Here is a 55,739-nt window from a genome sequence, read left to right as displayed (position 1 = left end):
GAACAGCGGGCTGGCCTGCAGCGCCTCGTAGCGCTTCTTGAGGAAGGCGATGTTGTCGTCACCCCAGACGAAGCTCATGTGCGGGGTGGAATTGATGAACGAGCGCGGGTTCTTCAGCACGCCGTTCTGCACCTGCCAGGCCCAGAACTGACGGGAGATCTGGAACGACTCGTTGATCTCCACCGCCTTGGCGATGGTGACGTTGCCGTCCTTGTCCTCGGGGGTGTAGTTCAGCTCGGCCAGGGCGGAATGGCCGGTGCCGGCGTTGTTCCAGCCGTTGGAGCTTTCCTGGGCGACGCCGTCCAGGCGCTCGACCATCTCCATCGACCAGCCCGGCTCCAGCTCGTTGAGCCAGACGCCCAGGGTGGTGCTCATGATGCCGCCGCCGATCAGCAGCACGTCGACTTTCTTGGTATCCGCGAACGCGGGCGCGCAATTCACTGCCAGAGCGAGGCCCAGCAGCGCCCCGCTAACTTTCTTGATCATCGAAAGGTTTCTCGTCGTTAGGGCTTGGCCTTCCCCATCGACGTCATACAGCGTGAAGGCCGAACCCGGCGCGCAAAGTGCGCACGATGGGCAAGGCGACAGTTGACGAGGATGAGTCGGGACTCAGTTCCCTCCTCCGCCGGCTCTGAGGCCTGCTTGATGGAATGAGGGACGTCCTGCGCAGAGAGACACGCAAAGCCTTCGGCTTTGGCTTTTGTTGTGGGAGGGATGCATGGTCTGCTGAAACGTTTGGGCATTCTATAGAAAGCCGCGGTCATTCACCAAGCGTCCTGGTCAACTATCGACCAGCCGGTTTGTGTGTAGGTGTGTTCTCCAGTGAACGCGGAGCGCGGCCCGAAGCAGTAGGAGCGAGCTTGCTCGCGAACCAACCTCAGCGGCGGTATCGCCGGGTAATCCTTCGCGAGCAAGCTCGCTCCTACAAAATGCGGCCCCCTTGCTGCACCACCCCTGCACCACAACGTTACCGAAGCGCACCGCAAACACGCACGAATTGCCCTATCCGTTACCGTTTCGCCCCTTCCCATTCCATCGTTCCCACTCCGCCGTCCTACACCTACCGCTCTACCCCGCCCAATTCCAATCACTTCGCCATCATTGGCACGGCATCTGCTTATTTGCATGCATGGATAATTGGATCCAAAAATCCACGAGGAAACTCCCCATGCGCCTGGTGCCCACTGCCCGCCCACCGATGAGTGCCGAAGACGAGGCCTATGACTACCTCCTCCAGGCCATCTGCACCGGCCGCTACAAGACCGGCGACCGCCTGGTGGCCGAGGACATCGCCAGCGAGATCGGCATGAGCCGGATGCCCGTGCGCGGCGCCTTCAAGCGCCTTGACGCCGAGGGCCTGGTGACCCTGCGCCCCAATCGCGGCGCCATCGTCAGCGGCCTGAACATCGATGAGATGCGCGAAGTCTTCGAGATGCGCAGCGCCCTCGAAGGCCTGGCCATCCGCCTCGCCGTGCCGCAGCTGACCGACCGCGACCTCTCGCGCCTGGAACGCATGCTCGACGAAATGGACGACTACCGCGACGACAGCGCCGGGTGGGTCAGCCGCCACCGCGCCTTCCACGAATACCTCTGCAGCCTTTCCGGACGTCCGCGCCTGCAACGGCAGATCACCGCCCTGTATTCGGTGATCGAGCCGCATATGCGCCTGTGGCTGCAGCACGTCGACAAGCCCATGAGCGCCCGCGAAGAACACGCGGTGATCCTCGACGCGCTGCGCTCCGGCGATGCCCGCGAAGCCGAGCGGGTGATCTGCGACCACATCGAAGGGACCATCCCGTCCCTCGCGAAATTCCTGGAGGCGCAAGCCACCTGACAGCGCCATCCACCCACGCGCAATCCACCCAAAGCGCCATCCACCCAAAGCAAATTCACGAAGTCGATCCACGAAGAAGCGAATCGAAGCAACGGGCGCCTAGACCCGTACTTCTGTGTCCCTGAACTGCCCCTGGCAACCCCACCCCGGAGAGCAACATGTTCGAACGCAGGATCCCGCAGTGCCTTCTCGCCCTTTGCCTGGCCGCCCCACTGGCGCACGCCGATGTGAAGATTCCCGACCGCTTGCAGAACGCCAGCAAGGTCACCTTCTGCGGCGGCATGGACTCTCCGCCCATGGGCTTCTATGACGCCAACCAGAAGCTGACCGGTGTCACCATCGACCTGGGCGAAGCCATCGCCAAGCGTCTGGGCGACAAGAAGATCGACTGGCGCATCACGCCCTTCTCCGGGCTGATCCCGGCGCTGCTCGCCGGCCAGTGCGACATGCTGGTGGACCAGTTGTTCGACAAGCCCGAACGGCGCGAAGTGATCGACATGGTCAACTACATGTACTCCAGCCAGGCAGTGGTCGTCGGCAAGGGCAACCCCGAGGGCATCCGCACCCTGGACGATCTCTCCGGCAAGAAGGTTGCGGTGCTCAACGGCTCGACCATCCGCACCCTGCTCGAAGCACACAACGAGAAGCTGGCCAAGGCCGGCAAGCCGCCGATGAAGGTGGTGGTCTACAACACCGACACCGACGCCTTCCAGTCCCTGCGCATCCGCCAGACCGACGCCTACGGCACCACCGTGGAAACCGCCGGCTACTACCAGAGCACCGCGCCGGACCTGTTCGAGATCGGCGTGCCGGCCTTCGCGCGCATCCTCACCGGCCTTGGCATCCGCAAGGACGACAAGCAACTGAGCGAGGCGGTGACGCAGATCATCAAGGACATGCAGGCCGACGGCAGCTACGCCGCGCTCCTGGCCAAGTGGCACATCGAAGGCGACAAACTGGACTGAGGTAACGAGACATGAACTTCAGTTGGGACGTGTTCTGGCAGTACCTGCTGCGGCCGAGCGATATCTACCTCTACGGTCTGTGGCTGACCTGCGTGATCGCCGTCAGCGCCATGCTCCTGGGCTGCGTGCTCGGGCTGCTGGCAGCGCTGATGCGCCTGTCGACCAACCCGCTATTGCAATACCCGGTGCGCTTCTACGTGTGGCTTATGCGCGGCACGCCGCTGCTGGTGCAGATCGTCTTCCTCTACACCGCACTGGCCGCCGGCGGCATCTTCCGCTTCGAGGACCTGGACCTGGGGCTGTTCATCCTGCCCGGCAACATCCAGGCGGCGATCATCGCCCTGGGCCTCAACGAAGGCGCCTACATGGCCGAGATCATCCGCGCCGGCATCGGCGCGGTGGACAAGGGCCAGTACGAGGCCGGGAAATCCCTCGGCATGACCTTCCCCAAGCTGATGCGGCGCATCGTGTTGCCGCAGGCGTTCCGGGTGATCGTTCCGCCGCTGGGGAACGAGTTCAACGTGATGCTGAAGAACACCACCCTGGTCAGCGTGATCGGCGTGCAGGAACTGCTGCTGAGCACCCAGATGGTCACCTCGGCGACCTTCCGCGTGTTCGAGCTGTACCTGGTCGTGGCGATCTACTTCCTCGCCCTGACCACCCTGTGGGGCTTCTTCCAGCGCTGGCTGGAAGTGCGCTTCGGCAAATCCGATGGCCAGGCCGCCGCACCGAACCGCATGTTCGGCCGCCAGGCGATGAAACTGCTGAGGGGGCGTTGAGATGATCCCGGACATGAAAGACGTGGTGATCCAGGCCCGCGACGTGCACAAGGCCTTCGGCGAGCTGGAAATCCTCAAGGGGGTTTCCCTGGAGGTGCGCCGTGGCGAAGTAGTGGTACTGATCGGCGCCTCCGGCTCGGGCAAGACCACCTTCATCCGCTGCATGAACCACCTGGAAGACATCCAGGGCGGCAGCATCCGCGTCAACGGCGAGCTGATGGGCTACCGCGAGCGCCCGGACGGCAAGCTGGTGCGCGACTCGGAAAGCAACATCGCCCGCCGCCGCCGCGACATCGGCATGGTGTTCCAGCGCTTCAACCTGTTCCCGCACATGACCGTGCTGGAAAACATCATCGAAGCGCCGACCCAGGTGCTCGGCGTGTCCAAGAGCGAAGCGCTGGAGCAGGCGCGCCGGTTGCTCGCCCGCGTGCGCCTGTCGGACAAGGCCGAGCACTACCCCGGCCAGCTTTCCGGCGGCCAGCAGCAGCGCGTGGCCATCGCCCGCGCCCTGGCGATGAAGCCGCAGGCCATGCTCTTCGACGAACCCACCAGCGCCCTTGACCCGGAAACCGTCGGCGAAGTGCTGCAGGTGATGAAGGAGCTGGCCGACGAAGGCATGACCATGGTGGTGGTCACCCACGAGATGGGCTTCGCCCGCGAAGTGGCCGACCGCGTGGTGGTCCTGCACCAGGGCGAACTCATCGAAGAAGGCCCACCCGCGCAGGTCTTCGGCAATCCGCACCACCCGCGTACGCGGGAATTCCTCAGTCGCGTTCTCTAAAGATAAGGACAGGTCATGCGTAAACGCGTTCTATTCGCCAGCACCCTCACCCTCCTCGCCTGCGCCACCGCCGCCCAGGCCGACGACAAGCTGGTGCGCTTCTACAACTGGTCCGACTACATGGGCCCGGACACCCTGAAGAACTTCGAGAAGGACACCGGCATCAAGGTCCAGTACGACGTCTTCGACACCAATGAGATGCTTGAGGCCAAGCTGCTCTCGGGGCACTCGGGCTATGACCTGGTGGTGCCGTCGAGCCAGTTCCTCACCAAGCAGATCAACGCCGGCGTCTACCAGAAACTTGACCGCGCCCAACTGCCCAACTGGAAGCACCTCGACCCGCGCCTGATGAAGCGTCTGGAAGCCGCCGACCCGGGCAACCAGTACGCCGTGCCCTACATGTGGGGCACCGTGGGCATCGGCTACAACTACGACAAGGTCAAGGCCGCTCTGGGTGATAGCGCCCCGCTGGATTCCTGGGACCTGATCTTCAAGCCCGAGAACCTCGCCAAGTTGCATGGCTGCGGCGTGGCCTTCCTCGACGCACCGGTGAAGATCATCCCGCAGGCGCTGCACTACCTGGGCCTTGACCCGAACAGCACCAACCCCGAGGACTACACCAAGGCTTCCGCGCTGCTGCAGAAGCTGCGCCCGTCGATCACCTACTTCAACTCCTCCAAGTACACCACCGACCTCGCCAACGGCGACATCTGTGTAGCGGTCGGCTACTCGGGCGACGTAATGCAGGCGCAGACCCGCGCCCAGGAAGCCGGCAAGAAGATCGACGTGCGCTACGTGATCCCCAAGGAAGGCGCCAACCTCTGGTTCGACATGCTCGCCATCCCGCGCGACTCGAAGAACCCCAAGGGTGCCCACGCGCTGGTGAACTACCTGCTGCGCCCGGAAGTGATCGCCCCGGTCAGCGACTACGTCGGCTACGCCAACCCCAACTCCGACGCCACGCCGCTGCTCGACCCGAAAGTCCGTGACAACCCCGGCATCTACCCCAGCGACGCGGTGATCGAGAAGCTCTACGTCTCCGCCGACCTGCCGCCGAAAATCCAGCGCGTGATCACCCGCGAATGGACCCGTATCAAGACTGACCGCTGAACCGAAGAGAGTTTTCCATGCTGAGCTTCTCTGCCCACGAGTACCCCTACGCCTCCCAGCGCCAGAGCGTGTTCGCCCGCAACGGCATGGTCGCCGCCTCGCAGCCCCTGGCTGCCGAGGCTGGCATCGCCATGCTGCGTGCCGGCGGCAACGCCATCGACGCCGCCATCGCCACTGCCGCGGCGCTGACGGTGGTCGAACCCACCGGTTGCGCCATCGGCGGCGACGCCTTCGCTCTGGTCTGGGTCAAGGACCAGCTGCACGGCCTCGACGCCAGCGGCCACGCGCCGGCCTCCATTTCCATCGACAAGGTGAAAGCCGCCGGGCACGACAAGATGCCCGTGCACGGCTGGCTGCCGGTCACCGTACCGGGCATTCCCTCGGCCTGGGCCGAGCTGTCCGCCCGCTTCGGCAAGCTGCCCTTCGCCGATCTGCTGCAACCGGCCATCGCCCTCGCCCGCGATGGATTCCCGGTGTCCCCGGTGGTCGCCCACCAGTGGGAAATCGCCCGCCGCGAATACCAGGAAAGCCGCGCCGCCGTGCCGGCGCTGGAAGCCTGGTTCGACACCTTTACCGTCAACGGCGAAGCGCCGCGCGCCGGCCAGCTGTTCCGCAACCCGGCCCAGGCGAAAACCCTCGCCGAACTGGCCGAAACGAAGTGCGAAAGCTTCTACCGTGGCGCCATCGCCGAGCGCTTGGCCGAGCACTCCGCCGCCACCGGCGGTGAGCTGAGCGCGGCGGACCTGGCCGGCTACAAGCCCAAGTGGGTCGAGCCGATCAAGACCAATTACCGTGGCTATGACGTCTGGGAAATCCCCCCCGCCGGCCAGGGCCTGATCGCCCTGATGACCCTGAACATCCTGCAAGGCTATGACTTCGACCAGCGCGACAGCCAGCTCACCTGGCACCGCCAGCTCGAAGCGATGAAGAAGGCCTACGCCGACGGCCTGCACTACATCACCGACACCGAGCACATGCGCGTCAGCACCGCCGCGCTGCTCTCCGACGACTACGCCGCGCGTCGCCGCGCCGAGATCGGCGAACACGCCGCCGAGCCCAAGCATGGCGACCCGCTCTCCAGCGGCACCGTGTACATCGCCACCGCTGACGGCGAAGGCAACATGGTCTCCTTCATCCAGAGCGCGTACCACGGCTTCGGCTCCGGCGTAGTGCTGCCCGACAGCGGCATCGGCCTGCAGAACCGTGGCTCGGAGTTCAGCCTCGACCCGGCGCATTCCAACGCCCTGGCGCCGGGCAAGAAGACCTTCCACACCATCATCCCCGGCTTCCTCAGCAAGGACGGCGTGGCCGTCGGACCGTTCGGCGTGATGGGCGGCTACATGCAGCCCCAGGGCCACGTGCAGATGGTGATGAACCTGGTGGACTTCGGCCTCAACCCGCAAGCCGCACTGGATGCCCCGCGCTGGCAGTGGCTGGGCGGGATGAAGGTGGGCATCGAGCAGACGGCCTCGCGCGACCTGGCCTTCGCCCTCGCCCGCCGCGGCCACCAGGTGGAGGTGACCTGCGACCTGACCGACTATGGACGCGGCCAGATCATCGTCCGCGACCCGGAGACCGGCGTGCTCTGCGGCGGTACCGAGCCGCGCGCGGATTCGCATATCGCGGTGTGCTGAGGAGAAAGCCATGCATGCTCGTGACCTGAACCTCTCGCCACTGATACTGGGCGGCAACGTGTTCGGCTGGACGGCGGACGAAGCGATGTCGCGACGGCTGCTGGACGCGGCGTTTGACGCAGGGCTGAGCAGTATCGACACCGCCGATATGTATTCGGTCTGGGTACCGGGTCACGAGGGCGGCGAGTCGGAGGCCATCATCGGCCGCTGGCTCGCCAGCCAACCGGGGCGCCGCACCGAGGTGACGCTGTGTACCAAGGTCGGTGCCGAACTCTCGGCACAACGACGCGGGCTGTCGCGCCGCTGGATCCTGGAGAGCGTCGAGGATTCGCTGCGACGCTTGAACACCGACTACATCGACCTGTACTTCAGCCATTATCCCGATGACAGCACGCCCCACGAAGAAACCCTGCGCACTTACGAAGACTTGATCGCCTCTGGGAAGGTGCGCGCCATCGGTGCGTCCAATTTCAGCCGACAACAACTGGAGGCGGCCGAAGCCACTTCTCGCAGCAACGGCCTCCCCGCGTACTCCGCGCTGCAGGTCCAGTACAACCTCTACGACCGCGCCGGCCATGAAGGGGCAACTGCCGCCTTTGCCGACGAACATGATCAACTGGTGGTGACCTACTTCAGCCTCGCCTCAGGCTTTCTCAGTGGAAAGTACCGCAATCCCGGCGACCTCACTGGCAGTGCTCGTGGCGAAGACTTGGCAGGCTACTTCGATGCTCGCGGGTTGAAGATTCTCGCGACGCTGGATCAGGTCGCCGAAGAATGCCAGTCGTCGCCGGCCGAGGTCGCCCTCGCGTGGCTCCGCCAGCAGCCAGGCATCACCGCCCCCATCGCCAGCGCTACCAGTGAACGCCAGTTAGCCAGCCTGGTGCGAGCGACCCAGCTATGCCTTTCCGCCACCCAGCTGGCAAACCTCGACCTTGCCAGCCAGGCGACCTGACGAACCTCCACCAGCCCTCCTTCGAGGGGGCTAGTGAGCAGAGCTCGGCAGCCGCGCCTGCTGCACGATGCCAGCGAGGAAAACCACCGCGCCTGTACCGACTGGCAGCGCCAGAGGCCGCAGCACGCGCACGGGATCGCCGACGAGCCCTCAAGCAGCGGGCCGTGCTGAGTACCTTCGGATTGCTCTCGGCGCTGCTCGGCGATCGGGTTTTCGACATACTGTCGTGAATTTCCCTTGGTGTTCCGCTGCTGCTGATCGTCTTTGTAGGGATGAGAATGCCTCGTCGTCCCAAGGAGCCCCGCTGAAATGACCGCCATGCCACCCCAGGCGCCGACCCTGAATCTGCGCCCGCTGATGTTCGAAACCTTCGTCTGCACGGTGGCGGTGATGTCCTTCGTGGCGCTGATCGGCCCGGTCGCGCGCACCCTGGGCCTGGCGCCCTGGCAAGCGGGCATGACGGTGACCATGGGCGGCATTGCCTGGATGCTCATGGCACGCGTCTGGGGCATCGCCAGTGACCGACTCGGCCGCCGGCGCGTGCTGCTCAGCGGCCTGGCTGGCTTCGCGGTGACCTACGCTCTGCTCTGCGCCTTCATGGCACTGGCGCTGAACACCTCCATGGCGGCACTCCCGGCGTTCATTGGTATCGTCGCTTTACGCGGGCTGGCCGGCGGCTTCTACGCCGCCGTCCCGGCGTGCTCTGCGGCGCTGGTGGCGGACCACGTGAGCGCGGACAAGCGCGCCTCGGCCATGGCCGGACTGGGTGCCGCCAGCGCCGTGGGCATGGTGGTCGGGCCGAGCTTCGCCGGCCTGCTGGCCATGCTCGGTCTGGCACTGCCGCTGCTGCTCACCTGCCTGCTGCCACTGCTGGCATTGGCCGTGCTGTGGAAGTGGCTGCCGCAGCATGAGCGCGCCCACCAGCGCAAGGGGCCGGCGCTGGCGATCAGCGACAAGCGCCTGCGCCGCTCGCTGACCCTGGGCTTCATCGCCATGGTCTGCGTGACGGTGGCGCAGATGACCGTCGGCTTTTTCGCCCTCGACCGCCTGCAACTGCCGCCCGCCGATGCCGCTCGCGTCGCCGGCATCGCGCTCACGTCCGTGGGCGTGGCGCTGATCTGTGCGCAGATGCTGGTACGCAAGCTGAACTGGGTGCCGCTGCGCCTGATTGGTGTGGGCGGCTGCGTCTCCGCGCTGGGCTTCGCCACGGTGTGCTTCGCCGTGGCACCGTGGATGCTCTATGCCTCCTGCTTTGTCGCTGCCGCCGGCATGGGCTGGGTCTTCCCTGCCGTCTCGGCGCTCAACGCCAACGCAGTGGAAGCAGACGAGCAAGGCGCCGCTGCGGGCAGCCTGGTGGCGGTGCATGGGCTGGGCATGATCAGTGGCCCGCTGCTGGGTACCTTGCTGCACCAGGTGGATAGCCGCGCACCCTACGTATTGGTCGCTGCGCTGTTGCTGTTCGGTGTCGCCTGGACCGTGCTGCCGCGCAAGGGTTGATCGCGCCCTGGTCCAGTGGGCTGACGCCCTACAGCAACCGCGCGGCGAGCCAATGGTGAAACGCTCTGCAAGAAGCTGGACGTATCCAGTGGGAGGAGCGCGTCCGCGCGATTTGCTGGAGCCGCCTCAAAGGCCGTGCCGCCCGGATCGCAGTCCGTGATCAAGGCGGCATGACGTGCAGTCTCGGCGCCGCGTGAAGCTGCTGATCACGCGTGCCAGCAGCGATACCAGCCATCCTGCTCGGTCACTTTCAACGGCGCCTGGTAAAGCGCAGACAGATGCTCGCTGGTGAGGATCTCGGCCTTTGGCCCATCAGCCACCGCCTTGCCGTTGGCGATCAGCACCACGCGCTCGATCTCCGGGATGATCTCGTCGAGGTGGTGGGTGGTGATGATCATCGCGTGCTCCGGGCCACAGAAGCGCCGCAGCAGGGTGAGCATCTGCAGGCTGGCGCCCATGTCCAGGCCGTTGGCCGGCTCGTCGAGGATCAGTGCGCGGGGCTCGTGGATCAACGCACGGGCCAGCAGCAGGCGGCGCTTCTGGCCGGTGGATAGACGCTGGAACATGCGCTCGGCATAGTCCTCCATCTCCACTGCGGCGAGCATCTCGCGGGACTTTTCGACCTGCTCCGGCGTGGGTTGCAGGTGACCATGGCTACCGATGGCGCCGAAGAAGCCGGAGATCACCACGTCCAGCGCCTGGGTGAACGGTGTGTAGTCTTCCTGAAGGTCCTGGGAGACGAAGCCGATACGGCTGCGCAGGTCCCACAAGGTAACGTTCTGCAGGCCGAACAGGTTCAGCGAGCTGTCAGGGCGATCCACCGGGTAGAGTTCACGGCTGATCAGTTTGAGCAGCGTGCTCTTGCCGGCGCCGTTGGGGCCGAGGATGGCGACCTTCTCGCCTTCGCCGATGTGCAGGGAGAAACCATCCAGCACGCGGGTCTGCTGCTGGTAGGCGGTGACGTTGTTGAAGTCGATCATGGGCTTTTCGTATCGGGACTGAGGGCAGCCGCTGACAGTAGGCTCCTTGGGCGAGCGACTCAAGCCTTCATCGAATCGCAACTACGCTTTCCACATTTCCCGCCAGCGAGTTCAGCGCGATGAGCGAACAGGACCCTCCCAGCCTCGATGACGACATCTGCGTCCACATCTTCTCCGTTTCCGCCACCATGGTCGGCGTGTGCCTGACGGTAATCGGCATCATCCGGGTCATCCTCACCCTGCGCCGGGAAGACCTGATTATCGATGACATGGTGGCAGTCAACATGATGTTCTACCTGGTCTCGGCGTTCACTTCCTACTGGAGCCTGCGTACTCACCGCACCCTGCGTGGTCAGCGGATGATGCGGGTGGCTGACACGGTATTCCTGATCGCCCTGGCGTTTACCGCCGTCAATGCTGGATTCATCACCTGGGCAATGACCTCCACACCCGCCACCTGATCCACTGGACTGCACCTTCACTCGCATAAATGGTCCTGACAGTAGAGAGCCGCGTTTCACTGGAATGCCCTTTCCTGCCACCCGACTTCGGCGGCGACGCCGCGCTGCTGATGGAGGACTTCTCCTTCTGACCCAGGGTTGCCGCCTGTCCGAAGTCTCGGCGGGCGACCTCGATCCGTAACGCCAGCTTTACACCCGCCTGCAATCCTGCAACCCAAGGCCGCAGCAGGCCGCGCCGCCTTAAACTGCACGCTTGGCTATTGCGGACGGTCGCCGTTATGCACGAATGCTCGTTGACAGTCCTCCTGCGCTTCAGTGAGATGGCCTTTCGTTCAGGCAAATGGCATTGCCGACTGACTGTGTGTGCGTTGTCTCCGCAATGCCGCGATGACGAAACTTCGGCGATCCCGACGGTCGCTTCCGGACGTTTCATGGTTTCATCGACACAGGAGATGCCGGCGATGTTGAACCAGGCACCCCGCGATACCCAGGACGTTGAATTCGACGAGCAATTCTTCCTCGCCTTCGAGATCCAGGTCCTGCAGAAAGCCCTGCCGGCTTTCGAAGAGGCCTCGCGCTTTGCCCGCGACCGAGGCCTGCGCTGCAGCGTGGAACTGATCACCAACGCTGACGGCCACCCCGAACTCAGCCTTAGCGCCACCCAGCGCAGCGACCTGCCGGACAGTTGCTATCGCCTGATCGCCGACCCGGCCTCCCAGGGCATAGTCCACGAAGAGTTCACCGCGGTGAACCGCCGCACGCGCCGCCAGGGCGCGCGCCTGGCGACGCTGACCTCGCGCTCGCTGGAGCTGCAGTTGGAGGCATTCTTCATGCACGCCTTCGGCATGCGCCTGGACTACAACGTCCTGCGCCTGGACTACTCTTACGAGCATGTTTCTGGGCTCTAGGATTGTTCCGACGTCGCCGGTCGTCGGTTCGGCCGGTGGCGGAACGAGCGTTCCGTCGGACAGTTCCTGCAAAGGATGATTTATGGCAACGATGAACGCGTCGAAGTCGCTATTATTCGCGCCCTGTGCGCCACCTCGTGCGTGTTTCCTCGTTGTCGCTTCGCCATGAATGAATTCCTCGTGCATTTTCAGGACGGTCACTGCCTGGGCAAGACCGTGCTGCGCTCGTTTTCCCGTCAGATGACCCTCTCCGAGGCGCGCGTGCGCCTGCAGGCCTGCTACCCGCTGCGCGTTCCGCACCTGCTGAACATCCTGCACCTGACGCCGATGCTGCCCGGCCGCTGATCCGCCCCATCCGTACAGTTTTCCTGCGCCACTGTGCCTGCAACCGGGCATCGAGCGTGGCTGGAGTCGTTCGTCCCGGCAGCGTCACCGAGCCAGCCGCTCGCCTGACAGCGAACGCTGTTACCCGGACGCGCGAACCAGCGCCGGCTGAGCCTCGCCCAGCCCTGCGAGGGCTTGCCGCGCTGCCTCGCCGGCCTGCTCCAGCACCTGGCGCTTCCAGCCGTCCTCGTCCACATAGAAGGCATCGCGCAATTGGCGCTGGATGCGCAGGGCCTTGCCCGCCGGAACCCCAGGGTTGTTGGCCAGCCACTGGTCCGCGCGCAGCGCCTTGAGCACCTTGAGGCCCGGCAGCGTGCCGTACTCCAGGGCAATCGCGGTGAGCTCGGCCTGCGGACACTCACTGGCGGCAGACAGGACCATCTGCCCCTGCAATTGCACCGATACCGATCCGCCTTCCTTCGCCGAAGTCACCTCCGCACCCCACCAGCGGCGCGTGCGCAGCAGGGTCTGCGGGTCATCGTCACCCACGTAGATGCGCTCGCCGTGGCCCTTCGCCCCCAGGCCGGTGTGCACGTCGATCCAGCCCAGCCGTGCGCAGTCGCGGGCGTGCTGGCGGAGTACCTGGCGCACGGTCTGGTTGCTCCAGGTCGGCTGCGCACCGATGTAGAACAGGCCCCTGGGATGGCTGTCCTGGCCCCTGGAAATGGCCGACTGCAATTGCTTGCGGCCATGACGCATGGCGTAGCGCAGCAGGCGCAGATGGCTGGTGAAGGAAGGCCAGCGCCCCGGAATCAGGATAGGGTCCAGTGCGGCGTAGGCCTGGTTACGCTGGCGCGGCTGGGAGAAGTCGATGAAGTTGCGGTTGAGATCGACGTTCTCGTGGGTCCAGCGTCGCCACCAGGAAAAGCCGTACGGGTTCGCTGCATGCAGGTAGAGCACCGCGCAATCGGCCCTGGCACACAGCTCCAGCCAGTCGGGATCGTTGAGCAGCGCAACTTGCACTGCCGAACCACAGAAGCCTTCCACACCATGGCAGCCGCTGCTGATGATCAGCAGGTTCCGCGCATCGCGCGGGCCACTGCGCGCCACGTCCAGCGCCAGCGGCTCGCCATCGCGGCCAGTCAGCGGGTGACGGTGGGATTCGACGACCAGGCCGGCGGACAGGCACGCGGCGAGGAACTTGCCACGCGCTTCGGCGTAGCTTTGGGAAAAGCAGGCAGACGGTTTCATCACCACTCCGGATGATTGGATTCGAGTCAGAAAAACGGGCCCGACGCGCGGGCCCTTTGGAGATTCAAGCGTGGCCGACAGCGCCCGGCAGCGACGCTTCGCCGTGCTCACCCAGCAGGGACTGGCGGGTACGCTCGGGAGCAATGATCCGACAGCCGAGGATGGCGCCGACCACGGTGAGCGCACCGAACAGGCCAAGCGCTGTTTCGAAGCCGTGAGCGATGTCGCCGCCGCGCAACTCGACCAGTTGGCCGACGATCCAGGGCGCGAGCATACCGGCGCTGGTCATGCCGCCAATGTGAATGGCCAGCATCGAGCCACGCTGCGCGCTCGGGGCGATATAGGCGACCAGGGTGTTGCAGAAGGTCGGCAGGACGTTCACCAGGATGGCGCCGAGGGCGTAGAGCACCAGGATCGCCAGACGATCGCCGTGCAGCAGGGTCAGCGCGCAGAAGGCGACTCCGGCGACCGCCGCGAAGAGCATCGGCGGCAGCACCATCGCGCGCTGCACCGAGCTGCCGCGCTTCATCGCCCGCTGCGAGAGCGTCGAGAGCAACAGGTTGGCGAGGATCACCCCGACCGTCACCACCATCACCGTATAGCCCGACTGCATGGGCGTCATGCCCTGGCCCTTCTGCAGGTAGACCGGCACCCAGCTGTACACCAGCGCGGTGGGCAGGTAGCTGAGGAAGCCCATCAGGGTGATCCAGATGAAGCTGCGGTTGAGCAACAAGCGGCTGTACGGCAGGCGCAAAGACGAGCCTGGCCCCTCCTCCTCGGTCTGCTGTCCTTCACGGCCGAAGATGAGCCAGACAACCAGCCAGACCAGGCCGAGCAGCGCCAGCAGGAAGTACGCGGTACGCCAACCGAAGTGCTGGATCGCCAGCGGCAGGCTCAGTGCGCCCAGCACGGCGCCGAGCATGATCGACACCTGGATCAGCGCCGAGGGCAGCACGCGCTCCTTCGGGCCGAACCATTTGAAGCAGGCGTGCTGGGTCACCGCCGTGCCCGGCCCGGTGCCGGCGCCCAGCAACAGGCGCCCGGCGACCAGCGCGGCAAAGCCGCTGGACAGCGCCACCAGCAGTTGCGAGGCCATCCACACCACCGACATGCCGGCGAGAATCCAGCGTGTCGGGAAGCGGTTGGCGAGGAACCCCACCAGCACGCCGGAGATCGAATAGAGGAAGAAGAACGCGCTGCCGATGAAGCCAAACTCGGTTGGCGAAAGCTTCAGCTCGTCGATGATCTGCGCGCCGGCGAAGGCGAAGATGGTCTTGTCCAGCACGCTGATGACCATCACCAACATCAGCAGGATGAGTACCCCATTACGTCGGGTCATGCTCTGGCTCCCGTGCCCAGGAAGGTTTCCACCAGTCGCACCCAGAGGGCCGCGCCGAAGGGGATGGCTGCGTCGTTGAAGTCGTATCCGGGGTTGTGGACCATGCAGCCGCTGGGGCCGCTGTTGCCATTGCCCAGGGCGATGTAGCAGCCGGGGCGACGTTCCAGCATCCAGGCGAAATCCTCGCTGCCGAGGAAGCCTGAAGGGATCTCGGACAGCAGGCGCTGCGGACCGACCAGTTCGGTCAGCACCTGGCGTACGAGACGGGTTTCTTCCGGCGTGTTGACCAGTACCGGCACCAGCTCCTCGTATTCGTACTGCAACTCCATGCCATGCACGGCGGCAACGCCACGGGTGATCTCGCCGATGCGCCGCTTGAGCAGCTCGCGCACTTCCGGCTTGGTAGCACGCACGCTCAGACGCAGGTCGGCATGGTCGGGAATCACGTTGGCTGCCTCTCCAGCCTTGAGCATGCCCACGGTCACCACGCCCACTTCGGTGGACGGCACATTGCGCGCAACGATGCTTTGCAGCGCCAGCACCAGTTCGGCGGCAGCGACGATGGGGTCTTTGGTCAGGTGCGGCATGGCGCCGTGGCCGCCGACGCCGGTCAGGCGAATCGCTACGCGGTCCGAGGATGCCGTCAACGCGCCTTCGCGGGTCAGGAAGCAGCCCACCGGCAAGCCCGGCGCGTTGTGCAGTGCGTACACCGCATCGCAGGGGAAGCGCTCGAACAGGCCGTCGTCCATCATCGCCACGGCGCCGCCCAGGGTTTCCTCGGCGGGCTGGAAGATCAGGTTGAGCGTGCCGTCGAAGTTGCTCTGCCCGGCCAGGTCGCGAGCGGCGCAGAGCAGGATGGCGGTATGGCCGTCGTGCCCGCAAGCGTGCATGCGGCCGGCGTGCTGGCTGGCGTAGGGCACGCCGCTGGCTTCATCGATAGGGAGCGCATCCATGTCGGCGCGGATGCCGATGCTGCGCGCGCTATTGCCTTTGCGAAGCACGCCGACAACGCCGGTGCCGCCGACGCCCTGATGAACGTCATAGCCCCATTCGCGCAGGTAACCGGCGACGATAGCGCTGGTGCGCGCTTCCTCGAAGCCCAGTTCAGGGTGCTGATGAAGGTCCCGGCGAATGCGGGAGAAGTCCTCGGCGCTAGCCTCAAGCCTTTCTATCGTGGGGTGCTGACTCATGCCGCATCCTGCTCATTGTTCTGATGTGGCCGGCAGGATGCCGCACGCGCGCGATGCTGAATAATGACCTTCACGCATGCTTATCAAGGCTGGTTATCGACGCCTGCTCTCGAGCCAGGATCAGTCGGCCTTGCGCAGGTGCGGCCCCTTGAAGGCGTAGACCAGTTCATCCACCAGGGTCTGCGCCTCGCGGGTCATCAGCTCCGGCGGACGGCAGACCAGGGAAATATCAGTGCCGGGTACGGTCTCGGCGATGTCCAGCGCTTCCAGGGTACTGGACACGATCGGCAGATCGAACACCCGCCGCGACCAGAAGCTCACCGCGTCGGTATTGGCCGCCAGCTCCGCATAGAGCACCACCGAGGCGCACTCGATGACGCGTTCGGGATGGCGCACCTGGTACTGCTCGAACATCTGCCCGGCGAGTGATACATCCAGCGAATCGGGCACCAGCCATTCCTCGTCGAGCAGTTCGTGCAGCGAGCGCGCATGGCGCAATGGATGTCCCTTGCGCACTGCCAGCGTGGTGGGCTGGGCGTAGAGCTCCTGCCAGTGAAAACCGTCGACGTTGCGCGAGGACGGCTGCGACGTAAGCACCAGGTCCAGCTGACCTTCACGCAGGCCTTCAAGCAGCTTGGCTGGGCGCAGTTCGCTGATCTGCAGTTGCACCTTGGGGTAGCGCTTGCGGTAACGCAGCAGGCAGGCGGCGAACTGCTGGCTGGGCGTTACCGGTGACACGCCGATGGCCACACGGCCATCCATGGCGCCCTTGAGCGTCTCGATTTCGTCCCGCGCACGGCGCACCTCCTCCACCACCAGCCGGGCGCGGCGCACCAGGCGTTCGCCATACTCGGTGGCAGTGATGCCACGGTTGGAACGCACCAGCAGCGGCACGCCCAACTCGGCCTCCAGCTCCTTGATGCTCTTGGACAGTGCGGGCTGGGAAATATGCAGCAGGCGCGAGGCTTCCTGGATGCTGCCGCTCTCGCAGATGGCGACGATGGCGCGGAGTTGATGCAACTTCATGGTTTGGACGACGGCTCAGGGGGCGGTAACGAGTCCGAACATAAAGCAAAATCGAGGCCGGCGTGAGTAACGGTTGGTAAACGGCAGCGGACTGCCCGGTCGAGTGCGCATGAGATTGCAGGAGCGAGCTTGCTCGCGAACGGAGTCAATCGGAGCGCCGAGACCATGCGGATCGCGAGCAAGCTCGCCCCTACAAAGAGCCGCCTGCCCGCGAGATAGACGCAGGCGAAAAAAAGCGGCCCGAAGGCCGCTGAGTAAACACAAGGAGCGCCGGTGAGCGCCGGTACAGCCCGCCGTCAGCGGATACCCGTGGCGCGCAAGGCGTTGGGGGTGAAGTCGTTGCTGCTCGACTGCACGGCGAAGTCGTAGCTGCTCTTCTCCTCGTTGCGCAGGCCGGACACCGTATAGCGACCCGACAACACGTCGTAGTGGGTTTCCGCCGTCAGCCAGGTGAACTGCTGGTCGTAGAATGGCCGTGCATGCCCCTCGGACACACGCCAGAGGCTGCCACGGCCGTCGTAGGCATCGGCCTCGGCGATCTGCCAGCTGTCCTCGTCGATATACAGATCACGCTTGCTGTAGATGTGGCGCTGCCCCGGCTTCAGAGTCGCCACAACGTGCCACACGCGGTGCAGTTCGTAACGGGTGTGATCCGGATTCAGGTGGCCGGGCTTGACGATGTCGTCGTACTTCAGCGTCGGCGAGTCGAGCGCGAAGCTGTTGTAGGGGATGTACAACTCCTTCTTGCCCACCAGTTTCCAGTCGTAGCGATCCGGTGCGCCGTTGAACATGTCGAAGTCGTCGTAGGTGCGCATGCCTTCTGCGCCGGGGCTGTCATAGCCCACCTGCGGTGCGCGGCGCACGCGGCGCTGGCCGGCGTTGTACATCCACGCCATGCGCGGTTCCTTGACCTGGTCGATGGTCTCCAGGACCAGCATCACACTGCCCGCGCGGCGCGGCGGCGAGAGAATTTCCTGGCGGAAGTAGTAGAGGATGTTGTTCATCTTCGCCGGGTCGTAATCCTTGAGCCCGAACGGGAAGGCGAACTGCTCCTTCATGTAGCTGATGGTGTAGGCGCCGTTGGTCTGCGGGTTCATCTGCGCGGTAGTGCGCAGCATGGCATTGCTGCGGTAACGGGTGACGTGGTTCCAGATCACTTCCAGGCCGCTCTGCGGGATCGGGAACGGGATGGTCATGGTGAAGTTGTTCAGCCCGTTGCCGCCCTCGGCCAGCGAAGTGGCGGTGGCGTTCTTTTTCGCCGCGTCGAGTACCGCCTGCGGGTAGCTGGCGCTGCGGTGACTGGGGTAGACCGGGATGCGATAGGTCTCCGGGAAGCGCTGGAACATCGCCATCTGGCCAGGCGTCAGCTTGTCCTGATACTGGCTGGCATTCTGCGCGGTGATGGTGAACAGCGGCTTGTCGGCCACATACGGATCGGCGAGGAAACCACCGGCATCGACCTTGCCGGCATTGGGCGCCAGGCCACCGGTCCAGGCCGGGATACTACCGTCGGCATTGCCTGCCTTCTCGGCGCCAATCGGGGTGAGCTCATTGCCCAGGCGCGCGGCCTGGTCGGCACCGACCGCGGCCATGACCTGGCCGGCGAGCAGACTCAGCGTCAGGCAGCCCGCCTGCAACCATTGCTTGTTGTTCATGCTTGTACCTCTGGGACGGATAGGCATCAGAAGCTGACGCCCAGGCTGACGGCGAGGAAGTCGCGGTCGGTGTTGACGTTGTAATCGCCGCCGAAGTAGTCGGTGTAACTGATACTGGCGGTGTAGCGGCTCAGGTACTCGGCATCGACGCCAACGCTGACGGACTTGTCGCCTTCGTTGAAGGTCGGCCCATAGCCTTCCACGTCATGGGAGAACGCCAGGTTCGGGCGCAGCGAGATACCACCGATCAGGTCGTTGTATTCCAGGCCGGCGCGCAGGCGGTAACCCCAGGAGTTCTGGGTGTAGAAGCCCTTGTCGTTGCACTGGCTGGGGTTCGCGGTGTTGACCACCTTCTCGCACAGCGCGTTGCCCGACAGACCCAGCAAGGACGAGGAGCCGGCGTTGGCCAGTTCACCGTTGCCGTACACACTGCTGCGACCGAAGCGCAGGTCCGAGCCATCGGTGGAGCCCAGGTCGCCGATGTGACCGAAGCCGATCTCGCCGACCAGGGTCAGGCGTTCGGCAGCGATCAGCGGAATCTGGTCGAAGGTATTGGTGAAGGTCATCTGCGCCTGGGTGTAGGGCATGCGCTTGTAGCCCTGGATCAGCGAGCCGTATCTCGAGTCCGCCCAACCACTGGAGAAGATCGGCAGGCCGGCGTTGACCAGCGAGCTGGTGGAGGCCGAACCCAGCGTAGCGGCGCCGGAGACGTCGCTGGAGTTGATGCCCATGGGCATGTTCGGGCGGTAGCTGATCTCGCCCTGCACCGCGGTACTGCCCCAGGTGGTGTTGAAGCCCAGGCCGTAGAGGCGGATGTCCTCGGGGTAGTCCAGGTACCAGCTGGCGGTGCTGCGCCCGCCCTGCCCGATCAGGCCGCCCACCGGGTCGGCCAGTGCGCCCTTGCCCACCACCCAGTTACTGGTGGGCGTGCGGCTGTGGTAGTTCATCGCATAGGCCGAGAACTCGGTATCGTTGACCATCCAGCGCAATGCCACGCCGAACTGGCCGCCATCACGGGCGTCATGGTCGCGTGTACGTGGCACGTAGCCGTAGCCGCCCTTGATGCCGGTGCCGTCGATGTCGCGGTCAAAGTCGCTGCCGTTCACCGCCATGTTGATGTCGCAGCCCTTGGCCGCCACGTCACTACCGAAGAAGGTGCCGCAGTTGTCCGGCACGGTCTTCTCCCACTCCAGCTGGTAGAAGGCCTCCATGGACAGGGTGTCGGTGAGCCCCTGGTTGAAATACAGCATGCTCACCGGGATCAGCGCTTCCTTCACCTCGGAACCGGGGCGGCGCAGCGCGGCAACGTCCGCCGGGTTGATCGAGTTGATGCCGTTCTGGATGAAGGTGCTCTCGCCCCAGCTCACCACCTGGCGGCCCAGGCGCACAGTGCCCGGCAGGTCGTGCAGTTCATAGTTGTGGTAGAGGAAGGCATCGAGCAGCTCGGCGCCGGAAGACTGGGCGGCGGTATCGCGACCACTGTCGTCGATGTCGTAGAGCGGACGATGCTCGTCCTTCAGTTCGAAGTCGTACCAGTACTTGCCACGCAGGAACAGGCCGCTGTCGCCGTACTTCAGCTCCAGGTCGTGCAGGCCCTTGAAGATCTTGGAGAAGGTCTCGCCCTTCTTGAAGTTCAGGCGACCGTCATCGGAAGTCTGGCTGGACGCCGTGCCGCCGTTGCGGGTGCCGATGAATTTCTTGTCCGGGCTGTCCATTGCCCAGCTCGCGCCGACGGACAGGGTCGAGTCGAAGCGCCCCTCGATTTCCCCCACGTTGAAGCTCACTGCCTGAGCCGAAGATGCCCCGCCAAGGGCCATGCTGGTAGCCAGCGCCAGCGCGTGCGGCTTGAAGCCTGCGGCGCCGGTTATTGTTTTTTTCATGCTGCTCTCCGCCTGGATCGTGCTGGTCACGGCAAGCCGTGCCACCCCTGCTCCGCGGCTCTTGGGCCGGGAGGCGGACGCATGGTAAGAGCGCTGTCACAACGCTGACTGCTGAAAAAAAGTGATGCCCATAGCCAGAATGAAAACGCCGGCATCTCGCCGCTTGCGAGGCTTTGCGGGTGATAACCGACGGCTATCGCGATACCCAGGATTCAGCCGACCGTCGCCGCGCATTGCCCTAAAGTCCGCCGCCATCAGCGACTCCCCAACCCTGAGGTGGACCATGAAGATTGCGTTGACCGGCGACAGCATCCTGCAACGCCGCCTGAACAGCCGTGACGACGAAACCCTGCGCCCGCTGTTCGACCTGCTGCGCAGCGCCGACGTCAGCTTCACCAACCTGGAAGTGCTGCCCAACGACTTCCAGGGCGACGCCGTGCTGGAAAGCGGCGGCTCGCACTTCGGCGCGCCGTCATGGGTTCTCGATGAGCTGGTGGACGGCGGCTTCGACCTGTTCTCCACTGCCAACAACCACAGCCTGGACTACGGCATTGCCGGTCTGCACGCCGCCCATGCCCAGCTGAAAAAGCGCGAGCTGCTGTTCGCCGGCACCGGCCGCAACCTGGAAGAAGCCCGTCGCCCGGTGTACTGCACCAAACCCGCCGGCACTGTCTCGCTGCTGGCCTGCACCTCCACCTTCGGCAAGGGCCAGGAAGCCAGCGAGCAGACCCGCGACATGCCTGGCCGCCCCGGCCTCAACCCGCTGCGCTACGACACCGTGCACCAACTCGACGGCACACAGATGGAGGCCATGCGCGGCATCATCGCCAGCCTCGGCCTGGACCGCCTCTACCAGGGCGCGGTCGACCTGGGCTTCGCCCATCCGATCCCCGACCCGTCGCTGGCGGTGTTCGGCCCCTTTACCCCGCTGCTGTTCCGCCAGGGCGAGTCCTCGCGCCTGCGCACCCTGCCGCGCAAGAAGGACATGGACGAGATTCTGCGCTGGGTCGAAGAAGCGCGGACGATGTCGGATATCGTCGTGCTGAGCATCCACGCCCACGAACTGGGCCATGACGCCACCGGCGAGTGGAACCTGGAGGCGGCCGCCGAATTCATCCAGCCGGTGGCGCGGCGCATGATCGATGCCGGCGTCGACATCGTGGTCGGCCACGGCCCGCACCTGCTGCGCGGCATGGAGATCTACAACGGCAAGCCGATCTTCTACAGCCTGGGCAACTTCATCGGCCAGAACGAACTGGTGGAACGCCTGCCGGCGGACAGCTACGAGCAGTTCCGCGTGGACCGCAACCAGACGCCGTCCAAGGTATTCCTGCAACGCACGCAGAACGACACCCGCAGCTTCCCCTCCGATGCACGCTTCTGGGAAAGCCTGGTGCCGGTCTGCCAGTTCGACGGCCGGCGCCTGACCGGCATCGAGCTGCACCCGGTGAGCCTGGGCCTGGGCGAGGCGGTCCACCGCCGTGGCCGCCCGCGCCTGGCTGAAGGCGACCACGCACAAGCGATCCTGCAGCGCTTCGCCGCGCTGTCGGAGCCTTACGGTACTCGGCTGTCGGTAGACGGCTCGATTGCGCGTATCACACTCTGATACCGCAGCGCCGGGCAGCCACAAGCTGCCCGGCGCCCTCTTCTTCTCGTACTCATGACCACCGCTCGCATTCTCATCGTCGAGGACGACCTGCGCCTCGCCGCCCTCACCCGCGACTTCCTCGCACAGCACGGCCTGCGCGCCTGCATCGAGCCTGACGGCGGGCGCGCCGCCGACCGCGTGCTGGACGAACGACCGGACCTGGTGATCCTCGACCGCATGCTTCCCGGCGAAGACGGCCTGTCCATCTGCCGGCGCATCCGCTCCAGCTACCAAGGCGCGATCCTGATGCTCAGCGCGCGCTCGGAAGATACCGAGCAGATCGACGGACTGGAGAACGGCGCCGACGATTACGTGTGCAAACCCGTACGCCCCAGCCTGCTGCTGGCCCGTGTGCGGACCCTGCTGCGACGCCCGCGACCAGCCACAGAACCGCCGGATCGCCTGGAGCGCTCCGGCCTGGTCCTGGACGCTCGCCAGCGCGAAGCGCGCCGAGACGGCTCGCGCATCGACCTGACCGGAGCCGAGTTCGACCTGCTCTGGCAACTGGTTAGCCACGCCGGCCAGACCCTCGGCCGCGACGATCTGCTGCTGGCCCTGCGCGGCATCACCTGGGACGGACTGGACCGCTCCGTCGACGTGCGCATCGCCCACCTGCGCGCCAAGCTGGAGGAAGACCCGCAGCACCCGCTGATCGTCACGGTGCGCGGCAAAGGCTATCGTTTCACCGGATAACAGCCCCTGTAGGAGCGAGCTTGCTCGCGAACGGAGTCACCGGCGACACCGATGCTGCTCAGGTTCGCGAGCAAGCTCGCTCCTACCGGATAGTTCTGCGCTCGGATCGCCGCTCACCCTCTACCGATCGGTGCAGGATGAAACCACACGTCAGCCGGCACGATCTGCTCTCTCCCTGGGGAGACGGCCGGGGCGAAGGGAAGCGCAAACACAGGCCCATCCGTAAAAAGACAGTTGCTGCGACAAAGGCCAACTCTCCAAATGACCGCCCGGCTGAAAATTCGTCGCGCGAGGAACTCCTTCCAGTCAAACCAGGCACCCTCACCGCCGCAGGAGTGCCCGGCATGACCGTCAGCATCGACAATCTCAACATCGCCCTGCCCGTAGGCAAAACTCCGACCGATACCGTCTCCATCGAAATTCCGGGACCGCAGGCACTGGCGCAGTACCCCAACCTGGTGACGCGATTGCCGGACGGCAGCCTGCAACTCACCGCGCCCACCAAGGGTGTGGCGAGCAAGAGCGTCCACCGCACCCGCTGCGAGTGGAAGGAACCCATCTACTGGGCCCTGAGCGGCGCCACTGAGCATGTGAACCACCAGCTGATGAAGGTCACCCAGGTGAACTCGGCACAGAAAGTGGTGGTGGCGCAGATGCACGTGAAGGATGACGACAGCCCGCTGCTCAAGGTGTTCTGGCAGAAAGGCAAGCTGACCATGGGCTTCCGTCAGAACTTCAACCAGACCACTCCGGTGAACAGCACGGTGCTGGACAACGTACCGCTGGGAGCGGATTTCGATATCCTGATCCTCGCCACGTCCAGCCTGATGCTGACGGTGCAGGCCAGTTGCAACGGGCGCAATTCGGCGGTGCCGTCGATGCCACTGGATGCCAGCTGGGCGTCGCGGGTGTTCGATTTCCACGGCGGCGTCTACAACCAGATCGACTTCACTGACACGACATTGGCAAGCGATGCGTCGGTGTGCGTGATCAAGGACCTGCAGATCAGGCATGCCTGATGACAGGTGAGTTCGGCGCGTATCGGACATCGCTCGCGGACGCGGTCCGCTGCTGCAGGGGGCTCCTGTGCGAGCATCAACCCTCCCCCAGCCCCTCAGGGGAGAGGGATATCCCAGGCAAGGCGCCATCGAGCAAGACAGTCACTCCTGCGTCATCGTCGAGCGTAGGAGCGGACTCCGTCCGCGATGTCCCTGAGCTTGCTCCGTCGTAGGCGATGGAATCAGGCGATGGCGATCCCTTCGCTCCACGCCATCCTACATCTCTACGCCAAGCCTGCGCCTATGACTCAGGCCCGGCCACCCTGCCTGGCGGTGGTCTTCGGATACTCGCCGAACAGCGCGAAATACGACTGGGAGAATCGTCCCAGGTGCCAGAACGACCACTTCATTGCCACCTCGGCCACCGTCATGCCCGACTCGGCCGCAGCAAGCAGGTCACGGCGAGCGCCGTTGAGACGGCGGTTGCGCAGCCAGACGATGGGGGGAATGCCGGCATAATGCAGGAACGACTGCTGCAGGCTGCGCGGCGACACGCCGACCTTGGCGGCCAGCTCGGCCATGCCGAACTGCTCGTCGGGGCAGTCGTTCACCACTTCCTTGACCCGCTGCACCACGCGCTTGGCCTGGACGATGGAACGCGCGCGGCGCTCGCCATCCAGGGGCGCCTCGCACAGCAGCGAGAAGCAGTGAGAGACGATGCTCTGCGCCACACCCGGCGCATCCATCGGGTCGTCGCCGGTCGACGCGCCGGTGAGCAGGTTGCTCAGGGAGGTCGCCACCAACTGGCAGTGGCCTGAGCGCAGTGGCGTCAGCACCAGGTCGGCGAAGGCGTCGGCCGGCTGGCCCCAGTTCGCCGACTCCTTGATCACCACCGCCACCTCGCGGTAGTTCTCCGGCGTGACCCAGGCGTTGCGGGTTTCCCCATCGAGCAGGTAGAGGGCGTTGTCGGACATGTCGAAGCTGAACACCAGCGCGCCGGGCGGGGCGTGGAATTCCTGCTCCACGCGCAGGTTCATCTGCTCTTCGTAGAGCTCGATCCCCTCGACCTCGGCATGCAGGATGCGCCCGGAGAATCGCCCGGCGGACATCTGCGTGTACTGCTGTTCCCAACCAGGAATGGCTATGCGCTGCTGATCTACTTCTTGTGCTTCGACAACCCGGATCGCCATACCCAGCCCTGCTGGTTTTCTCAGATGCGGAAGGCTAACAACCGGCGCGATACCCGTGCAAGATCTCGAACAGCAAAGGCGCCCGGTAATTACTCGCTCAGACGAGAAATCCGCCGACCGGACGTGGCAATCAGCTCGGTCGCCCGCGCGCGCAACTGGCCACAGCCGCCGTCGACGTCCTGCCCGGCGCTGTTGCGCACCTTGGTCAGCACGCCCCGACTGTGCAGGTAGCGGACGATCTCGCCGATGCGCTCGCCGTCCGGACGCTGGTACTGGTCGCCTTCCAGGGCGTTGAAGGGAATCAGGTTGAGCACGCCGCGCTTGCCCTTGAGCAGGCGCAGGATGCCGTCGAGTTCTTCCTGGCTGTCGTTGATGCCCTTGAGCAACGTCCACTGGTACTGGATCGGGTAATCGGTGGCGCGCGCATAGGCCTCGCCCTGCTCCACCAGTTCCTCCGGGGTGAGCTTGGGCGCGCGCGGCAGCAGGTGCTCGCGCAGCTCAGCGTTACTGGTGTGCAGCGACAGCGCCAGCGCCGGCTTGATCCGCTGCTGCGGCAGACGCTCGAACACACGCGGATCGCCAACGGTGGAGAACACCAGATTCTTGTGGCCGATGCCGCCGTCGGTGCCGAGGCGGTCGATGGCTTCCAGAACGTTGTCGAGGTTGTGCGCCGGCTCGCCCATGCCCATGAACACCACCTTCTTCACCGGCCGCACGCGACGCGCGAGGACCAGCTGGGCGACGATCTCGGTGGTGGAAAGCTGGCGCAGCAGGCCGCTCTTGCCGGTCATGCAGAAGCGGCACCCCACGGCGCAACCAACCTGGGTAGACACGCACACGCCGCCGCGCGGTAGCAGCACGCTTTCCACCATCTGCCCATCGGCCAGGCGCACCAGCAGGCGTTCGGAGTTATCGCCTGCGGGATGACGCGAATGGACGGTCGCCACGGCGTCCATCTCGATGGCGAGCTGCGCCACGCCATTGCGCACGTTAAGCGGCAGGAAGTCCTCGCTCGCCTGCCGCTTGGTGCCGGCATCCAGTGGCTTGCCCTGCAGCCAGGCGCGCAACATCCGCCCGCGATGCAGGGGCAGCGCGCCGAGGTCGGCGAGACGTTGGTCGAGGTCGGTGATTCGCATGGGGCGCGAATCCTACCACCGCGCGCTGCCGGGGCGTAGCGCTGCCGGTCGCACTGGAGCGTTCGCCGACTGGATGCTAGGGTCTGCCCATTGCAACGCCAAGGACGCCTCCATGTATCCAGAGCTCATGCGCCGGACTGCCCCGCTCGCACTCAGCCTCATTCCCCTCCTCCTCGCCAATCTCGCGCACGCCGCCCCGCCCGATTTCGACGCCAAGGTGAACAAGCTCGCCCAGCAGGTGATGCGCGAGCAGAACATCGCCGGCCTCGCCATCGGCGTGACCGACCATGGCGAGCAGCGTTTCTACAACTTCGGCGTGGCATCGAAGCAGAGCAAACAGCCGGTGAGCAGCGACACGCTGTTCGAGATCGGTTCGGTGAGCAAGACCTTCACCGCCACCCTCGCCGGCTTCGCCCAGGCCGTTGGCAAGCTCAAGCTGGAAGACAGCCCGACACGCTACCTGAAGGAACTGCGCGGCAGCGCGCTGGACAAGGTGACGCTGATCCAGCTTGCCACCCACGTCACCGGCGGCTTCCCGCTGCAGTTGCCCGACGAGGTGAAGACGCCCGAGCAGCTCACCGACTACTACAAGACCTGGCAGCCGCAGTACCCCGCCGATACCCAGCGCACCTATGCCAACCCCAGCGTCGGCCTGCTCGGCATCGCTACCGCGCGTGCCCTCGACGTGCCGTTCAAGACTGCGATGCAACGCAACGTCTTCGCGCCGCTGGGCCTGAGCAACACCCACATCGACGTACCGGTGACGCGCCAGGCCATCTACGCCCAGGGTTACGACAAGGACGATGCGCCGGTGCGGGTGAACCCCGACCAGGTCGCCGACGAGGCCTACGGGGTGAAGTCCAGTAGCCGCGACCTGCTGCGTTTCGTGCAGATCCAGCTGGGCGAGGTGAAGCTCGGCGACAAGCTGCGGGCAGCGGTGGATGCCACCCGCACCGGCTACTACCAGGTTGGCCCGATGACCCAGGACCTGATCTGGGAGCAGTACGCCTACCCGCCCAAGCTCGCCGAACTGCAGCAGTACAACGGCAGCAGCATGGTGCTGGAAAGCCAGCCGGTCACCGCCCTGCGCAAACCGCTGGCGCCGCAGCAGGACGTGTGGGTGAACAAGACCGGCGCCACCAATGGCTTCGGCACCTACGTCGCCTTCATCCCGGCGAAGCAGCGCGGCATCGTCATCCTCGCCAACCGCAATTATCCCAACGAAGTGCGGGTGAAGCTGGCCTGGGACATTCTCTCGAAGCTGGATTGAGGCGCGCCATGCCAGTGATCGCGTCCGTGTGGCGCTCCTGCAAGCAGCCCGACGCGTGCTTTTGCGTAGGAGCGGACTTTTTCCGCGATGTCGGCCCGGCGGCTCCGGCGTCAAGGCTCGCGAGCAAGCTCGCTCCTACCGGGTTCTCCCGAGGTGCGCGGCCTGTATCGATGACGGTGATGTTCTGAATCAAAACGCCGGTAATGATCCCTGGCGGCGGAGTCTGTAGCGTGCTCAGCTGACAGACTCCGCCACCAGAGGATCAGTGCCTTGCCCCGCCTCCCACTGCAACGCGCGCCCATCGACGACTACAGCCACTCACCGCATTACATCGCCGGGAGATTCCGCAACCTCAAGGCGCGCCCGGCCAACATGCCCGAACCGAGCGCAAAGGTGCTCTGGGATGTTCTGTTCAACAAACCGAAGAACACCGTGCCGCGTGCCCCGGTGCCCGTGCGCGCACTGACGCCGGAGGAACTGGAGGCCGCACCTGATCGCAGCCTGTACCGCCTCGGCCACTCCACCCTGCTGCTCAAGCTGCGCGGCGGCTGGTGGCTGACCGACCCGGTGTTCTCCGAGCGCGCCTCGCCCTTCAGCTTCGCCGGGCCCAAGCGCTTCCACGCGCCGCCGATTGCCCTGCAGGACCTGCCGCCGATCCGCGGTGTGATCCTCTCCCACGACCACTACGACCATCTCGACCGCGCCACCATCGCCGTGCTGGGCGAGCGCGCGGAGGTCTTCCTCACCCCGCTGGGCGTGGGCGACCGCCTGCTCGACTGGGGCGTGCCGGCGGAGAAAATCCGCCAGCTGGACTGGTGGCAGAGCACCGCGGTGGACGGCTTGTGCCTGACCGCTACCCCGGCGCAGCACTTCTCCGGCCGCGGCGTGCGCGACGGCAACCGCACCCTGTGGTGCTCGTGGGTGATCGAGGACGACAGCCTGCGCATCTTCTTCAGCGGCGACACCGGCTACTTCGACGGCTTCGCTGAAATCGGCCGGCGCTTCGGCCACTTCGACCTGACGCTGATGGAGACCGGCGCCTACAACGAAAACTGGCCTTACGTGCACATGCACCCGCAGCAGACCGTGCAGGCGCACCAGGACCTTAACGGCCGCTGGCTGCTGCCGATCCACAACGGCACCTTCGACCTCGCCATGCATGCCTGGTACGAACCCTTCGAGCGCGTACTGGAAATCGCCGGCGAGCGTGGGCTGACCGTCACCACGCCGATGATGGGCGAGCGCATCGACATCCAAGCACCGCACCAGGGCGAGCGCTGGTGGCGCGGCGTGGTCGCCGAAGAATCCCGTACTCCAGCGCCGCGTTGTGGATGCCGAACGGCGCGGGAAGGTTGAGCTCGCCAGGACCAGATGCCAATCGCGGACAAAGTCCGCTCCTACCTGACGCAGCCATGTAGGAGCGAGCTTGCTCGCGAACCGCCCAGCGCGGCACCTGCCGACGTATCACGGACAAAGGTTTGCTTCTACGCGCACGGAAGTGCCAGGCAACCGCGTAGGAGCGGACTCCGTCCGCGATGTCTCCCCGGCGGCTCCAGCATCGCGTCGGAAGGTTCGCGAGCAAGCTCGCTCCTACAGTTCACCCGGGCTATGGCGCGGCTACTGGCTGGGACTGCTATCGAACGCGGTGATGTTTCGAGTCGAAGCACCGGTAATTATCCCCGGCACCTGAGCTGCCGGCAGGCGATCGCGGATAAAGTCCGCTCCTACCTGACGCAGCCATGTAGGAGCGAGCTTGCTCGCGAACCGCCCAGCGCGGCACCTGCCGACGTATCACGGACAAGGTTTGCCTTTGTGCCTGCCAGGCAACCGCGTAGGAGCGGACTCCGTCCGCGATGTCTCCCCGGCGGCTTCAGCGTCGCGTCGGGAGGTTCGCGAGCAAGCTCGCTCCTACAGAAAGCCGACCTCCCGGCGCGGACGAGTTGCGCTGGGGGATCGGCCGTTCAGGCAAACTTCCATCCTGCCGTCGCCAGCCGTGTTTCCAGTGAGGCAAGGTCGGCTTCGACTCGCGCAGCCGGTTCCGGCATGTACGCCAACGGATCGGGCAGCGTGGACGACTGACCGAGGAAGCCTTCGGTTGCGGCATGCAGGCAGTACGCGCTGTAGGCCGGGTTGTAGCCGCCCTCCTGAACGACCAGCAGCCGCCCGGCGCAAAGCTCGTCGGCCAGCGCACGGGCGCGGCGGGCCAGGCGGTTGAAGCCCTGCATGGTCACCAGTTGGCGGCCGTTGGGGTCGAACTGCGAGGCATCCAGGCCGTTGGCGATGATCAGCAGGTCCGGCTTGAAAGCGCGCAACGCCGGCTCGACGAAGCGGCTGAAGACCATCTCGTAGAGCTGGTCGCCCGATCCCATGGGCAGCGGCAGGTTGAGGTTGCTGCCCAGCCCGGCGCCATAGCCGCGCTCGTCCGCCGCACCGGTCTGTGGATGGCTCGGCCCCCAGGCGCCGTGGTCCATGTGCAGGGACACGGTGAACACCGACGGATCGTCGTAGAAACCCTCCTGGGTGCCATTGCCGTGGTGCACGTCCCAGTCGACGATGGCGACACGTTCGAGACCGGCCGCCTGGGCTGCGCGAGCGGCTATCCCGGCATGGTTGAAGAAGCAGTAGCCGTCCGCCATGGCGGGCGCAGCATGGTGGCCCGGCGGGCGCACCAGCGCCATGGCCGGATGGCCGCTGGCCAATACGCTCTCCAGCGCCGCCAGGCTGGTGCCGGCAGCGGCCAGCAGCCCGGCGAGACTTCCGGCGGACATCAGCGTGGTGCTGCTGAAGCGCTTGCCGGCGGCGTCCGCCTCGAAGATGCCGCGCAGGTAGTCGGCATCGTGGAAACTCAGCAACTCCTCTTCGCTGGCATGGCGACCTTCATGCCAGCGCAGCGAGCCGGCCACCGGCCCGCGCTGGAGGATGGTGCGCATGTTCAGCAGCCGCGGATTGCTCTCCGGGTGTTGCAGCTGTTCGGCCAGCAGGTCGCTGGGCGGCGCCTCGAACACGCCAGCGGCAGTGTCGTGGCGCAGCACGTCGTCGTGCCAGAAAACATCCATCGTGTGACTCATCAGAAGCCCTCGGTTTCCATCACTGCGCCCGTGGGCGCAGGCATGCTTCAACTAAATCCATACGGGTTTGCATTCAGCCGGAGAACCAGGCGAGCGGCCGAAGACAGTGCTTCCAGCACGACGAGGCCGCCCAACGACGTTATACGGCTGGAGGAGAGCCCGTATCAGTCGATGATGGTGAGTTCCGGCGGCAACTCCGACAGGCTCGCCGAGCCCTTCTCGCCGCACAGCACGGTGTCGCCGAGCTTGATGCCGAAGCCCTCGTTGTACAAGGACAGGTTGGGCTCGATGGAGAACGACATGTTCGGCTGGAACACGTGGTCGTCGGCCTCGTCCACCATCATCGCTTCCAACCAGGTCGGCGGGTACGCAAGACCGAGGCTGTAGCCGATGCGGTGCACGCGGGTGCGCGAGAGGTCGATGCGGTCGAGGATCTGGTTGCACACGCGGTTGGCCTCGCCCACCGGGGTGCCCGGCTTGGCGATCTCGATGGCGGCGTTGAAGGCCTCGGTGAGCAGGGTCGCCACTTCCTTCACACGCGGGCTGGGTTTGCCGATCACCGCGGTGCGCATGAGGATGGCATGGTATCTGTTGCACACACCGGCGTGTTCGAGGATCACCACGTCGCCATGGCTGATGGTCTGACGGTGCGGCATGGCGTGGGTCATGGTGCTGCGGCGGCCGGTGGCGCACATCGGGCTGATCGCCGAGTACTCGCTGCCGGCGCGGCCCAGGGCGTTGGCAACGATGCCGGCCACTTCCACCTCGGAGATGCCCGGACGCAGCGCCTCGAAGGCGGCCAGCATGCCCTGGTCGGCCATGCGCGCGGCGCTGCGCTGGTATTCGATTTCCTCGGCGGTCTTGATCAGGCGGTTCTCGGCGACCAGGGGGCCGGCGTCTTCGAAGCGCGCCTCGGGCATGTAGCCCAGCAGCGCGTTATATTGCGCCGGGGAGAAGGTCGAGGCGGTCATTTCCAGGCCGATGCGCGCCTGACTCAAACCCGCCTGGGCCAGCACGTCGGCAACGATCTTCAGCGGGTCCTGCTTGGCGATGTCATAGAAGATCGCCTCGTTGATGCACGACAGCTCCCAGGTGCAGGGCTCTTCGCTGGTGCGGGTGATGAACACCGGCTCGGCCAGCTTGGGCGAGATGATCAGCGCCTGGTACCAGAGGAAGCCCAGGCTGTCGAAGCCGCTCAGGTAGTTGATGTTGTCCGGGTAGTTGACCACCAGGGCATCCAGGCCACGGTCAGCCATGCGGCGTTTGACGGCTTCGACGCGTTGACGGTAAGTGCGAGCGGGGAAAGCAGTAAGCATGGGGACTCCCTCCTCAGGGACAAGGTGCAAGCGACACAGGTGTTCTTGTTTGGGGCCGCCATCGGGCGGCCGTATGCGGGGTTGAAACAGTCAGCTGGGTGGTTGCTGTCGCGCCAGGTACAGGCGCACCAGCATCACCACCAAGGTGAGGATGATCATCAGGGTGGACACGGCGGCAATCGCCGGGTCGAGGTTGTAGCGCAGGCCGTCCCAGATGCGCTTGGGCAACGTCACCACGTTCAGGCCGCTGGTGAACAGCGTCACCACCACCTCTTCCCAGCTCATCACGAAGCCCATGAAGAAGCCGCCGGCGACGCCACCGCGCACATTGGGCAGCAGCACGTTCCACAGCGTCGGCCAGAGCCCGGCGCCGAGGGAACGCGAGGCCTTGTACAGGCTCTGGTCGAGCCGTGCGTAGGCCACCAGCAGGGCGATCACCGCGTACGGCAGCGCCATCAGCAGATGGCCGAAGCCCACGCCCAGCAGGCTGTCGAGCACACCCAGGCGTGCATCGAGGTAGTAGATCGACATGGCCGAGACCACCTGCGGGACGATCATCGGCAACAGCACGATGGCGGTCAGCAAGGTGCGGTACCGGCGCTGCAGCCAGATGCCGGTGGCGAACAGGAAGGCCAGCGCCGTGGACAGCGCGCCGACCACCAGCGCCAGGCCGAGGCTCTGCAGGATCGACACCAGCCAGGCACCATCGAACAGCGTCGCGTAGTGGCGCAGCGACCAGCCGCCGTCCGGGAAGGCCAGGTAGCGCTGGTTGCCGAACGACAGCGGGACTATCACCAGGATCGGCAGCAGCAGGAACAGCGCGGACAACGCCAGGGCGGCCCAGGACAGCCAGCGGCCGACCTGCGGGCGTGGCAGTTGCGGCTTTTTCACGCCCTTGGGGATGGCGGAGAGATAGGTTCCCTGCGGAGTCACAGCTCAGCCCTCCCGAGCAGGCGGCGGTAGCCGATGAGTTGTCCGAACAGCAGCGCGCAACCCACCACCAGCAGCATCAGCACGATGCTCAGGGCGGCGCCCAGGCCCCAGTTGGACAGCTGGAACATCTGCACGTAGATGTACTCCGCGAGCATCGCCGCCTTGCCGCCGCCCAGCAGCGCCGGGGTGACGAAGCAGCCGAGGCTGAAGACGAAGACGATGGCCGATGCGGCGACCACGCCGGGCAGCGTCAGCGGAATGAAGATGTCCTTGAGCGTCTGCCAGTGGCTGGCGCCCAGGCTGCTGGAAGCCCGCAGCAGGCTGTCGTCCACCTGCTTGAGCGAGGACAACAGCGGCAGCACCGCGTACGGCACCATGAAGTGCACCATGCCGATCAGCGCGCCCAGTTCGTTGCGTACCAGCGGCGGCGGCGCGTCGAACCAGCCCGTGGCCATCAGCCCCTGGCTGACCAGGCCGCCGTTGCGCAACAGCACCAGCCAGGCGAAGGCGCGGATCAGCATCGACAGCCAGAACGGCAGCAGCACGAACAATTCGATCAGTTGCCGGCCACGCGGCGTCGCAAAACGCCAGCGGTAGGCGATCAGGTAGGCGATGGCAACGCTGATTGCGGTGGTCAGCAGGCAGATGCGCAGGGTGCGCCAGATCACTGCCTGCAGGTTGGCGTTGTCGGCAATCGCCGCATAGTTCTGCGTGCCCCACTCGGGCAGGCTGAAGCTCCAGCCCAGCACGCCAAGGGTCGGCAGCAGGTAGCCGACCACCACGAGCAATGGCAGCGGCAGGATCAGCAGGCCGTAGACCGGCAGCACGCCCGGTGCGAAACGTCGCATCTCAGCCACCGATCAGCGCGAGGTAGCGCTCCAGGGTTTCACCGTAGTGTTCGGCGTGCCACTTGTTGTTCAGCGACACCTGCTTCTTCAGGTTGTCCGGCGCGGTGGGGTTGATCGCCTGCAGCTGGGCGCTGAGCAGGTCGTTGGCCTTGAGGTTCACCGGGCCCATGTTGTAGACCTCCATGAGCTTGGCCTGGACCTCCGGGCGCAATGCGTAGGCGATGAACTCCATGGCCGCCTTGGCGCCGGCCGGGTTGCCCTTGGGCACCATCCACACCGAAGGCGAGACGATGCCGCCGTCGAAGCCCCAGTCGATCTTGCCGCCAGTGTCGTTCTTCACCAGCTCGGCGCGGGTGTGCCACATCTGCGCCATGCTCACCTCGCCATCGCGGATCAGCTGCTGCGACTCGGCGCCGGTGGACCAGTGGGTGGCGATGTGCGGCAACAGTTCCTCGATCTTGCGCAGGGCGCGGTCCACATCCAGCGGGTAGAGCTGCTCCGGCGGCACACCGTCGGCCAGCAGCGCGCATTCGAGGTTGGCGCTCATCCATTTGTAGAGGGTGCGTTTGCCCGGGTACTTCTTCACGTCCCAGAAGTCGGCCCAGGACTTGGGCGGGTTCTTGCCGAACTGCTCATGGTCGTAGCCGATCACGTAGCTGTAGGTGTAGTTGGCGAGGCCGAAATCATGCACGTCGCCGTAGCCGATCAACGACTTGTCGACGATGCCGAAATCGATGGGCGCGAGGAACTTGTCCTTGCCCAGTCGATAGGACGAATACATCTCGCCGTCGCATACGTCCCAGCGCACCGCGCCGCTGCTGACCTGGGTCTTCAGCGCGCCCTCGGTGGGGCCGCTGCCGTCCACTTTCAGGGTAAGGCCGGACGCCTGGTCGAAGCCGCCGAAGCTCTTTTCGAAAGCCGGCACCGCATCGCCGCCCCAGTTGGCCAGCACCAGGTTGCCGCCAGCAGCGAAGGCACGGCTGCCGGAGCCGAATGGCAAGGCACTGGCGGCGGCGAGCAGCAGCAGGCTGCGGTTGAAATCGCGACGGCTGATGCCGGCGCGCTCGCTTTTCTCGGCGGCGATTTCGATGGCGTCTTCGATGAAGCCTTGGCGTTCTTTCATTGTGATTGCTCCCCGATCGTTTGTTTTCGTTATGCGTGTGTCAGGCGGACAACAGGTGGCAGTGCTGCGGCGACCAGCTGCACCAGTAGCGCTGGCCGCTGCGCAGATCGGCCAGCAGCGGGTGCGCGACCGGCAGGCGCAGGTCGAGGCGCTCGCCCTGCTCCAGGGTCAGTTCGAGGTTGACGTGGGCCCCCTGGTAAGTGGCGTTGCCGACGGTGGCGCAGAGGCCGTTGTCGCGGCCAACGTCCTGCAGCGGGCGCAGGTCGATGTGCTCCGGGCGCACTGCCAGCCAGCTCTTGCCGCCCTGGCTCGCCTGGGCCGAGTGGGCCACGCGCAGGTGCTGGCCGCGAAAATCACAGAGCATGGCTTCTGCCTCGCGGCCCACCACGCCGACCTCCAGCAGATTGGTATCGCCGAGGAAGTTGGCGACGAAGCGGCTGGCCGGACGTTCGTATACCTCGCGCGGTGTGCCGACCTGCTCCAGGCGGCCCTTGTTGAACACGGCGATGCGGTCGGACAGCGCCAGCGCTTCCTCCTGGTCGTGGGTGACGAAGACGAAGGTGGTGCCGAAGTCCTTGTGCATGCGCGCCAGCTCGCCCTGCATTTCCTGGCGCAGACGGCGGTCGAGGGCGGACAGCGGCTCGTCGAGGAGCAGGAGTTTGGGCTTGAACACCAATGCACGGGCCAGCGCGACACGTTGCTGCTGGCCACCGGAGAGCTGGGCGATACCGCGATTGCCCATACCGGCCAGCCCGACGCGCTCCAGCACGTCCGCCACCCGGCGCTCGATCTCCGCGCCCGGCACCTTGCGGATGCGTAGCGGGTAGGCCACGTTCTGCGCCACGCTCATGTGCGGGAACAGCGCGTAGCCCTGGAACACCACGCCGAAATCGCGCTGGTCCGGCGACAGCTGGGTGATGTTGCGGCCGTCCATCTCGATATGCCCTTCGCTGGGCTCGACGAAGCCGGCAAGCATCATCAGCGTGGTGCTCTTGCCCGAGCCCGAAGGGCCGAGCAGCGTGAGGAATTCGCCCTGGCGAATGCTCAGGCTGAGGTCGCTCAGGACCTGCAGGTTGCCGTAGCGCTTGCCCAGGCCGAGCAAGTCGACGAAATGCTGCATGGCGGGTCTCCAGCCGTTTGTTCTTGTGATTGGGTGTTGGCTTGGGGACATCTTCTGTGCAAATTTAACTAACGACAATTCAATAGATTTCCATCTGAATCGTTAGTCAAATTCACACAAAAAGGTCCTCCATGCGTCAGAACAGTGCGTTCCGAATGCCCTCCCTCATCGCTCTGCGCGCTTTCGAGGCACTGGTCCGGCAAGGCAGCATCAGCCGTGCGGCGCTGGAGCTGCACGTCACTCACGGGGCGGTCAGCCACCAGGTGAAGAAGCTGGAAGAAGAGCTGGGCATGGCGCTCGTGGAGCGCCAGGGCAAGGGCGTGAAACTGACCGCCGCCGGGCGCCAGCTGAGCCAGCAGATCAGCAGTGCCTTCGACCAGCTACGCGACATTCGCCGCGCCCTGCCCAGCGAGGAACCCGCCGGCGAACTGCGCATCGCCTGCGCTCCTGCATTGCTGGCGCGGGTGTCGTCGCTGCTGGAGAAATTCCTGCGCAACTATCAGGAAGTCGCCCTGCACCTGCTGCCGATGAGCAGCGACCTGGGCCAGGTGGACATGGTGATTTCCTTCGGCGAGACGCACATCGAGGGCCAGCGCTTCGCCGCGCTGGGCGACATCCGCTATTTCCCGGTGTGCAGCCCGCGTCTGCTCAACACCCAGGAGCATCTGCGCAAACCGCGCGACCTGGCGCGCCAGGTGCTATTGCACGAGGACGATGGTTTCGACTGGAGCCGCTACTTCCTGGCCGCCGGGGTGCCCGGCTTGCAGGCACGGCAGAACGTCTTCCTGCCCGACGCCTACCTGACCATCCGCGCCGCACTGGCCGGCGGCGGCGTGACCATCAGCGACCATATCCTGGCTGGCGAGGAACTGGCCGAAGGCCGCCTGGTGCGTCTGTTCGACATCGACTTCCCGGCGCCTCATCCGTACTTCCTGATCATCCCGCCCCACGGCAACCAGGCGTTGGCGCGGGAGTTCGCCGACTGGCTGCTGCATGAGCTGGAGGCGATTCCGGCGTTTGATTGATGAGGGTTTGCCTTTCGCCGGAGCGTGAGGAGTAACCCATCCTACGTTGGAGGCTATCCGGCAAGGTCCGCGTTGGGCGTTCGCGAGCAAGCTCGCTCCTACGAAGAGCACCATGACGCACCCTGTAGGAGCGAGCTTGCTCGCGAACAATGCCCCGCTGCGGGGTGACTACGTCCTCAGAGCTTCCTGCCACCGAGCAGGAAATGCGACAGCGCCGGAATCAGGATCAACGCCCCGAGCATGTTCCAGAGGAACATGAAGGTCAGCAGGATGCCCATGTCCGCCTGGAACTTGATCGGCGACCAGGCCCAGGTAATGACGCCTGCCGCCAGGGTCACGCCGACCAGCGCCACAACCTTGCCGGTGAAGGCGACCGCCTGCTGGTAGGCCACCGACAACGGCAGCCCGGCCCGCTGCAATTGCAGTTGCACGCTGAGCAGGTAGAGCGCGTAGTCCACGCCAATCCCCACGCCCAACGCGATCACCGGCAGCGTGGCGACCTTCACGCCGATGCCCATCATCACCATCAGCGCCTCGCAGAGGATCGAGGTGAGCACCAGCGGCAGCAACGCCACCAGGGTTGCGCGCCAGCTGCGGAAGGTGATCAGGCAGAAGATGCCCACCGCCGCATAGACGTACAACAACATGCGGTGGTTGGCCTCGCGCACCACGCGGTTGGTGGCGGCCTCGATCCCGGCGCTGCCGGCGGCGAGCAGGAACTGGCGGTCCGGCGTGCTGTTGGCGCGGGCAAAGTTTTCGGCGATGCCGGCCACTTCGTCGAGGGTCTGCGCCTTGTGGTCCTTGAGGAAGGCGATCACCGGCATCAGCGAGCATTCGGTGTTGAACAGCTCCGGAGTGTTCACCGAAGCCTGTTGGGCGGCGTAGTTGAGTACGTCCTGGTTGCGCTGCAGGCTGGCGAACTTGGGATTGCCCTCGTAGGTGCCGGCGGTGATCTGGCGTACCGCGTTCACCAACGAGGTCGTCGCCTGCACGCCCTCGTGCTGTTGCAGCGCCCAGCCCAGGCGGTCGGCAAGGATCAGCGTGCGGTAGTTCAGGCAGCCTTCCGGCGCAGTCTTCACCATCACCGCGAAGAGGTCGCTGGAGAGCGCGTAATGGCTGGTGATATAGGCGTTGTCGCGGTTGTAGCGCGAGTCGGCGCGCAGCTCCGGTGCGCCGGCGTCGAGGTCGCCGATCTGCAGGTGCTGGCTGACCAGCAGGCCGCCGGCGCCCAGCAGCGCCGCCACGACCACGGCGATAGTCGCCCAGCGCCGCTCGGTGAAGTGATCGAGCAACGCCCACAATTTGCCGAGGCCCTGCTGGCGATCCACCTGGCGCTCCTCGCGCAGGGCACGCTCTGCCGCGCGCTGGCTGACTCCAACGTAGGACAGCGCCACCGGCATCATCAGCAGCGAAGTGAAGATCAGCACGGCGACGCCGATGCTGGCGGCAATCGCCAGGTCCTGAATCACCGGGATATCGATCAGCATCAGCACGGCGAAGCCCACGGCATCCGACAGCAGCGCGGTGACACCGGCCAGGAACAGGCGGCGGAAGGTATTGCGTGCCGCCACCTGCTTGTGGGTGCCACGACCGATGTCCTGCATGATGCCGTTCATCTTCTGGGTGGCGTGGGACACGCCGATGGCGAAGATCAGGAACGGCACCAGGATCGAATACGGGTCCAGCGCGTAGCCCAGCCAGGCCACCAGGCCGAGCTGCCAGACCACCGCCAGCAGCGAGCAGCCGATCACCAGCAGGCTGCTGCGCAGGCAGCGGGTGTAGAAGAAGATGATGACGAAGGCGGTGACCACCGCCAGGCCGAAGAACAGCATTACCCGCACCAGGCCGTCGATCAGGTCACCCACCAGCTTGGCGAATCCGATCACATGCAGGCGCACCGGGCCCTTGCCCTCCTCGCCGGCGGCGAACGCACGGGCGTCGCCCAGGTATTCGTACTTCAGCCGCAGGTCGTCGAGGGCGCGCGAGAATTCGCGGTAGTCGATGCCCTTGCCGGTGGCCGAGTCGCGGTCGAGCAACGGCACCACCAGCATGCTGGAGCGAAAGTCGTTGCCCACCAGGCTGCCGACAATGCCGGCGCGGGCGATGTTCTGGCGCAATTGCCCGATGGCCTCGGGCTTGCCGTCGTAGCCGTCGGGCATCACCGGGCCGCCCTGGAAACCTTCCTCGGTGACTTCGGTCCAGCGCACCGCCGGCGACCACAGCGACTTCATCCAGGCGCGGTCGACGCCGTGGCTGAGGAACAGCTGGTCACTGATCTGCCGCAGGCTGGAGAGGTAGGCCGGGTCGAAGATGTCGCCATTGGGGTTCTCCACCACCACCCGCACCGAGTTGCCCAGGCCGCGCAATGCGGCGCGGTTGTCCAGGTAATTGCGGATGTAGGGATCGCCGTGGGGGATCATCTTCTCAAAGGCCGGGCGCATTTCCAGGCGGGTCACAGCCATGTAGCCCAGCACCAGGGTGACCAGCGCGATCAGGGCGATGAACAGCGCGCGGTGGTTGAACACCAGGCGCTCCAGCAGGTTGCCGCTGTGGGTGTCAAAGTCCCGCAGTTCGCGGACTACAGGCATCTCGCCTTGCTTCAGGTCGACCATGAGGCTGTCTCTCTATCTCTTGTTCTTATGGTTCTTGAACGGGTGGAACACCGGTGCGCTCAGCGCACCGGCATCGCGTTCTCGCGGATGCCACGGGCACCGACCAGCAGCAGCCGAGCGGGACCGGCCACGGCGCCGCTGACAGGCAGGCGCTCGGCCAGATCGAGCGCTTTGAAGCTGGCGCCGCTGTCATCGCTGACCAGGCCCTGGCCGGCCTGACTGAACAGGTACAGCCGGCCGTTGGCGTCGAAGCTGGCGGCGGTCAGGCTGACCGGCAGGCCGGTATCCACTGCGCTCCAGTTTTCGCCGCCATCAAGGCTGCGGATTGCGTGACCGCGCAGGCCGTAGGCGAACACCAGGCCGGGCCGCGCGACAACGCCGAAGAAGCTGCCAGCGTAGGGCGACTGCAGGGCGACGAAGCGCTCCTGTTGGCCCTCCTGTTGATGGGAAAGGCGCAACAGCAGCCCCTGCTCGCCGACGACATACAGGTCATCACCGCTGGCGGCCATGGCGGTCAGGTGCAACGCCTGGGGGTTGTCGATGCGGTGGTTCCAGGGCTCCCAACTCTTCCCCCCGTCGCGGGTATGCAGGATCAGGTTGAAAGCGCCGACCACGAAGCCTTCGTTGGCGTCGCGGAACCACAGGTCGAGGAACGGCTTGTCGGCGCCCTCCTCCTTCAGCCGCTGGGCCTGATCGAGCCACGTGGCGTTGTCCGGCTGCGGATGGGCGTTGTAGTAATCGATCATCAGCTGGCCGATCTGCCGGCCATCGAGTTGACGTTGCCAGTGCACCCCGCCATCGGCGCTGTGCAGGACCACGCCATCGTGCCCGACCGCCCAGCCGTCCCGCGGCGTGGGGAAGCGTACGGCAGTGAGGTCCGAGCTGACCGGCACCTCGGCCTGCAGCCAGCTGGTGCCGCCGTCATCGGAATAGAGGATGTGGCCGCGCTGGCCCACGCTCACCAGGCGCTTGTCGACGCGGGTGACGGCCAGCAGCGGCACGCGGCTGGGGGTTTTGCTGTGCGCCGCCGGCAGGTCAAGCACGTCGACGAAGCTGTCGGCGTTCTCACCAGCCTGGGTAGCGCCAGCCAGCAGCAAGGCGCCCAGGAGCATCAGGCGCTTGAAGGGGATCTGCATGGTGCTTTCCTCGGGTAGAACAGCGGCGGCTCCAGCGGGAGCCGCCGCCCACGGTCAGCGAATGCCGCTGCCGGCCAGCGCCTCGGGGGACCACTGGGTCTTGGCCAGCGGGTCGATGTAGCTGATGCCGCCGTACGGACCGACGACGCCATTGATGTTGTACGAGCCGGCAGTCAGGTCGTAGATCATGAACGGCGTGGCGTCCGGGATACGCTTGTCGTAGCTCTGGCTGAGGAAGGCGAAGGAGCCGCGATAGAGCTGGCCACGGGCGTCGTACTGGTCGGAGGCCAGGGCCACCCAGCTGTCTTCGTCGAGGTAGAAGCGACGCTTGGCGTAGATGTGCCGCGCGCCGGATTTCAGGGTGCCTTCGACGACCCACACGCGGTGTTTCTCCCAGCGCACGTAGTCCGGCGACAGGTGATTGGGCGTGACCACCGGCTTGATGTCGCTGGCATAGGTCAGGCGGTAGGTGTTGTAGGGCACGATCATTTCCTGCTTGCCCACCAGCTTCCAGTCGTAGCGGTCCAGCGCACCGTTGAAGACGAACACGTCGTCGTAGGTGCCGGCGCCGGCCATGCCGGGGTTCGGGGTGTCGTAGGCGAGGTTCGGCGCCAGCTTCACACGGCGCTGGCCAGGCAGGTACTGCCAGGCGCGGCGCGGCTGCTGCAGCGGGTTGGCGGCGTCCTTGAGCATCATCGCCTCGCCGGCGCGGCGCGCCGGGCCGCTGTAGTACAGCTTCATCTGGTAGTAGACCTCGGAGCCTTTTACCGGCTGGGTGAGGTCTTCGTACACCGGGTAGTTGATGAAGGCCTGGCCGGTGGTGGCAAGGTTGGCGCTGCCGGAAGCGTCGACGTTCCAGGAGTCGTACTTGGCCTTGATGTTCACGCCCTGGTAGCGCAGCAGGAAGTTCCACATCGCCTCGGCGCCGGTCTTCGGAATCGGGAACGGCACACCCGGCAACGCGTTGTCGATGGCGGTGCCGCCCTCCAGGGACTGGGCAGTGACGGCGTTCTTCCTGCTGTTCTCCAGCACGGTATCCGGCAGCGCGGCGCTGCGGTGCGTCGGGTAGACGTCCACACGGAAGGTCGGATAACGCTTGGCCAGCTCGACGGTGGTGGCGGACAGTTCGTTCTTGTACTGGTCGACGTTCTTGCCGTCGATCACCAGCACCGGTTTGTCGCTGGCGAACGGGTCCGGACGCATGCTGTCGCCCGCCTTGAAGCTGGCCGGGGCGGTGGTCAGGCCGCCGGCATAGGCGGGAATCGAGCCGTCGCTGCTGGCGGCTTTCTCGGCGCCGATCAGGGTCAGGGTGCTGCCCAGCTGGGCGGCGTCCTGCGGGGAAACAGCGGCCTGGGCCAGACCGCAGAGGGTCAGGCCGAGGGCGGTGGCGATCAGGGTGGGCTTGAAGTTCATGCTGTGTTTCTCCTGCTTCAATATCGAAGCCTGGGGTGAAATCAGAAAGTGGCCTTCAGGGAGGCGGTGACCATGCCGCGGTCCTTCAGCAGGGGCGCGAGGCCGCCTTGCGAGGTGATCTGGCCGGGAATGCACTGGTACTGGCCGTTGGCGCCGGGGGTGTTGTTGTCGCGGCCGCTCTCGCAGGTATCGAAGGGGCCGAAGGCATCGACGTATTTCAGGTCCAGGCGGTACTTCTGGTGGAAGTCCGCGGCCACGCCGACCGAGTAGCTGCCGGCGTCTTCGTTGCCGCCCAGTTGCACCGCCGAGTTGCCGTGCAGGCCGACGTTGTAGGACATGGGCATGGACAGGTCGACACCGGGGAAGGCCTGGTACCAGGTCGGGGTGAAGTTGGCGGACATGGCGTAGGCGTTGGTGGTGACCTTGTCGACACCGCGGTAGCTGGAGTCACCCTTGAAGGTCTGCTCGCCTTCGGTGACATCGACCAGGTGCGTCAGGGTGCCTTCCACGGCCAGGGACGAGGCATCCCACAGCGGGGTGGCGCCGAAGGTCACCAGGCCGTTGAGCACGACATGGAAGGTCTTGCCGCGAGCCAGGCCCGTGTCGCCGTCACTGGGCAGCTCGCCGATCAGGTTGGCGCCGTTGATGCGGCCTGCCTGTGCCGCCGCGTAGAGCGCCGAGTTGACGGTGGTGAAGTTGCTCGCCAGCGGCATGTTCTCGCGGTAGTTGAGGTCCATGCCGACGCTGACGCCGCCAATCTCCTTCGACAAGCTGATGCCGTAGATATCGATGTCGTCGGCGTAGGCGGTGATGTAGTTCATCCCCGGCAGGCCGGCGAGACCGGGCTTGTGCAGGTTCGGCGCGTCCACCAGCACGGCCGGCAGGGTGTCGGAGGTGTTGCGGTAGTAGAAGCCCAGGGTGCCGTCGAGCCATTCCGGGCTCCACTTGGCCATCAGGCCGAAGTCGCCGGTGTTGTCAGGCTTGCGGTCATGGCCGCGCGGCGCGCCGTAGAAGGCGTTCTGCGCGGGCAGCGGCAGCCAGAAGACGTTGCCGCCGTCGTTGAGCATGTCGTAGGGGCCCATGTAGGTGCCGCCTTCGGGGAAGCGCGAGTTCTCGAACTCGAGGAAGTACTGCGCGGCCAGGGTCAGCTCGGGGTTCACCGTCAACGAGGCGGACAGCTGGTTGCGCGGCATGAACAGCTCTTTGGCCTCGGTACCGGGCACGTTGTACAGCTTGCCCAGGTCCAGGGCCGATTGGCCGTAGTTGATGCCGTTGGCGGCGCTGAACAGGGTTTCGCCCCAGTAGATGGTGTGGCGGCCGAGCTTGCCGCTGAGCTGCATGTCGTCGCCTACCTGGTGGCTGGCGAAGACGAAGGCATCGAGCAGCTCGCCGGAGGGACCGTTGTAATAGCGGTCGGCGAAGTTGCTCAGGCCGTGGGTGGACGGCTGTGCACCGCGCGGGGAAACCACCGTGCCGTTGCGGGTAACCAGGTGCCCGGCGTTGCCTTTCTGGCCGGGGAACGGGTTGTCCGCGCCGACATCATCGTAGGCATGGTCGTACCAGCCAGCGGCGGAAAGGCGGAAGCCCATGCTGTCGCGGTAGACGAAGTCCAGCTCGCTGAGCAGGTCGAAGCGCTGGGTCACCGGAGTGCCGGAGGAGAAGTTGCGGTCGCCGTCGTTGGTGTTGGCGGTGCCGGCGATCTTGCTGTTGGGCGATTCGACCCGCTGCCCGTAGCTGAGCTTGACGGTGTTGTCGAAGCGGATCGACAGGTCCGGATTGCCGGTGTCCAGCTCGAAGGCCTGCAGGGGCTGGCCGGCCATGGCGGCGAGGACTGCGGTCGCCAGCAGGCAGCGCTGCAGGGGACGATGCTGATTGCTCTGGTGATGCATGCGTGTGCTCCGTTTCTTGTTGTGGTCGGGACGCTTTCCGGGCCCGTCCCGCAGCCCCCTCTTCCGCTCTGGAAGAGCGTGCGCCGGGGCGCACGAGGGCCTGCCCCGGCGCGAACGCCGGAACCGGGGTGGTTGTTGAATCAGGTGTGGTGGATCAGTTATCCAGCATCTGGATCAGGGCTTCGGCCTCTGGCCAGTCGCCAAAGCCCGATGCAGGGTTGAGGTGGCCGACACGGCCCAGCTCCACCAGGCTGGCGCGCCAGTGGCGGGCCATGCGCTGTACGGCCTCGGGGCTTGCCAGCGGGTCGTTGTCGCTGCTCGCCAGCAGTGTCGGGAACGGCAGCGGCTCGAGTGGCAGCGGCGCCCAGCCCATCTCGGCGAGGACCGTCGGCTTGGGGTAATGGGCCGGCCAGTCACCGTCCAGGTCCGGCGGGGTGGCGAGCAGTGCGCCCTTGATCGGCCGGCTGTAGCGCGCCGCCCAGTGAGCGACCATCAGCACACCGGCGCTGTGGGCAACCAGGATCACCTCGCCTTCGATGCTCTCCAGCTCGCGCTGAATGGCTTCGATGCGGGCGTTCAGGTCCAGCTTGTTCTCGGTCAGTGGCGGTACGCTGCGCACATTGGGCAGGCGCTGCTCGAGCAGGGTCTGCCAGTGCTCGGCGACGTGGTCGCGCAGGCCGGGGACCATGAGGACGGTGGTGGTAGATTTATTGTTGCTCACCGGTTCACCTTTGGGTGATTTCGAACTTGTTGGACAGACAGTAGAGGTGCACCGGTGGCGGTGCTTTGCATTGAGCGTCAGGCACTTCGCATTTGATGACAGGCCCCGGCCAGCCTGATATCCCGCCGTTGCGCCGCAGCCCCTGGGTGACGGGACGTACGGTGCATTCCAGAGCGCCGCAAGCACTGGCCGAAGCGTGAAACTTCGTACACGCTTGGTTACAGCTGTCGCTAGAATCTGAAGTCATCGACCCAGCCAGCGTGCACTCTGGTCGTCAGGCGTCCATGAACCCTGCCGGCACGGAGCAACCACAAGAACAAGAAGGCGATTCACGCATGACCCCAATGGTTCGCATTGCGGCCCTCACCAACTATCTGGAAGTGGCCCGACACCTGGGCCTCAATCCGCAGCAGCAACTGAGCTCGGTGGGCCTTTCCCAATCCATGCTCGAGCACCCGGAGCAGCGCATTCCCGTTGCCACGGCGGTGACCCTGCTGGAGGAGTCGGCGCGCATCAGCGGCTGCGAAACCTTCGGCCTGCGCATGGCCGAATCGCGCCAGCTCGCCGACTTCGGCGTGATCAGCCTGCTGCTGTCACACCAGGCGACGCTGCGCGAGGCGATGGACACCATCATCCGCTACCGCCACCTGCTCAACGAATCCCTGGCGCTGTACGTGGATCAGGAAGGCAAGATGGCGATCCTGCGTGAGGAGCTCCTCACCGTGCCGCCCATGCCCATGCGCCAGGGCCTGGAGCTGGCCCTGGGCACCCTCTACCGCCTCTGCGCCGCCCTCCTCGGCCCGCACTGGCGGCCGGTCAGCGTCAACTTCAGCCACGACGCCCCGGCAGACATGCAGGTGCACCGCCGACTGTTCGGCTGCAAGATCGAATTCGGCAGCGAGTTCAATGGCATCGTCATCCCCGCCGCCGACCTTGACGCCGCCAACCCCATGGCCGACCCGGCCATGGCGCGGCATGCGCGCAGCTTCGTCGACTCCCTGCCCGGCGCCACCGACGGCAGCACGCTGAACGAGGTGCGCAAGTCGATCTACCTGCTGCTGCCCATGGGCCGCGCGACCATCGAACAGATCGCCCAGTCGCTGGGGCTGAACGTGCGCACGCTGCAGCGGCGGCTGGAAGACAACGGGGTTACCTTCTCCGATCTGATCAACGAAGTCCGCCGCGAACTGGTGCTGCGCTACATGGAGAACCCGCGCTATTCGCTGGGGCGCATCGCCGATCTGCTGGGGTATTCGATGCCCAGTTCCTTTACCCGCTGGTTCGCCGTGCAGTACGGGATGTCGCCGGCGGCGTGGCGCAAGGAGCATCTGGGCCGGGAGGGGGAGTGATCGCCTCCGGGGCTCGTGCTGTGCGGTTCGCGAGCAAGCTCGCTCCTACAAAGAGCGCACCATCTCCACCCTGTAGGAGCGAGCTTGCTCGCGAACGCACTTGAAGCGGGCGTGACCCGCTTGAGGTCAAGCTAAGGCTGGGCAGGCACACAAACAAAATCGCGGACGGAGTCCGCTCCTACGATAGCCAAACCGCGCGTAGGAGCGGACTTCGTCCGCGATCCACATTCGCCACGGGCCAGTACGTAGGGCGGATAACGCTGGCGCGTTATGCGCCCTACGGCTCAAGACCTGCTCAGCGGGTTCAACCCGCGACCTTCAACATCCCCAGCACCAATAGGGCCAGAAACGCCGTCTCCCCCAGCATCAGCAGGATCGGCTTAATCCCCACCGTCGCCAGCGCCTTGAGCTGGGTCTTCATCCCCAGCGCCGCGATGGCGATCACCAGGCACCACTGCGAGAGTTTCCCTCCCGCCTCGACCACCAACGTGGGCAGGTAGCCGGTGCTGTTCACCGCCGCCAGCAGCACAAAACCCACGGCAAACCACGGCAGCAGCGGTGGACGCTTGTCGCCAGGTTCAACGCCACGGGCGCGGGTGATCATCGCCGCGCAGAGGATCACCGGCAGCAGCATGGCCACGCGCATCAGCTTGACTACCGTGGCGCTGTCGCCGACTTCCTTCGAGATGCTGTAGCCCGCGCCGACCACCTGGGCCACGTCGTGGATGGTGCCGCCGAGGAAGATCCCCGCCTGCAGCGGCGGCAGGCCCAGCGAGCGGACGATCATCGGGTAGAGAATCATCGCCAGGGTCGACAGCGCCGACACGCCGAGAACGGTGAACAGCGTGGCCTTTTCCTTCTGCGTGTGTGCCGGCAGCGCCGCCGCCAGGGCGAGGGCCGCCGAGGCGCCGCAGATGGCGGTGGCGCCGCCGGTGAGCAGGCCGAAGAGGAAGTTGAAGCCCATGGCACGGGCCGCTGCGATCGACACCAGGATGGTCACCGTCACCAGCACTACCACCATGATCACCGGCTGCCAGCCCAGCTCGGCAATCTGCCCGAAGGTGATGCGAATACCCAGCAGCGCCACGCCCAGGCGCAGGATCTCGCGGGCGGTGAACTCGATGCCGGCCTTGCACACGCTGTCGGCGGAGAGGAAGTTCATCGCCAGGCCGAGCAGTAGCGCGAAGAGCATCACCGGCGCGCCGTAATGCTCGGAAAGAAAGGTTGCCGCCGCCGCTACCATGGCGCTGACCAGCAGGCCCGGCAGCAAGGTGCGGCTGCGGGTGCCCAGAGCGGAAAGGGTCATCGTGGTCATGCCGGCACCTCCTGCCGGGCCATCACCGCGTAACACTCGTCGGCGTGCCATTCGATGGCATATCGCTGCAGGCCGAAGCCCTTGATGCCCGCCGGGCAGCCGCTGGCGAGGTCGAAGCGCAGGCCGTGGGCCGGGCACTGCAGCCAGCGGCCATCCAGCCGCCCGCTGAACAGCGAGGCTCCGGCATGCGGGCAGCGGTCGTCGATGGCATGCAGTTCGCCGTCGACGTCAAAGAGCAGGATGATGCCCTTCTCATGGTGCAGCAGACTGCGACCGCCGCGCGCCGGCAGGCGGTCAGCGGGGATACGGATCAAGCCGTTCATGCCGGGATCGCCTCCGGGAGCTGTCGTTCCAGCGCTCGGTAAAGCGCCGCCAGCAGCTGCTCCGGGCTCTGCCCGCCCAAGGCGAAGGCACGGCCTTCGAGGAGGAACATCGGTACGCTGGAGTCTGCCAGGGCCACGCGGCGGCCGATGAACTGGCGCGCGCCATCGGCCAGGACCTCGTCGAAATCGGCCACATTGAAATCGCAGGCGCGCAGCAGGCGGCGCAGGGTGTCGCGGTTGCCGATGTCCTGGCCGAGCTGGAAGTGCGCGCGGAAGATCATCTCCAGCAACTGCTCCTTCTGGCTGTCGCTGCCCACGTGTACCGCGCGCTGGAACACGCGGTGCGCATAGGTGGTATTGGGCATGGTGAGAATGCGTTCGAGATCGAGGTCGACTTTCGCCACCTCCGCCGCCCGCCGCACTTCACCCATGCGCGCCTTCACCGCGCGCTTGCCGCCCAGGCGGCGCTGGTAGAACTCGGCGAAGGGCTCACCCTCCATGGCAATCTGCGGCAGCAGTTGCAGGCCCAGCCAGTTCACCCGCACGTTCAGTTCCGGACGCTGGCGCGCCAGCAGGCGCAGGGCAACGTCGAGGTTGCGCTTGCCAATCAGGCACCAGGGGCAGATGAAGTCGAACGTCATGTCCACGCTCAGATTAAGAGACGGAGCCGGCATCACACGCCCTCCTCTTCGCCGCGCAGGCGGCGGATATCGCTGTGGTAGTGGCGCCGGGCGTAGAAGAAGACCAGCGCGGCAAGAATGCTCACCAACGGGATGAGCTGGAATGCGCGATCCAGGCCGATATGGTCAGCCAGCACGCCGGTGAGCAGCGGGCCGGGGGCCAGACCCAGCAGATTGTTGGCCAGTGTCAGAGTGGCGAAGGCCGTGCCGTGCACCGCCGGCGCGGTGAGGTTGGCAACCATCGCGCCGGAAGGCCCGGACGTACCGGCAGCGACCAGCATTCCCAGGCAGATCAGGCTCAGTTGCGCAGTACCCGGCGGCAGGTGGAAGGCCACCGACAGCAGCAGGCAGCTGACCAGGCAGAAGCCGATGGCGAGGATGATCTTGCGTGGCGGGTTGGCGCGACCCAGGCGGTCGCAGAGGATGCCGCAGAGCACCATGCCGCTGCCGCCGACCAGCACGATCACCGCCGAGATCAGCCCGGCCTTGCCGGTGTCCAGGTGGTAGTAGCGGTTCAGGTAACTGGGAATCCACACCATCACTGCGGCGGCGACGAACAGCTGCAGGCCGCTGCCCAGATAGGCGGCGATCACCGAGCGGCTGCCGAACAGGCTACGCAACGAGCGCCCGCCGGCCTGGCGCGGCGCTTCGGCAGCGGCCACCGGGGCGATGCGCTTCTCGCTGACGATCAGCGGATAGAGCAGCGCCAGCAGCAGGCCGAACAGTGCCATGCCGGCAAAGGCCCAGCGCCAGCCCAGGTGCGCGGCAAGCACGCCGCCCAGGCCCATGCCGAGCACCGAGCCGAACATGCCGCCGGCCATGAAGGCGCCGGTCAGGGTGGCGCGCAGGTGCGCCGGGAATACCGAGATCACCACGGCGATGCCGACGCTGCCGTAGGCGGCCTCACCGACTCCGACGAAGAAGCGCGCGGCGAACATCTGCGGGAAGGTCTGCGCGACGGCGCAGCCCAAAGTGGCGAGGCTCCACAGCATGGCCATCAGCGCCAGGCTGCGCACGCGGCCCCAGCGGTCGGCGAGCAGCGACAGCGGGAAGGTCAGCAGGCCGACCATCACCGCGACGATGCCACTGAGCAAGCCCAGCTGTGCGTCACTCAGGGCCCACTCGACCTTGAGCAGTGGGAAAACGGCATTGAGCACCTGGCGCGACATGTAGTCGGAAATCAGCAGGCCGAAGGTCAGGGCGAACACCACCCAGGCATAGCGGCGCGGCACGCTGGGCGCAGTGGCAGGGATGTCGCCCAGGGCGACGGAGTGGATGGCCATGGTGCTAGCTCTCCGGGTGAGTGGGTGGATTCTTGTTGTGGATGGTACGAGCAAGGGGATGAGCCCTTGGCCTAGCGGCAAGTGGAGATGTCCCCACCTGCCCCTTTGCAACCTGCGAGCCCCGTGCGACTGGGTGGCCCTCTCCCCCGCCCTCTCCCTGAAGGGAGAGGGAGCGGTCCGTGCCGGCTGACGCCACGGTCTCATCCTGCACCGAACGGTCCCCTCTCCCTTCAGGGAGAGGGTTAGGGAGAGGGAGAGCGCCATGCAGAACCATAACGATCATGGTTCGAGGCCCGTCACGCACGAAGCGGGACGGACTTCTGGCCCGGCTGGCGGTTGGGCGCCATGCCGTTCATGCGAAGGGTTTCTTCCACGCTGTCGTACTGCACGCCGATCTTGTAGATGGCGCGCGCTTCCTTGCCGCTGGCGACCTCGCGGCCCAGCTCATGGGCGACGCGGACGCACTGCTGGATCTGTTCCACCGACGTCATGCGCTGGCCGTGCTGGCCGATGATGGTGTCCTCGATGCCGCAACGCGGGTGCAGCCCCATGGCCATCGCCATCATGTTGAACGGCAGGACGTTCTTGAGCAGCGACTCGGCTGTGACGGTGGCGCCGTCCGGTGCGCGGTGCACGAAGTTCATGAAGTTGAACGGGTTGGGGCCGTCGAAGCCGCCGCCAATGCCGATCCAGGTCAGGTTCAGCGGGCCCTTGTAGACTCCCTTGCGCACCAGACGCTCGAGGGTTTCCAGGGCATGCATGCCGGTGAGCTGGAAGTGCGGCTGGATGCCGGAGGCCTGCAGGCGCTTGAGGTGTTCCTCGACCCAGGCCGGGCCGGCCGGCACGGTCATCTCGCTGTAGGCCGCCTGGTACAGCGGGTTTTCCAGGGAGGTGCCCTTGAGGTACTCCGGATAGAGCAGCTCCATGATGTTCATCTGGGTGGTGTTGATCGCCACCGTTACCTGGTCGGGCTTGGGAGTCAGCTCGGCGAGCATATGGCGAGTGTCGTCGGACAGCCATTTGGCCGCTTCGCCGTCGCTTTCCGGGGCGAAGGAAATCGAGCCACCGACCTGGATGATCATGTCCGGCACGGCTTCGCGCACGCCGGCGATCAGCTCGTTGAACTTCGACAGTCGCTTGGAGCCTTTGCCGTCGAGTTCACGTACGTGCAGATGCAGCACGGTGGCGCCCGCTTCGTAGCAGTCCACGGCCTTCTGCACCTGCTCGTCCATGGTCACCGGGATGTCTTCGGGGAAGTCCTCGGGCATCCATTCAGGGCCGTAGGGAGCGGTGGTGATGACCACTTTTTCCTGGTTCTCGGGGTGCAGCGAATCGTCGAAGAATTGCATGTCGGTCTCCGTAATTGTTCTTGTGAAGAGGGCTCAGAACGGCTTGTCGCCGATGATCCCGGCGCGCTCCATGCGGCGCACGCAGGGCGGGTAGTCCATCACCGCGTAGTGCTGGGTGGAGCGGTTGTCCCAGATCGCCACGTCGTTCTTCTTCCAGCGCCAGCGCACCTGGAATTCGGGGATGTAGACCTGGCTGACCAGGTAGCGCAGGAGGTCCGAGGCGCCGGGATTGGCGTCTTGGCCGAAGCGCACGTTCTGCGCGGTGTGGTAGTTGGTGAAGTGGGTGGTGAAGGCGTTGACGAACAGCACCTTCTCCCTGGTTTCCGGGTGGGTGCGCACCACCGGGTGCTCGGCGTCGGGATACATGGCCTTGAGCGCCAGGCGCTTCTCGATGGGCATCGCCGCGCCGAAACTGGCTTCGATGCTGTGGCGCGCACGCAGCTTCTCGATACGTTCCTTGATCTCGGCCGGAAGCATGTCGTAGGCCAGCGCCATGTTCGCCCACATGGTGTCGCCGCCCACCGGCGGGCACTCCACGCAGCGCAGGACGCAGCCCAGGGGCGGCGCCTCGCGCCAGGTGGCGTCTGTGTGCCAGGCGTTCTCGTAGCGATCGTTGGGCAGGTCTGGGGTCTTGTAGATGCGCACCAGGCCCGGATGCTCCGGGTCGCTGCCGGCCACCGGGTGGTCTTCCAGTTCACCGAAGCGGCGGGCGAAGGCCACGTGCTCGGCGCGGCTGATATCCTGGTCGCGCAGGAACAGTACCTTGTGCTTGAGCAGCAGCTCGCGCAGCTCGGCGAACAGGCCCTCGTCGCGGGAAGCGTCGCCCAGGTTCACCCCTGAGATTTCGGCGCCAATGCTGCAGGTCAGACGTTCTACGTGCATGGCGGCGCCCTCAGATGACGAAGATCGACGAGCCGGTGGTCTTGCGCGACTCAAGGTCGCGATGGGCTTGGACGGCATCCTCCAGCGCATAGTGCTGGTTGATCTCGATGCGGATATCGCCCTTGCCCACGTGGGTGAACAGTTCGTCCAGCAGCGCCGCCTTCTCCGCCGGGTCGGCGATGTAGTCGGCCAGGGCCGGGCGAGTCAGGAAGATCGAACCCTTCATCGCCAGCAGCACCGGATCGAACGGCGGGATCGGGCCTGACGCGGTGCCGACGCAGACCATCAGGCCACGGCGCTTGAGCGACTCCAGGGACGTCATGAAGGTGTCCTTGCCGACGCTGTCGAAGACCACGTCCACGCCACGGCCATCGGTGAGTTCGCGAACGCGCTCGGCGACACTCTCATGGCTGTAGTTGATGACGTGCTCGCAGCCGTGGGCGAAGGCCACTTCAGCCTTGGCGTCGCTGGAAACGGTGCCGATCACCCGCAGGCCAAGCAGCTTCGCCCATTGCGAAACGATCAGGCCGACACCACCGGCGGCGGCATGCAGCAGGATGCTCTGGCCCGGCTTGAAGTCGTGGATGCGACGCAGCAGATAGGCCGAGGTCAGGCCGCGCATGGTCATGGCGGCGGCGGTCTCGAAGGCGATGTTCTCCGGCAGGCGGATCAGCGGCGCCGCCGGTACCAGGCGCTCGGTGCTGTATGCGCCGAGGGTGTTGATGAAGCCGGTGTAGGTCACGCGGTCACCGGGCACGACGTTGGTTACGCCGTCGCCCACCGCGACTACCACGCCGGCGGCTTCCACGCCCATGCCGCTGGGCAGCGGTACGGCGTAGGTGCCATTGCGGAAGTAGGTGTCGGCGTAGTTCAGGCCCACCGCCACATGGCGGATGCGCACTTGCCCCGGGCCGGGCTCGCCGACCTCCACGTCCTCGTAACGCAGGACTTCGGGTCCCCCTGTTTCATAGAAACGAACGGCTTTGGCCATGGCCGGAATCTCCAGTTGTCTTGTTGTCGTGGGCGCTTTCGTTTGGAGCAGGCAAGCGCCCTTTGAGCGGACAATAGGCAGGGGGCCGACGGACAGCTTCACATGGTGCGACAGGGGCTTTTCATTTCATGACAGGCGCACGGCGGATGGCGCATGGAGGCAGGCCTGTAGGAGCGAGCTTGCTCGCGAACCGCATGACACCTGCGCAAGGGCGAGGTCTGTTCGCGAGCAAGCTCGCTCCTACAATCGGGAGGGCAACTCCGGTGGGAATGGCTGCGGCCAGGCGGCCGCAGCGCGGGGGGTTGGATCAGTGGAACGGGAAGATGTAGTTCATCCAGGCCGCCATGCGCAGGAGGATCTTGCGCATGATCGCCACATGGTGGAAATGCTCGCTGTAGATCGCCGCCTGGCCGTATGCACCGCCCGGCATCAGGGGCGCATACTGGGCATAGTCCGGGTCGGTGATCTCGATGAGCACCGGCACACGCCCGGGCGGCGGTGAGCCGGTATAGCTGATCAGGGTACCCGACGGCTGTACCTGGCCCTCGCCGATCACACCGATGGCCTGTTTCACCTTGCCGGAGAAGACCTTGCCGGGAATCCCGTCAAAGGCCACTTCGGCTTCGTCACCGGCGGTCAGGCGCAACTGGCTGTTCTGCCGCATCCAGGCCGCGAAGTATTGTCCTTCGTCCGGCACAAAGACCATGGACGGGCGCAACGGCAGGCGCGTCGCCATCATCCCCGGACGCAGCGACACGTGGGTAACGAAGCCACGAGACGGCGCACGCACCACGGTGTTATCGAGGTTGAACTGCGCTAGCGCCAGCTGGGCTTCCAGGTCATCGACGCGGGCGGTGGTGAGGTCGACATCACGTTTGTTGCCCACATTGCGCAGCGCCAGTTCACGGGCACGGGACTGATCGGCGCGCGCCGATACCAGCTGTGCCTTGATCGAGTCCAGTTTCAACTGGAACGGTTTGGGGTCGATACGGAACAGCACCGTCCCTTTCTCGATCATCTGGTTGCCCTTCACAGGCACCTCGATCACCTGGCCGGTGACCACCGGAATAACCGGAGTGGAGACGAAGTAGGAACGCGCCACCTCGGAATACGGGTGGTTGTAGTTCATGGTGAAGATCAGCGCGCCGATCAGCACCACGCCACCAAGCACGGCGGTGGGTACCGTCCACTTGTTCAGCGGGATGCGGAAGATCTTGAAGATGGCGATGCAGATGGCGGTGTAGGTCAGAACCAGCAACAAGTCCATGGATCAGCCCTCCCCGCCGGGTTGAGACGCTGCCGGTGTCGGTGGCGGCTCCGCAACGGTGCCGGGAGCGCGACCTTCCAGCACATCCAGGCGCTGGCGCAATTCGGCCAACTGCGCCTCGAGGTACTCCGCCTCGGCCTGCGGTGTTCGACCATGATGAAAGCCCCAGCCGCGGTCCTTGCGGTACAACATGGCCCAGATCCAGAGGAACGGCCACAGCGCATGCAGGGTGAACAGACTGACCCAGCCGGCCGCGTGGATCGCGTCCTGGTGGGGGTGGTCGCGGTGCACCGCGATCTCATAAGGAATGTCGTGCAGCACGATGATCCCGTAGAACAGCACCACGGCAGCGAAAACCAATATTCCCAGCGCAACGTAATCGAGCATCCCGCCCTCCTTGCCCCCCGAGCCCAGTGCCGGGGCGAGTCGCTTGAGTATGGATGAGCCATGGCAATCTGCACGATCGTTGCAACGCCTGAATTCGGCGCTTTCGAAGAGTCGCCAGGAATCCCTGACCGGCCCCATTCGTCCGACGGGACGCCCCATCGACGGATTTTCACGTTCACTGGGAAAGGACATCACCCAGAGGACTCGACCATGCCACGGCCCACCATCCTGCTGCTGATCGGCGCGCTGGCCGTGCTGCTCGGCGGCTCATCCTGCGGCACGCACAACGACCGTCACGACGCCCCACCGCCGCCACCGATGGACGACGGGCAGATGGGCTATCAGCGCATTCCGCAGCAGCAGATCCAGCCGCAGGTGCAATCGATTCCGCGGCGCTGACCACCCAGCTTTGTAGGAGCGAGCTTGCTCGCGAACCGCCCTCACACCGCCGGCAACCGGCTAGAGCGTTCGCGAGCAAGCTCGCTCCTACAGCCCCCTGCGGCGTCGATCAGGAATGTCGCGCGCGCATCCGTCCCGCCGGGCTCAGCAGGATCACCCGCGCCACCACCAGCGCCAGCACGCCGGCCACGGCAAAGCCAGCGAGGATCGCCACCCCGCCGTCCTGCTCGAGAAAATCGGTCAACGCCGCGAGGCCCGCAGCCAGGAACAACAGCACCAGGCCGAACCACTGCATCCGCAGGGCGCGTAGGCGCCAGGAGCTACGGTGTTCCGGCAGAAGAGTTTTCTCGTGGCCCATGGCAGCCTCCTGATGAGGAGTGTCACTCCACGCTAACAGGCAATACGGCCCCTGACGCGGAAGCTGACGAAACGCCCAGGCACGCCGCCACCATCAAATTGAAACCTTCGTCCCATGTCGCTGCCGAACGATGATCGAAGCCGCCGGGCCGGCAGGCCAGAGCGTTTCGCCATTGATACAGGTCCGCATGTATTGCGTGGAACTGTCTATCCTTCACCCGGCTGTCATGAAACAGGGAAGGCCTGCATGCCTAAGAAGCTGGTGCTGGTGGCGCTCGTGGCGCTGCTGCTGGGGGGCGGAGTGTGGTGGTACCTGCACTCCCGCGAAAGTGACGACAAACGCCTGGTGCTCTACGGCAACGTGGACATCCGCCAGGTATCGCTGGCCTTCACCGGCAGCGAGCGCATCGCGAAGATGAATGTCGAGGAAGGCGATCAGGTGAAAGCCGGCG

General features: G+C 65.5%; 51 protein-coding genes (2 of these 51 only partly in view). 20 read left to right on the top strand and 31 right to left on the bottom strand.

Annotated features, from left to right (window positions below):
* A protein-coding gene (mqo, locus tag ACNFH5_RS26540; RefSeq protein WP_416751251.1) for a malate dehydrogenase (quinone) crosses the window boundary here: on the bottom strand, positions 1-486 show its start. 1,149 nt of this gene lie to the left of the window's left edge; the window shows 486 of its 1,635 coding nt (coding positions 1-486); it begins with the start codon at positions 484-486; its stop codon lies beyond the left edge, outside the window.
* A gap of 682 nt (positions 487-1,168) precedes the next feature.
* Between mqo and ACNFH5_RS26535 the strand changes: the two genes are divergently transcribed.
* From ACNFH5_RS26535 to ACNFH5_RS26500, 8 genes are all read left to right on the top strand, one after another.
* Positions 1,169-1,834 carry a GntR family transcriptional regulator gene (locus ACNFH5_RS26535; RefSeq protein ID WP_416751249.1) on the top strand — a complete coding sequence of 222 codons (666 nt, stop codon included), beginning with the start codon at positions 1,169-1,171 and terminating at the stop codon, positions 1,832-1,834.
* A gap of 158 nt (positions 1,835-1,992) precedes the next feature.
* Complete coding sequence (locus tag ACNFH5_RS26530) at positions 1,993-2,799, top strand: ABC transporter substrate-binding protein (protein WP_416751247.1); 807 nt, start codon at positions 1,993-1,995, stop codon at positions 2,797-2,799.
* An 11-nt stretch (positions 2,800-2,810) separates the two neighbouring features.
* Positions 2,811-3,578, top strand: coding sequence for an amino acid ABC transporter permease (locus ACNFH5_RS26525; protein WP_401034282.1), 768 nt, complete (start codon positions 2,811-2,813; stop codon positions 3,576-3,578).
* A gap of 1 nt (position 3,579) precedes the next feature.
* Positions 3,580-4,359: an amino acid ABC transporter ATP-binding protein gene (locus ACNFH5_RS26520; RefSeq protein WP_370601450.1), complete on the top strand. Its 780-nt coding sequence runs from the start codon at positions 3,580-3,582 to the stop codon at positions 4,357-4,359.
* Positions 4,360-4,374: 15 nt separating this feature from the next.
* Positions 4,375-5,469 carry a polyamine ABC transporter substrate-binding protein gene (locus tag ACNFH5_RS26515; protein WP_416751244.1) on the top strand — a complete coding sequence of 365 codons (1,095 nt, stop codon included), beginning with the start codon at positions 4,375-4,377 and terminating at the stop codon, positions 5,467-5,469.
* Between the two features lie 17 nt (positions 5,470-5,486).
* Positions 5,487-7,103 carry a gamma-glutamyltransferase family protein gene (locus ACNFH5_RS26510; RefSeq protein ID WP_416751242.1) on the top strand — a complete coding sequence of 539 codons (1,617 nt, stop codon included), beginning with the start codon at positions 5,487-5,489 and terminating at the stop codon, positions 7,101-7,103.
* 10 nt (positions 7,104-7,113) lie between these two features.
* Complete coding sequence (locus tag ACNFH5_RS26505) at positions 7,114-8,055, top strand: aldo/keto reductase (protein ID WP_416751240.1); 942 nt, start codon at positions 7,114-7,116, stop codon at positions 8,053-8,055.
* Positions 8,056-8,364: 309 nt separating this feature from the next.
* On the top strand, positions 8,365-9,552 hold the full coding sequence (locus ACNFH5_RS26500) for an MFS transporter (protein ID WP_416751238.1): 1,188 nt from the start codon (positions 8,365-8,367) through the stop codon (positions 9,550-9,552).
* Positions 9,553-9,758: 206 nt separating this feature from the next.
* Here the strand turns inward: ACNFH5_RS26500 and ACNFH5_RS26495 are convergent, their stop codons facing one another.
* A complete protein-coding gene (locus ACNFH5_RS26495; RefSeq protein WP_416751237.1) occupies positions 9,759-10,532 on the bottom strand; it encodes an ABC transporter ATP-binding protein in 774 nt (257 codons plus the stop codon).
* A gap of 119 nt (positions 10,533-10,651) precedes the next feature.
* On the opposite strand from ACNFH5_RS26495, the gene ACNFH5_RS26490 reads away from it, so the two are divergent.
* The 3 genes from ACNFH5_RS26490 (at position 10,652) to ACNFH5_RS26480 (ending at position 12,246) form a co-directional block, all read left to right on the top strand.
* Complete coding sequence (locus tag ACNFH5_RS26490) at positions 10,652-10,993, top strand: hypothetical protein (protein WP_416751235.1); 342 nt, start codon at positions 10,652-10,654, stop codon at positions 10,991-10,993.
* Positions 10,994-11,454: 461 nt separating this feature from the next.
* Positions 11,455-11,901, top strand: coding sequence for a hypothetical protein (locus tag ACNFH5_RS26485; RefSeq protein WP_416751233.1), 447 nt, complete (start codon positions 11,455-11,457; stop codon positions 11,899-11,901).
* 165 nt (positions 11,902-12,066) lie between these two features.
* Positions 12,067-12,246: a hypothetical protein gene (locus tag ACNFH5_RS26480; protein WP_024762799.1), complete on the top strand. Its 180-nt coding sequence runs from the start codon at positions 12,067-12,069 to the stop codon at positions 12,244-12,246.
* A gap of 120 nt (positions 12,247-12,366) precedes the next feature.
* Here the strand turns inward: ACNFH5_RS26480 and ACNFH5_RS26475 are convergent, their stop codons facing one another.
* From ACNFH5_RS26475 to ACNFH5_RS26450, 6 genes are all read right to left on the bottom strand, one after another.
* Positions 12,367-13,476: a M14 family metallopeptidase gene (locus ACNFH5_RS26475; protein WP_416751230.1), complete on the bottom strand. Its 1,110-nt coding sequence runs from the start codon at positions 13,474-13,476 to the stop codon at positions 12,367-12,369.
* Between the two features lie 64 nt (positions 13,477-13,540).
* Positions 13,541-14,815, bottom strand: a complete 1,275-nt coding sequence (locus ACNFH5_RS26470) for an MFS transporter (RefSeq protein WP_416751228.1) — start codon at positions 14,813-14,815, stop codon at positions 13,541-13,543.
* Positions 14,812-16,005 carry a M20 aminoacylase family protein gene (locus ACNFH5_RS26465; protein ID WP_416751226.1) on the bottom strand — a complete coding sequence of 398 codons (1,194 nt, stop codon included), beginning with the start codon at positions 16,003-16,005 and terminating at the stop codon, positions 14,812-14,814. The genes ACNFH5_RS26470 and ACNFH5_RS26465 overlap by 4 nt, the downstream gene beginning before the upstream one ends.
* A 120-nt stretch (positions 16,006-16,125) precedes the next feature.
* Positions 16,126-17,031 carry a LysR substrate-binding domain-containing protein gene (locus ACNFH5_RS26460; RefSeq protein ID WP_416751224.1) on the bottom strand — a complete coding sequence of 302 codons (906 nt, stop codon included), beginning with the start codon at positions 17,029-17,031 and terminating at the stop codon, positions 16,126-16,128.
* 296 nt (positions 17,032-17,327) lie between these two features.
* Complete coding sequence (locus ACNFH5_RS26455; RefSeq protein ID WP_416751222.1) at positions 17,328-18,686, bottom strand: DUF1329 domain-containing protein; 1,359 nt, start codon at positions 18,684-18,686, stop codon at positions 17,328-17,330.
* Between the two features lie 26 nt (positions 18,687-18,712).
* On the bottom strand, positions 18,713-20,566 hold the full coding sequence (locus tag ACNFH5_RS26450; RefSeq protein WP_416751220.1) for a DUF1302 domain-containing protein: 1,854 nt from the start codon (positions 20,564-20,566) through the stop codon (positions 18,713-18,715).
* A 283-nt stretch (positions 20,567-20,849) separates the two neighbouring features.
* Between ACNFH5_RS26450 and ACNFH5_RS26445 the strand changes: the two genes are divergently transcribed.
* The 3 genes from ACNFH5_RS26445 (at position 20,850) to ACNFH5_RS26435 (ending at position 23,926) form a co-directional block, all read left to right on the top strand.
* The gene (locus tag ACNFH5_RS26445; RefSeq protein ID WP_416751219.1) at positions 20,850-22,172 is read left to right on the top strand and encodes a CapA family protein; all 1,323 of its coding nucleotides are present in this window, start codon (positions 20,850-20,852) and stop codon (positions 22,170-22,172) included.
* 54 nt (positions 22,173-22,226) lie between these two features.
* A complete protein-coding gene (locus tag ACNFH5_RS26440; RefSeq protein WP_416751216.1) occupies positions 22,227-22,907 on the top strand; it encodes a response regulator in 681 nt (226 codons plus the stop codon).
* Positions 22,908-23,251: 344 nt separating this feature from the next.
* Positions 23,252-23,926, top strand: a complete 675-nt coding sequence (locus ACNFH5_RS26435; protein WP_416751214.1) for a polysaccharide lyase family 7 protein — start codon at positions 23,252-23,254, stop codon at positions 23,924-23,926.
* Between the two features lie 287 nt (positions 23,927-24,213).
* Here the strand turns inward: ACNFH5_RS26435 and ACNFH5_RS26430 are convergent, their stop codons facing one another.
* The gene (locus tag ACNFH5_RS26430) at positions 24,214-25,014 is read right to left on the bottom strand and encodes a helix-turn-helix domain-containing protein (RefSeq protein WP_416751212.1); all 801 of its coding nucleotides are present in this window, start codon (positions 25,012-25,014) and stop codon (positions 24,214-24,216) included.
* A 170-nt stretch (positions 25,015-25,184) separates the two neighbouring features.
* A complete protein-coding gene (locus tag ACNFH5_RS26425; protein ID WP_416751210.1) occupies positions 25,185-26,231 on the bottom strand; it encodes an RNA methyltransferase in 1,047 nt (348 codons plus the stop codon).
* Between the two features lie 127 nt (positions 26,232-26,358).
* On the opposite strand from ACNFH5_RS26425, the gene ampC reads away from it, so the two are divergent.
* Together ampC and ACNFH5_RS26415 are read left to right on the top strand one after the other, a co-directional pair.
* Positions 26,359-27,501, top strand: coding sequence for a class C beta-lactamase (gene ampC, locus ACNFH5_RS26420; RefSeq protein WP_416751306.1), 1,143 nt, complete (start codon positions 26,359-26,361; stop codon positions 27,499-27,501).
* Between the two features lie 270 nt (positions 27,502-27,771).
* Positions 27,772-28,857: an MBL fold metallo-hydrolase gene (locus ACNFH5_RS26415; protein WP_416751208.1), complete on the top strand. Its 1,086-nt coding sequence runs from the start codon at positions 27,772-27,774 to the stop codon at positions 28,855-28,857.
* Positions 28,858-29,462: 605 nt separating this feature from the next.
* Here the strand turns inward: ACNFH5_RS26415 and ACNFH5_RS26410 are convergent.
* The 6 genes from ACNFH5_RS26410 to ACNFH5_RS26385 all read right to left on the bottom strand — a co-directional run bounded on the left by ACNFH5_RS26410 (position 29,463) and on the right by ACNFH5_RS26385 (position 35,909).
* A complete protein-coding gene (locus ACNFH5_RS26410; protein ID WP_416751206.1) occupies positions 29,463-30,569 on the bottom strand; it encodes a hypothetical protein in 1,107 nt (368 codons plus the stop codon).
* A 164-nt stretch (positions 30,570-30,733) separates the two neighbouring features.
* Entirely contained in the window at positions 30,734-31,885 is a 1,152-nt protein-coding gene (locus tag ACNFH5_RS26405) for a M24 family metallopeptidase (protein WP_416751204.1), read from the bottom strand.
* 90 nt (positions 31,886-31,975) lie between these two features.
* Positions 31,976-32,818 carry an ABC transporter permease gene (locus ACNFH5_RS26400; RefSeq protein WP_416751202.1) on the bottom strand — a complete coding sequence of 281 codons (843 nt, stop codon included), beginning with the start codon at positions 32,816-32,818 and terminating at the stop codon, positions 31,976-31,978.
* The gene (locus ACNFH5_RS26395; RefSeq protein WP_054909776.1) at positions 32,815-33,666 is read right to left on the bottom strand and encodes an ABC transporter permease; all 852 of its coding nucleotides are present in this window, start codon (positions 33,664-33,666) and stop codon (positions 32,815-32,817) included. Before ACNFH5_RS26395 ends, ACNFH5_RS26400 begins: the two co-directional genes overlap by 4 nt.
* Before the next feature lies 1 nt (position 33,667).
* Positions 33,668-34,789, bottom strand: coding sequence for an ABC transporter substrate-binding protein (locus tag ACNFH5_RS26390; RefSeq protein ID WP_416751199.1), 1,122 nt, complete (start codon positions 34,787-34,789; stop codon positions 33,668-33,670).
* A gap of 40 nt (positions 34,790-34,829) precedes the next feature.
* Positions 34,830-35,909 carry an ABC transporter ATP-binding protein gene (locus ACNFH5_RS26385; RefSeq protein WP_416751197.1) on the bottom strand — a complete coding sequence of 360 codons (1,080 nt, stop codon included), beginning with the start codon at positions 35,907-35,909 and terminating at the stop codon, positions 34,830-34,832.
* 155 nt (positions 35,910-36,064) lie between these two features.
* Between ACNFH5_RS26385 and ACNFH5_RS26380 the strand changes: the two genes are divergently transcribed.
* Complete coding sequence (locus tag ACNFH5_RS26380) at positions 36,065-36,934, top strand: LysR substrate-binding domain-containing protein (protein ID WP_045207678.1); 870 nt, start codon at positions 36,065-36,067, stop codon at positions 36,932-36,934.
* A gap of 176 nt (positions 36,935-37,110) precedes the next feature.
* Here ACNFH5_RS26380 and ACNFH5_RS26375 read toward each other — a convergent pair whose 3' ends face one another.
* From ACNFH5_RS26375 to ACNFH5_RS26355, 5 genes are all read right to left on the bottom strand, one after another.
* Entirely contained in the window at positions 37,111-39,546 is a 2,436-nt protein-coding gene (locus ACNFH5_RS26375; RefSeq protein WP_416751194.1) for an efflux RND transporter permease subunit, read from the bottom strand.
* Positions 39,547-39,605: 59 nt separating this feature from the next.
* The gene (locus ACNFH5_RS26370; protein WP_416751192.1) at positions 39,606-40,682 is read right to left on the bottom strand and encodes a WD40/YVTN/BNR-like repeat-containing protein; all 1,077 of its coding nucleotides are present in this window, start codon (positions 40,680-40,682) and stop codon (positions 39,606-39,608) included.
* A 54-nt stretch (positions 40,683-40,736) separates the two neighbouring features.
* On the bottom strand, positions 40,737-42,095 hold the full coding sequence (locus tag ACNFH5_RS26365) for a DUF1329 domain-containing protein (protein ID WP_416751190.1): 1,359 nt from the start codon (positions 42,093-42,095) through the stop codon (positions 40,737-40,739).
* Positions 42,096-42,136: 41 nt separating this feature from the next.
* Positions 42,137-43,984, bottom strand: coding sequence for a DUF1302 domain-containing protein (locus ACNFH5_RS26360; RefSeq protein WP_416751188.1), 1,848 nt, complete (start codon positions 43,982-43,984; stop codon positions 42,137-42,139).
* A gap of 154 nt (positions 43,985-44,138) precedes the next feature.
* Entirely contained in the window at positions 44,139-44,672 is a 534-nt protein-coding gene (locus ACNFH5_RS26355; RefSeq protein ID WP_416751304.1) for an RBBP9/YdeN family alpha/beta hydrolase, read from the bottom strand.
* Positions 44,673-45,049: 377 nt separating this feature from the next.
* On the opposite strand from ACNFH5_RS26355, the gene ACNFH5_RS26350 reads away from it, so the two are divergent.
* Positions 45,050-46,054, top strand: coding sequence for an AraC family transcriptional regulator (locus ACNFH5_RS26350; RefSeq protein WP_416751302.1), 1,005 nt, complete (start codon positions 45,050-45,052; stop codon positions 46,052-46,054).
* A 304-nt stretch (positions 46,055-46,358) separates the two neighbouring features.
* Here ACNFH5_RS26350 and ACNFH5_RS26345 read toward each other — a convergent pair whose 3' ends face one another.
* The 9 genes from ACNFH5_RS26345 to ACNFH5_RS26305 all read right to left on the bottom strand — a co-directional run bounded on the left by ACNFH5_RS26345 (position 46,359) and on the right by ACNFH5_RS26305 (position 54,531).
* Positions 46,359-47,369, bottom strand: a complete 1,011-nt coding sequence (locus tag ACNFH5_RS26345; RefSeq protein WP_416751186.1) for a YeiH family protein — start codon at positions 47,367-47,369, stop codon at positions 46,359-46,361.
* Positions 47,366-47,692, bottom strand: a complete 327-nt coding sequence (locus tag ACNFH5_RS26340) for a Rieske (2Fe-2S) protein (protein ID WP_416751184.1) — start codon at positions 47,690-47,692, stop codon at positions 47,366-47,368. Before ACNFH5_RS26340 ends, ACNFH5_RS26345 begins: the two co-directional genes overlap by 4 nt.
* Positions 47,689-48,333: a DsbA family protein gene (locus tag ACNFH5_RS26335; protein ID WP_416751182.1), complete on the bottom strand. Its 645-nt coding sequence runs from the start codon at positions 48,331-48,333 to the stop codon at positions 47,689-47,691. Before ACNFH5_RS26335 ends, ACNFH5_RS26340 begins: the two co-directional genes overlap by 4 nt.
* A gap of 32 nt (positions 48,334-48,365) precedes the next feature.
* On the bottom strand, positions 48,366-49,655 hold the full coding sequence (locus ACNFH5_RS26330; RefSeq protein WP_416751180.1) for an MFS transporter: 1,290 nt from the start codon (positions 49,653-49,655) through the stop codon (positions 48,366-48,368).
* Positions 49,656-49,951: 296 nt separating this feature from the next.
* The gene (locus tag ACNFH5_RS26325) at positions 49,952-51,004 is read right to left on the bottom strand and encodes a 3-keto-5-aminohexanoate cleavage protein (RefSeq protein ID WP_169939312.1); all 1,053 of its coding nucleotides are present in this window, start codon (positions 51,002-51,004) and stop codon (positions 49,952-49,954) included.
* A 33-nt stretch (positions 51,005-51,037) separates the two neighbouring features.
* On the bottom strand, positions 51,038-51,886 hold the full coding sequence (locus tag ACNFH5_RS26320; protein ID WP_416751177.1) for a TauD/TfdA dioxygenase family protein: 849 nt from the start codon (positions 51,884-51,886) through the stop codon (positions 51,038-51,040).
* 10 nt (positions 51,887-51,896) lie between these two features.
* On the bottom strand, positions 51,897-52,877 hold the full coding sequence (locus ACNFH5_RS26315) for a quinone oxidoreductase family protein (protein ID WP_416751175.1): 981 nt from the start codon (positions 52,875-52,877) through the stop codon (positions 51,897-51,899).
* Between the two features lie 307 nt (positions 52,878-53,184).
* On the bottom strand, positions 53,185-54,144 hold the full coding sequence (locus tag ACNFH5_RS26310; protein WP_416751173.1) for an HlyD family secretion protein: 960 nt from the start codon (positions 54,142-54,144) through the stop codon (positions 53,185-53,187).
* A gap of 3 nt (positions 54,145-54,147) precedes the next feature.
* Positions 54,148-54,531, bottom strand: a complete 384-nt coding sequence (locus ACNFH5_RS26305; protein ID WP_416751171.1) for a DUF3302 domain-containing protein — start codon at positions 54,529-54,531, stop codon at positions 54,148-54,150.
* A gap of 210 nt (positions 54,532-54,741) precedes the next feature.
* Between ACNFH5_RS26305 and ACNFH5_RS26300 the strand changes: the two genes are divergently transcribed.
* Positions 54,742-54,930 (top strand): hypothetical protein, encoded by a 189-nt coding sequence (locus ACNFH5_RS26300; RefSeq protein ID WP_416751169.1) that lies wholly within the window; start codon positions 54,742-54,744, stop codon positions 54,928-54,930.
* Between the two features lie 109 nt (positions 54,931-55,039).
* On the opposite strand, the gene ACNFH5_RS26295 is transcribed toward ACNFH5_RS26300, so the two are convergent.
* Positions 55,040-55,288, bottom strand: a complete 249-nt coding sequence (locus tag ACNFH5_RS26295; protein WP_416751167.1) for a hypothetical protein — start codon at positions 55,286-55,288, stop codon at positions 55,040-55,042.
* 246 nt (positions 55,289-55,534) lie between these two features.
* Between ACNFH5_RS26295 and ACNFH5_RS26290 the strand changes: the two genes are divergently transcribed.
* Positions 55,535-55,739: the 5' portion of an HlyD family efflux transporter periplasmic adaptor subunit gene (locus ACNFH5_RS26290; protein ID WP_416751165.1), read on the top strand. It continues 797 nt past the right edge of the window; 205 of the gene's 1,002 nt are visible here — the first part of the coding sequence; it begins with the start codon at positions 55,535-55,537; its stop codon lies beyond the right edge, outside the window.

Origin of the sequence: Pseudomonas sp. NY15435, from assembly GCF_048068295.1 — a bacterium.
In the GTDB taxonomy this organism is placed as follows: Bacteria; Pseudomonadota; Gammaproteobacteria; order Pseudomonadales; family Pseudomonadaceae; genus Pseudomonas.
Note: the sequence above shows the minus strand (reverse complement) of the source record. Positions and strands in the feature narration are given on the sequence as shown.

What these genes read in the sequence shown, in the direction of transcription:
- ACNFH5_RS26535 (WP_416751249.1), top strand. Translation starts at nt 1,169, where the DNA reads ATGCGCCTGGTGCCCACTGCCCGCCCACCGATGAGTGCCGAAGACGAG.
- ACNFH5_RS26530 (WP_416751247.1), top strand. Translation starts at nt 1,993, where the DNA reads ATGTTCGAACGCAGGATCCCGCAGTGCCTTCTCGCCCTTTGCCTGGCC.
- ACNFH5_RS26525 (WP_401034282.1), top strand. Translation starts at nt 2,811, where the DNA reads ATGAACTTCAGTTGGGACGTGTTCTGGCAGTACCTGCTGCGGCCGAGC.
- ACNFH5_RS26520 (WP_370601450.1), top strand. Translation starts at nt 3,580, where the DNA reads ATGATCCCGGACATGAAAGACGTGGTGATCCAGGCCCGCGACGTGCAC.
- ACNFH5_RS26515 (WP_416751244.1), top strand. Translation starts at nt 4,375, where the DNA reads ATGCGTAAACGCGTTCTATTCGCCAGCACCCTCACCCTCCTCGCCTGC.
- ACNFH5_RS26510 (WP_416751242.1), top strand. Translation starts at nt 5,487, where the DNA reads ATGCTGAGCTTCTCTGCCCACGAGTACCCCTACGCCTCCCAGCGCCAG.
- ACNFH5_RS26505 (WP_416751240.1), top strand. Translation starts at nt 7,114, where the DNA reads ATGCATGCTCGTGACCTGAACCTCTCGCCACTGATACTGGGCGGCAAC.
- ACNFH5_RS26500 (WP_416751238.1), top strand. Translation starts at nt 8,365, where the DNA reads ATGACCGCCATGCCACCCCAGGCGCCGACCCTGAATCTGCGCCCGCTG.
- ACNFH5_RS26495 (WP_416751237.1), bottom strand. Translation starts at nt 10,532, where the DNA reads ATGATCGACTTCAACAACGTCACCGCCTACCAGCAGCAGACCCGCGTG.
- ACNFH5_RS26490 (WP_416751235.1), top strand. Translation starts at nt 10,652, where the DNA reads ATGAGCGAACAGGACCCTCCCAGCCTCGATGACGACATCTGCGTCCAC.
- ACNFH5_RS26485 (WP_416751233.1), top strand. Translation starts at nt 11,455, where the DNA reads ATGTTGAACCAGGCACCCCGCGATACCCAGGACGTTGAATTCGACGAG.
- ACNFH5_RS26480 (WP_024762799.1), top strand. Translation starts at nt 12,067, where the DNA reads ATGAATGAATTCCTCGTGCATTTTCAGGACGGTCACTGCCTGGGCAAG.
- ACNFH5_RS26475 (WP_416751230.1), bottom strand. Translation starts at nt 13,476, where the DNA reads ATGAAACCGTCTGCCTGCTTTTCCCAAAGCTACGCCGAAGCGCGTGGC.
- ACNFH5_RS26470 (WP_416751228.1), bottom strand. Translation starts at nt 14,815, where the DNA reads ATGACCCGACGTAATGGGGTACTCATCCTGCTGATGTTGGTGATGGTC.
- ACNFH5_RS26465 (WP_416751226.1), bottom strand. Translation starts at nt 16,005, where the DNA reads ATGAGTCAGCACCCCACGATAGAAAGGCTTGAGGCTAGCGCCGAGGAC.
- ACNFH5_RS26460 (WP_416751224.1), bottom strand. Translation starts at nt 17,031, where the DNA reads ATGAAGTTGCATCAACTCCGCGCCATCGTCGCCATCTGCGAGAGCGGC.
- ACNFH5_RS26455 (WP_416751222.1), bottom strand. Translation starts at nt 18,686, where the DNA reads ATGAACAACAAGCAATGGTTGCAGGCGGGCTGCCTGACGCTGAGTCTG.
- ACNFH5_RS26450 (WP_416751220.1), bottom strand. Translation starts at nt 20,566, where the DNA reads ATGAAAAAAACAATAACCGGCGCCGCAGGCTTCAAGCCGCACGCGCTG.
- ACNFH5_RS26445 (WP_416751219.1), top strand. Translation starts at nt 20,850, where the DNA reads ATGAAGATTGCGTTGACCGGCGACAGCATCCTGCAACGCCGCCTGAAC.
- ACNFH5_RS26440 (WP_416751216.1), top strand. Translation starts at nt 22,227, where the DNA reads ATGACCACCGCTCGCATTCTCATCGTCGAGGACGACCTGCGCCTCGCC.
- ACNFH5_RS26435 (WP_416751214.1), top strand. Translation starts at nt 23,252, where the DNA reads ATGACCGTCAGCATCGACAATCTCAACATCGCCCTGCCCGTAGGCAAA.
- ACNFH5_RS26430 (WP_416751212.1), bottom strand. Translation starts at nt 25,014, where the DNA reads ATGTCCGCCGGGCGATTCTCCGGGCGCATCCTGCATGCCGAGGTCGAG.
- ACNFH5_RS26425 (WP_416751210.1), bottom strand. Translation starts at nt 26,231, where the DNA reads ATGCGAATCACCGACCTCGACCAACGTCTCGCCGACCTCGGCGCGCTG.
- ampC (WP_416751306.1), top strand. Translation starts at nt 26,359, where the DNA reads ATGCGCCGGACTGCCCCGCTCGCACTCAGCCTCATTCCCCTCCTCCTC.
- ACNFH5_RS26410 (WP_416751206.1), bottom strand. Translation starts at nt 30,569, where the DNA reads ATGAGTCACACGATGGATGTTTTCTGGCACGACGACGTGCTGCGCCAC.
- ACNFH5_RS26405 (WP_416751204.1), bottom strand. Translation starts at nt 31,885, where the DNA reads ATGCTTACTGCTTTCCCCGCTCGCACTTACCGTCAACGCGTCGAAGCC.
- ACNFH5_RS26395 (WP_054909776.1), bottom strand. Translation starts at nt 33,666, where the DNA reads ATGCGACGTTTCGCACCGGGCGTGCTGCCGGTCTACGGCCTGCTGATC.
- ACNFH5_RS26390 (WP_416751199.1), bottom strand. Translation starts at nt 34,789, where the DNA reads ATGAAAGAACGCCAAGGCTTCATCGAAGACGCCATCGAAATCGCCGCC.
- ACNFH5_RS26385 (WP_416751197.1), bottom strand. Translation starts at nt 35,909, where the DNA reads ATGCAGCATTTCGTCGACTTGCTCGGCCTGGGCAAGCGCTACGGCAAC.
- ACNFH5_RS26380 (WP_045207678.1), top strand. Translation starts at nt 36,065, where the DNA reads ATGCCCTCCCTCATCGCTCTGCGCGCTTTCGAGGCACTGGTCCGGCAA.
- ACNFH5_RS26375 (WP_416751194.1), bottom strand. Translation starts at nt 39,546, where the DNA reads ATGGTCGACCTGAAGCAAGGCGAGATGCCTGTAGTCCGCGAACTGCGG.
- ACNFH5_RS26370 (WP_416751192.1), bottom strand. Translation starts at nt 40,682, where the DNA reads ATGCAGATCCCCTTCAAGCGCCTGATGCTCCTGGGCGCCTTGCTGCTG.
- ACNFH5_RS26365 (WP_416751190.1), bottom strand. Translation starts at nt 42,095, where the DNA reads ATGAACTTCAAGCCCACCCTGATCGCCACCGCCCTCGGCCTGACCCTC.
- ACNFH5_RS26360 (WP_416751188.1), bottom strand. Translation starts at nt 43,984, where the DNA reads ATGCATCACCAGAGCAATCAGCATCGTCCCCTGCAGCGCTGCCTGCTG.
- ACNFH5_RS26355 (WP_416751304.1), bottom strand. Translation starts at nt 44,672, where the DNA reads ATGGTCCCCGGCCTGCGCGACCACGTCGCCGAGCACTGGCAGACCCTG.
- ACNFH5_RS26350 (WP_416751302.1), top strand. Translation starts at nt 45,050, where the DNA reads ATGGTTCGCATTGCGGCCCTCACCAACTATCTGGAAGTGGCCCGACAC.
- ACNFH5_RS26345 (WP_416751186.1), bottom strand. Translation starts at nt 47,369, where the DNA reads ATGACCACGATGACCCTTTCCGCTCTGGGCACCCGCAGCCGCACCTTG.
- ACNFH5_RS26340 (WP_416751184.1), bottom strand. Translation starts at nt 47,692, where the DNA reads ATGAACGGCTTGATCCGTATCCCCGCTGACCGCCTGCCGGCGCGCGGC.
- ACNFH5_RS26335 (WP_416751182.1), bottom strand. Translation starts at nt 48,333, where the DNA reads ATGACGTTCGACTTCATCTGCCCCTGGTGCCTGATTGGCAAGCGCAAC.
- ACNFH5_RS26330 (WP_416751180.1), bottom strand. Translation starts at nt 49,655, where the DNA reads ATGGCCATCCACTCCGTCGCCCTGGGCGACATCCCTGCCACTGCGCCC.
- ACNFH5_RS26325 (WP_169939312.1), bottom strand. Translation starts at nt 51,004, where the DNA reads ATGCAATTCTTCGACGATTCGCTGCACCCCGAGAACCAGGAAAAAGTG.
- ACNFH5_RS26320 (WP_416751177.1), bottom strand. Translation starts at nt 51,886, where the DNA reads ATGCACGTAGAACGTCTGACCTGCAGCATTGGCGCCGAAATCTCAGGG.
- ACNFH5_RS26315 (WP_416751175.1), bottom strand. Translation starts at nt 52,877, where the DNA reads ATGGCCAAAGCCGTTCGTTTCTATGAAACAGGGGGACCCGAAGTCCTG.
- ACNFH5_RS26310 (WP_416751173.1), bottom strand. Translation starts at nt 54,144, where the DNA reads ATGGACTTGTTGCTGGTTCTGACCTACACCGCCATCTGCATCGCCATC.
- ACNFH5_RS26305 (WP_416751171.1), bottom strand. Translation starts at nt 54,531, where the DNA reads ATGCTCGATTACGTTGCGCTGGGAATATTGGTTTTCGCTGCCGTGGTG.
- ACNFH5_RS26300 (WP_416751169.1), top strand. Translation starts at nt 54,742, where the DNA reads ATGCCACGGCCCACCATCCTGCTGCTGATCGGCGCGCTGGCCGTGCTG.
- ACNFH5_RS26295 (WP_416751167.1), bottom strand. Translation starts at nt 55,288, where the DNA reads ATGGGCCACGAGAAAACTCTTCTGCCGGAACACCGTAGCTCCTGGCGC.